At 67.6% G+C, this 56827-nt stretch carries 50 protein-coding genes and 8 pseudogenes (2 of these 58 running past the window's edge); 35 read left to right on the plus strand and 23 right to left on the minus strand.

Annotated elements, in window-relative coordinates; all coding sequences use genetic code 11:
• The 3 genes in view from ACIOC0_RS17565 to ACIOC0_RS17575 are tightly spaced (at most 9 nt apart) and all read right to left on the minus strand, a layout consistent with a single transcriptional unit that may run on beyond the window.
• A protein-coding gene (locus ACIOC0_RS17565) for a ribose-phosphate pyrophosphokinase-like domain-containing protein (protein ID WP_402155853.1) crosses the window boundary here: on the minus strand, positions 1-326 show its beginning. The gene continues 697 nt to the left of window position 1, outside the view; 326 of the gene's 1023 nt are visible here — the first part of the coding sequence; it begins with the start codon at positions 324-326; its stop codon lies off the left edge, out of view.
• Positions 323-985: an HAD family hydrolase gene (locus ACIOC0_RS17570; RefSeq protein WP_402155854.1), complete on the minus strand. Its 663-nt coding sequence runs from the start codon at positions 983-985 to the stop codon at positions 323-325. The genes ACIOC0_RS17565 and ACIOC0_RS17570 overlap by 4 nt, the downstream gene beginning before the upstream one ends.
• A 9-nt stretch (positions 986-994) precedes the next feature.
• Positions 995-1564: a TIGR00730 family Rossman fold protein gene (locus ACIOC0_RS17575; protein WP_402155855.1), complete on the minus strand. Its 570-nt coding sequence runs from the start codon at positions 1562-1564 to the stop codon at positions 995-997.
• 962 nt (positions 1565-2526) lie between these two features.
• Between ACIOC0_RS17575 and ACIOC0_RS17580 the strand changes: the two genes are divergently transcribed.
• The 11 genes from ACIOC0_RS17580 to ACIOC0_RS17630 all read left to right on the plus strand — a co-directional run bounded on the left by ACIOC0_RS17580 (position 2527) and on the right by ACIOC0_RS17630 (position 15752).
• Complete coding sequence (locus ACIOC0_RS17580; RefSeq protein WP_402155856.1) at positions 2527-3594, plus strand: hypothetical protein; 1068 nt, start codon at positions 2527-2529, stop codon at positions 3592-3594.
• An 11-nt stretch (positions 3595-3605) separates the two neighbouring features.
• Positions 3606-4961 (plus strand): hypothetical protein, encoded by a 1356-nt coding sequence (locus tag ACIOC0_RS17585; RefSeq protein WP_402155857.1) that lies wholly within the window; start codon positions 3606-3608, stop codon positions 4959-4961.
• A gap of 7 nt (positions 4962-4968) precedes the next feature.
• Positions 4969-5712: an SDR family NAD(P)-dependent oxidoreductase gene (locus tag ACIOC0_RS17590; protein WP_402155858.1), complete on the plus strand. Its 744-nt coding sequence runs from the start codon at positions 4969-4971 to the stop codon at positions 5710-5712.
• A gap of 30 nt (positions 5713-5742) precedes the next feature.
• The gene (locus tag ACIOC0_RS17595; RefSeq protein WP_402155859.1) at positions 5743-6660 is read left to right on the plus strand and encodes a TauD/TfdA family dioxygenase; all 918 of its coding nucleotides are present in this window, start codon (positions 5743-5745) and stop codon (positions 6658-6660) included.
• A gap of 166 nt (positions 6661-6826) precedes the next feature.
• A complete protein-coding gene (locus ACIOC0_RS17600) occupies positions 6827-7648 on the plus strand; it encodes a hypothetical protein (RefSeq protein WP_402155860.1) in 822 nt (273 codons plus the stop codon).
• Between the two features lie 8 nt (positions 7649-7656).
• A complete protein-coding gene (locus ACIOC0_RS17605) occupies positions 7657-8979 on the plus strand; it encodes an amidohydrolase (RefSeq protein WP_402155861.1) in 1323 nt (440 codons plus the stop codon).
• Between the two features lie 20 nt (positions 8980-8999).
• On the plus strand, positions 9000-10340 hold the full coding sequence (locus ACIOC0_RS17610) for an APC family permease (RefSeq protein WP_402155862.1): 1341 nt from the start codon (positions 9000-9002) through the stop codon (positions 10338-10340).
• Positions 10341-10468: 128 nt separating this feature from the next.
• Entirely contained in the window at positions 10469-11335 is an 867-nt protein-coding gene (locus tag ACIOC0_RS17615; RefSeq protein ID WP_402155863.1) for a nitrilase-related carbon-nitrogen hydrolase, read from the plus strand.
• A 32-nt stretch (positions 11336-11367) separates the two neighbouring features.
• On the plus strand, positions 11368-12135 hold the full coding sequence (locus ACIOC0_RS17620) for a B3/4 domain-containing protein (protein WP_402155864.1): 768 nt from the start codon (positions 11368-11370) through the stop codon (positions 12133-12135).
• A 206-nt stretch (positions 12136-12341) separates the two neighbouring features.
• Entirely contained in the window at positions 12342-13973 is a 1632-nt protein-coding gene (locus tag ACIOC0_RS17625) for a hypothetical protein (protein ID WP_402155865.1), read from the plus strand.
• Positions 13974-14027: 54 nt separating this feature from the next.
• Positions 14028-15752 carry an AMP-binding protein gene (locus tag ACIOC0_RS17630; RefSeq protein WP_402155866.1) on the plus strand — a complete coding sequence of 575 codons (1725 nt, stop codon included), beginning with the start codon at positions 14028-14030 and terminating at the stop codon, positions 15750-15752.
• On the opposite strand, the gene ACIOC0_RS17635 is transcribed toward ACIOC0_RS17630, so the two are convergent.
• Positions 15710-16993, minus strand: a complete 1284-nt coding sequence (locus tag ACIOC0_RS17635) for an ATP-grasp domain-containing protein (protein ID WP_402155867.1) — start codon at positions 16991-16993, stop codon at positions 15710-15712. The two genes, ACIOC0_RS17630 and ACIOC0_RS17635, sit on opposite strands and share 43 nt — an antisense overlap.
• A gap of 257 nt (positions 16994-17250) precedes the next feature.
• On the opposite strand from ACIOC0_RS17635, the gene ACIOC0_RS17640 reads away from it, so the two are divergent.
• The 6 genes and pseudogenes from ACIOC0_RS17640 to ACIOC0_RS17665 all read left to right on the plus strand — a co-directional run.
• Positions 17251-18495, plus strand: coding sequence for an MFS transporter (locus tag ACIOC0_RS17640; protein WP_402155868.1), 1245 nt, complete (start codon positions 17251-17253; stop codon positions 18493-18495).
• Between the two features lie 75 nt (positions 18496-18570).
• Complete coding sequence (locus ACIOC0_RS17645; protein WP_402155869.1) at positions 18571-19500, plus strand: thiamine pyrophosphate-dependent dehydrogenase E1 component subunit alpha; 930 nt, start codon at positions 18571-18573, stop codon at positions 19498-19500.
• Positions 19497-20474, plus strand: a complete 978-nt coding sequence (locus ACIOC0_RS17650; protein ID WP_402155870.1) for an alpha-ketoacid dehydrogenase subunit beta — start codon at positions 19497-19499, stop codon at positions 20472-20474. The genes ACIOC0_RS17645 and ACIOC0_RS17650 overlap by 4 nt, the downstream gene beginning before the upstream one ends.
• A gap of 2 nt (positions 20475-20476) precedes the next feature.
• Positions 20477-21244, plus strand: coding sequence for an SDR family NAD(P)-dependent oxidoreductase (locus ACIOC0_RS17655; RefSeq protein ID WP_402155871.1), 768 nt, complete (start codon positions 20477-20479; stop codon positions 21242-21244).
• A gap of 35 nt (positions 21245-21279) precedes the next feature.
• Positions 21280-22653 (plus strand): PLP-dependent aminotransferase family protein, encoded by a 1374-nt coding sequence (locus ACIOC0_RS17660; RefSeq protein ID WP_402155872.1) that lies wholly within the window; start codon positions 21280-21282, stop codon positions 22651-22653.
• Positions 22654-22693: 40 nt separating this feature from the next.
• Positions 22694-22846: pseudogene (locus tag ACIOC0_RS17665) on the plus strand (IS1380 family transposase); the annotation flags it as partial.
• 286 nt (positions 22847-23132) lie between these two features.
• On the opposite strand, the gene ACIOC0_RS17670 reads toward ACIOC0_RS17665, so the two are convergent.
• Positions 23133-24533 (minus strand): adenylosuccinate lyase family protein, encoded by a 1401-nt coding sequence (locus tag ACIOC0_RS17670; RefSeq protein ID WP_402155873.1) that lies wholly within the window; start codon positions 24531-24533, stop codon positions 23133-23135.
• Positions 24530-26572 carry an FAD/NAD(P)-binding protein gene (locus ACIOC0_RS17675; protein WP_402155874.1) on the minus strand — a complete coding sequence of 681 codons (2043 nt, stop codon included), beginning with the start codon at positions 26570-26572 and terminating at the stop codon, positions 24530-24532. Before ACIOC0_RS17675 ends, ACIOC0_RS17670 begins: the two co-directional genes overlap by 4 nt.
• Before the next feature lie 154 nt (positions 26573-26726).
• Here ACIOC0_RS17675 and ACIOC0_RS17680 point away from each other — a divergent pair.
• Both ACIOC0_RS17680 and ACIOC0_RS17685 read left to right on the plus strand, forming a co-directional pair.
• Positions 26727-27541, plus strand: a protein-coding gene (locus ACIOC0_RS17680) for an IS5 family transposase (protein ID WP_402155875.1) whose coding sequence is annotated in 2 segments (ribosomal slippage) — positions 26727-27074 and positions 27077-27541 — 813 coding nt in all. Because the reading frame shifts where the segments join, the coding sequence is not laid out codon by codon here.
• Positions 27542-27581: 40 nt separating this feature from the next.
• The gene (locus tag ACIOC0_RS17685; protein ID WP_402155876.1) at positions 27582-28049 is read left to right on the plus strand and encodes a hypothetical protein; all 468 of its coding nucleotides are present in this window, start codon (positions 27582-27584) and stop codon (positions 28047-28049) included.
• Positions 28050-28129: 80 nt separating this feature from the next.
• Here ACIOC0_RS17685 and ACIOC0_RS17690 read toward each other — a convergent pair.
• Positions 28130-28930, minus strand: a pseudogene (locus tag ACIOC0_RS17690) (IS5 family transposase).
• Positions 28931-29010: 80 nt separating this feature from the next.
• On the opposite strand from ACIOC0_RS17690, the pseudogene ACIOC0_RS17695 reads away from it, so the two are divergent.
• Together ACIOC0_RS17695 and ACIOC0_RS17700 are read left to right on the plus strand one after the other, a co-directional pair.
• Positions 29011-29574 (plus strand): annotated as a pseudogene (locus tag ACIOC0_RS17695) (DDE-type integrase/transposase/recombinase); the annotation flags it as partial.
• 952 nt (positions 29575-30526) lie between these two features.
• Positions 30527-30763 carry a hypothetical protein gene (locus ACIOC0_RS17700; protein ID WP_402155877.1) on the plus strand — a complete coding sequence of 79 codons (237 nt, stop codon included), beginning with the start codon at positions 30527-30529 and terminating at the stop codon, positions 30761-30763.
• Positions 30764-31075: 312 nt separating this feature from the next.
• Here the strand turns inward: ACIOC0_RS17700 and ACIOC0_RS17705 are convergent, their stop codons facing one another.
• The 4 genes from ACIOC0_RS17705 to ACIOC0_RS17720 all read right to left on the minus strand — a co-directional run bounded on the left by ACIOC0_RS17705 (position 31076) and on the right by ACIOC0_RS17720 (position 34870).
• Positions 31076-31999 carry an ATP-dependent DNA ligase gene (locus tag ACIOC0_RS17705; protein ID WP_402155878.1) on the minus strand — a complete coding sequence of 308 codons (924 nt, stop codon included), beginning with the start codon at positions 31997-31999 and terminating at the stop codon, positions 31076-31078.
• 234 nt (positions 32000-32233) lie between these two features.
• Positions 32234-32740 (minus strand): MarR family winged helix-turn-helix transcriptional regulator, encoded by a 507-nt coding sequence (locus ACIOC0_RS17710; RefSeq protein WP_402155966.1) that lies wholly within the window; start codon positions 32738-32740, stop codon positions 32234-32236.
• Between the two features lie 183 nt (positions 32741-32923).
• Positions 32924-34009, minus strand: a complete 1086-nt coding sequence (locus tag ACIOC0_RS17715; protein ID WP_402155879.1) for an alkene reductase — start codon at positions 34007-34009, stop codon at positions 32924-32926.
• 294 nt (positions 34010-34303) lie between these two features.
• Positions 34304-34870, minus strand: coding sequence for a TetR/AcrR family transcriptional regulator (locus tag ACIOC0_RS17720; protein ID WP_402155880.1), 567 nt, complete (start codon positions 34868-34870; stop codon positions 34304-34306).
• A gap of 89 nt (positions 34871-34959) precedes the next feature.
• Here ACIOC0_RS17720 and ACIOC0_RS17725 point away from each other — a divergent pair, with 89 nt between their 5' ends.
• The 6 genes and pseudogenes from ACIOC0_RS17725 (at position 34960) to ACIOC0_RS17750 (ending at position 39340) form a co-directional block, all read left to right on the plus strand.
• A complete protein-coding gene (locus ACIOC0_RS17725; protein WP_402155881.1) occupies positions 34960-35856 on the plus strand; it encodes an alpha/beta fold hydrolase in 897 nt (298 codons plus the stop codon).
• Positions 35857-36074: 218 nt separating this feature from the next.
• Positions 36075-37060 (plus strand): annotated as a pseudogene (locus tag ACIOC0_RS17730) (FAD-dependent monooxygenase); the annotation flags it as partial.
• Between the two features lie 120 nt (positions 37061-37180).
• On the plus strand, positions 37181-37549 hold the full coding sequence (locus ACIOC0_RS17735) for a hypothetical protein (RefSeq protein ID WP_402155967.1): 369 nt from the start codon (positions 37181-37183) through the stop codon (positions 37547-37549).
• Between the two features lie 57 nt (positions 37550-37606).
• Positions 37607-38023, plus strand: coding sequence for a PPOX class F420-dependent oxidoreductase (locus tag ACIOC0_RS17740; protein WP_402155882.1), 417 nt, complete (start codon positions 37607-37609; stop codon positions 38021-38023).
• A gap of 2 nt (positions 38024-38025) precedes the next feature.
• Positions 38026-38946 (plus strand): SDR family oxidoreductase, encoded by a 921-nt coding sequence (locus tag ACIOC0_RS17745; RefSeq protein WP_402155883.1) that lies wholly within the window; start codon positions 38026-38028, stop codon positions 38944-38946.
• A gap of 52 nt (positions 38947-38998) precedes the next feature.
• On the plus strand, positions 38999-39340 hold the full coding sequence (locus tag ACIOC0_RS17750) for a YciI family protein (RefSeq protein WP_402155884.1): 342 nt from the start codon (positions 38999-39001) through the stop codon (positions 39338-39340).
• A 1333-nt stretch (positions 39341-40673) separates the two neighbouring features.
• Here ACIOC0_RS17750 and ACIOC0_RS17755 read toward each other — a convergent pair.
• Positions 40674-40916, minus strand: a complete 243-nt coding sequence (locus tag ACIOC0_RS17755) for an Rrf2 family transcriptional regulator (protein ID WP_402155968.1) — start codon at positions 40914-40916, stop codon at positions 40674-40676.
• A 142-nt stretch (positions 40917-41058) separates the two neighbouring features.
• On the opposite strand from ACIOC0_RS17755, the gene ACIOC0_RS17760 reads away from it, so the two are divergent.
• Positions 41059-41316, plus strand: coding sequence for a DDE-type integrase/transposase/recombinase (locus tag ACIOC0_RS17760; protein ID WP_402155885.1), 258 nt, complete (start codon positions 41059-41061; stop codon positions 41314-41316).
• Positions 41317-41503: 187 nt separating this feature from the next.
• On the opposite strand, the pseudogene ACIOC0_RS17765 reads toward ACIOC0_RS17760, so the two are convergent.
• Positions 41504-41701, minus strand: a pseudogene (locus ACIOC0_RS17765) (IS3 family transposase); the annotation flags it as partial.
• A gap of 215 nt (positions 41702-41916) precedes the next feature.
• Here ACIOC0_RS17765 and istA point away from each other — a divergent pair.
• Complete coding sequence (gene istA / locus ACIOC0_RS17770) at positions 41917-43554, plus strand: IS21 family transposase (RefSeq protein ID WP_402155886.1); 1638 nt, start codon at positions 41917-41919, stop codon at positions 43552-43554.
• Positions 43551-44350: pseudogene (gene istB, locus ACIOC0_RS17775) on the plus strand (IS21-like element helper ATPase IstB). The gene istA and the pseudogene istB overlap by 4 nt, the downstream one beginning before the upstream one ends.
• 65 nt (positions 44351-44415) lie before the next feature.
• On the opposite strand, the gene ACIOC0_RS17780 reads toward istB, so the two are convergent.
• From ACIOC0_RS17780 to ACIOC0_RS17790, 3 genes are all read right to left on the minus strand, one after another.
• A complete protein-coding gene (locus ACIOC0_RS17780) occupies positions 44416-44979 on the minus strand; it encodes a cysteine hydrolase family protein (protein WP_402155887.1) in 564 nt (187 codons plus the stop codon).
• A gap of 246 nt (positions 44980-45225) precedes the next feature.
• A complete protein-coding gene (locus tag ACIOC0_RS17785; protein WP_402155888.1) occupies positions 45226-45531 on the minus strand; it encodes a transposase in 306 nt (101 codons plus the stop codon).
• 291 nt (positions 45532-45822) lie between these two features.
• On the minus strand, positions 45823-46413 hold the full coding sequence (locus ACIOC0_RS17790; RefSeq protein ID WP_402155889.1) for a TetR/AcrR family transcriptional regulator: 591 nt from the start codon (positions 46411-46413) through the stop codon (positions 45823-45825).
• Positions 46414-46546: 133 nt separating this feature from the next.
• Here ACIOC0_RS17790 and ACIOC0_RS17795 point away from each other — a divergent pair, with 133 nt between their 5' ends.
• A complete protein-coding gene (locus tag ACIOC0_RS17795; protein ID WP_402155890.1) occupies positions 46547-47392 on the plus strand; it encodes an SDR family NAD(P)-dependent oxidoreductase in 846 nt (281 codons plus the stop codon).
• A gap of 218 nt (positions 47393-47610) precedes the next feature.
• Positions 47611-48594 (plus strand): aldo/keto reductase, encoded by a 984-nt coding sequence (locus ACIOC0_RS17800; protein ID WP_402155891.1) that lies wholly within the window; start codon positions 47611-47613, stop codon positions 48592-48594.
• A gap of 594 nt (positions 48595-49188) precedes the next feature.
• Here ACIOC0_RS17800 and ACIOC0_RS17805 read toward each other — a convergent pair.
• Both ACIOC0_RS17805 and ACIOC0_RS17810 read right to left on the minus strand, forming a co-directional pair.
• Positions 49189-49344: a helicase associated domain-containing protein gene (locus ACIOC0_RS17805; RefSeq protein WP_402155969.1), complete on the minus strand. Its 156-nt coding sequence runs from the start codon at positions 49342-49344 to the stop codon at positions 49189-49191.
• A gap of 373 nt (positions 49345-49717) precedes the next feature.
• Positions 49718-50278 carry a GNAT family N-acetyltransferase gene (locus tag ACIOC0_RS17810; RefSeq protein WP_402155892.1) on the minus strand — a complete coding sequence of 187 codons (561 nt, stop codon included), beginning with the start codon at positions 50276-50278 and terminating at the stop codon, positions 49718-49720.
• Between the two features lie 148 nt (positions 50279-50426).
• On the opposite strand from ACIOC0_RS17810, the gene ACIOC0_RS17815 reads away from it, so the two are divergent.
• Positions 50427-51161: a Type 1 glutamine amidotransferase-like domain-containing protein gene (locus ACIOC0_RS17815; protein WP_402155893.1), complete on the plus strand. Its 735-nt coding sequence runs from the start codon at positions 50427-50429 to the stop codon at positions 51159-51161.
• Between the two features lie 58 nt (positions 51162-51219).
• On the opposite strand, the pseudogene ACIOC0_RS17820 reads toward ACIOC0_RS17815, so the two are convergent.
• From ACIOC0_RS17820 to ACIOC0_RS17830, 3 genes and pseudogenes are all read right to left on the minus strand, one after another.
• A pseudogene (locus ACIOC0_RS17820) lies at positions 51220-52079 on the minus strand (IS5 family transposase).
• A 32-nt stretch (positions 52080-52111) separates the two neighbouring features.
• Positions 52112-52525 (minus strand): hypothetical protein, encoded by a 414-nt coding sequence (locus ACIOC0_RS17825; protein ID WP_402155894.1) that lies wholly within the window; start codon positions 52523-52525, stop codon positions 52112-52114.
• Between the two features lie 3 nt (positions 52526-52528).
• A pseudogene (locus ACIOC0_RS17830) lies at positions 52529-53445 on the minus strand (DUF6192 family protein).
• Positions 53446-54025: 580 nt separating this feature from the next.
• Between ACIOC0_RS17830 and ACIOC0_RS17835 the strand changes: the two are divergent.
• The gene (locus ACIOC0_RS17835) at positions 54026-54220 is read left to right on the plus strand and encodes a hypothetical protein (protein ID WP_402155895.1); all 195 of its coding nucleotides are present in this window, start codon (positions 54026-54028) and stop codon (positions 54218-54220) included.
• A gap of 54 nt (positions 54221-54274) precedes the next feature.
• On the opposite strand, the gene ACIOC0_RS17840 is transcribed toward ACIOC0_RS17835, so the two are convergent.
• Complete coding sequence (locus ACIOC0_RS17840; protein WP_402155896.1) at positions 54275-55375, minus strand: hypothetical protein; 1101 nt, start codon at positions 55373-55375, stop codon at positions 54275-54277.
• 724 nt (positions 55376-56099) lie between these two features.
• Between ACIOC0_RS17840 and ACIOC0_RS17845 the strand changes: the two genes are divergently transcribed.
• Complete coding sequence (locus tag ACIOC0_RS17845; protein ID WP_402155897.1) at positions 56100-56282, plus strand: hypothetical protein; 183 nt, start codon at positions 56100-56102, stop codon at positions 56280-56282.
• Positions 56283-56393: 111 nt separating this feature from the next.
• Here the strand turns inward: ACIOC0_RS17845 and ACIOC0_RS17850 are convergent, their stop codons facing one another.
• Positions 56394-56827 carry the 3' portion of a hypothetical protein gene (locus ACIOC0_RS17850; RefSeq protein ID WP_402155898.1) on the minus strand. 22 nt of this gene lie beyond the right edge of the window, so only the last 434 of its 456 coding nucleotides appear in the window; the start codon falls outside the window, past its right edge; it ends in the stop codon at positions 56394-56396.

The following is a 56827-nucleotide window of genomic DNA, read 5'->3' on the forward strand; positions in this document are numbered from 1 at the left end:
GCGTACGCGAGGTGCGGCAGCATGGCCGCGATGCGGCCGGCGCCGTGTTCGCGGTAGGAGCGGGCTGCCGCTAGAAGACTCATCAGCGACGCGTCGGCGGGAGCATGCGCGCCGGTAACCGACTGGCAGAGCAGGACGGTCCGGCCGGACGGATCCTCCGGCAGGTCGATGCACAACTCGCCGTCGGGAAAGCGGCTTTCGAAGCCGTGATGGCTTTGGACGTTCCAGCCGGCGTCGTGCAGGGCTGCTTCGACGAACGGCGCCTGGCCGGGGAAGTCAGTGGTGAAGCCTTCGCAGAACCCGACGATGAGGCCGTGCGGGGTCATGGCCGGGGCTCCGTCACGGCAAACAGGCTGCGCACGGCATCCTGGATGTCATCGCCGTCGTAGGTGCAAGCCGCCAGCTCCCTCAGGTTGGTTGAGGCGTTGACGGCGACGGTTCTGCTCAGGGTGCGAAACAGCGGGACGTCGGAGTCGGAGTCCCCAAGGGCGATGATCTGCTCCTCCTCGAGGCCGAGATCCAGCTGGAGTTGTCGTACGATCTCCGGCTTGTCCTCAGGATTGAGGATGTCGTGCGGGTAGGAGGACGCGAAGACGTGGTCGAAGCCCGTGAAGCACTCGGCGAACGGGCGGGGCGCCATGGTGATCAGACAGGTGACGATCGAAAGCTCCCGCAGCCGGGCCAGGGTGGCCTCCAGCCCGCCGATCCGGGGACAGGCGGCGAAGGCGTGCCGATAGAGATTGGGGCCGGCGTGCGCCCACGATTCGAGGCACCGCTCGGCGAACTGGGTACTGTCGATGAGCCGGTCGCGGTAGGCCTGCTCCAGCTGTTCGACGGTCGACCCGTCCCCGGCCGCGAGCCCGATCTGCCGGCAGGCCGTGGTGTTCGGGAGCAGGGTGCCGTCCATGTCGAAGACTGCCAACCCGGTCGGTATCCAAGCTCTTTCGGCGGCCGGGCCGGCGGAGTCGTCAACGAGATGCGCCATAATCCCCCCTCAAGCCATCGAGAACAGATGCGGCAGGCTGCGGTGATGTGCCAGTGAGTCCAGCAGCTCACCGGGATCGGCTCGGACAATGACGTTGTCCAGATAGCGCTGATGCACGAAGCCTTCGGCAGTCGCGTGCTGGAGGTAGCCGAGCAGGGGCTGAAAAAAGCCGTCGGTGTCGAGCAGGGCGCACGGCTTCCCGTGCAGGCCCAGCTGAGCCCACGTCAGTACCTCGAAGAACTCGTCGACCGTGCCGAAACCGCCGGGCAGAGCGACGAAGGCGTCACCGAGCTCGATCATGCGGGCCTTGCGGGCATGCATGTCGGGAACGATCTCCAGGCGTGTGAGGCCCTGGTGCGCGACCTCGTGGCCCGCGAGCTTTTCCGGGATGACACCGACGACCGGGGCACCACCCTCAAGAGCGGCGTCGGCAACGGCTCCCATGAGACCGGTGGACGCGCCTCCGTAGACGATCCCCAGCCCTGACGCGGCGATGGTCCGGCCGAACTGGGCTGCAGCATGTCGATGCGATGGCCGTCGTCCAGGGGAAGCACCGCAGTACACCGTGACAAAGCGCATGGAAGAGTCCTGTCTGAGAGGCGCGGGAGAGTGCGTGTTACCGGAGGGCGGCTCGGCCCACTGCAGCGGAACCAGTCGACGCAGGTTCTCGACAGAAGAAGTAGCCGACAAGATTCGGCCACACCTGCGCCCGGAGGTGGCCCGCGGTCCAGGTGGCCGACATTGTGCGGCGACCGACCGGCGGACGGACTGCGCACCGGGACTGCCGCTACACCACTGCCTGCTCTTCGCCCGTGCGGCCGGTTTCCTGTGCATGAACGGCTGAAAGGTGTGGCTCATCCATCTGGCCGCCGGGGCGCTGAAGCCGTATTGCTTCCCAGCTGTGGGGAATGTCCGAAACCAGGCTCCATAGCTTTCCGGATCCCGACCAGAAGCCCCGTCAGTGGGCGTGCATGACCAGAACTCAGCCATGTGGCCAAAATTCTGCCGCTTGTATCGAGCCAGACGCGACATCGGGCCTTGGGGTGATCCGCATCGAGGGTATTTCATGATTGAACTGGGTAGTAAGTCGCCGCTATGGGCGGCGCGTGAGGGCATATTCGCTCCGTTCGTGCAGGAGGGGGCCGCTGCAGTCACCGACAGCGCGTCCCCACGAAACCGTCATACGTATGAGCAAGTGGGACTGTAGCGCACTCCGAGCCGTCAACTCCCAGCAATGATCAGGTGCTTGCCACGCGTTCATTCGTATGACTACCCTCGTCCCCGTTCGAAGTGCTCCTGCTACGAACGCGCATCGTCGGCTTGCTTGCTGAGCCTGCCGGCGGCGCACGGGTGAAGCGTTGAGCATTCAATTTCTAGGAGCACGTATTCCTTGCCGACTTGCACGCTGGGGTCGGTTCTGCACGTGAGCGTGACACTTCGTCTTAATCGAGGAGCGGTTCCACGTGAATCAGTCTGTCCAGCTTCTTGTCGATACCCTTCTCGTTCTCGGATTCGGGGTTCAGCACTCCGGACTCGCCACATTGAGGGTCAAACGCACGGTAAAAGCCAAGACGGGCATAGAGCCGCTGGCCTGGCGGTCCGTCGAGTCACTGTCCAACGTCGTGTACATCCTGGTTGCGGCCGCGCTCTGGCAACACACCGACGACGTGGTCTGGGAACTATCCGGAATATCCATGGTCGTCATGTACGGCCTTGCTGTCGTGTCATGGCTCTGGTACTGGCAGCTTCACCTGTTCGAGTACGACTGCGGTCTCGCCTTCGGGTCGACGACCCTCGTCGCCCAGACGGCCGGTGCTCCGGGCCCCAAGCTGATCAGCTGGAAGGTCGGCACCCGCCGTTGGATCCGGTTCCCCGTCCACACAGCCTTCTTCGGCATGTTCTTCCTGCTGCCGACCATGACCACCGACCTGCTGGTCCTGGCCATCGTCCTCAACATCTACAACGTCGTCGGCAGCATCCTCTACGACAAGCGCCTGATCGCCATGGCCGGTGAGTCGTACAAGCGCTACATCGACGTGACGGGGCTCATCTTCCCGCCGGTGTACCGCTGCCCCCAGGGCGCGGCCGACCTGCCGATGGAGTCCCCGGCGCACTGGCGCAGGCCCGCAATGCACCTGCCCGGTCTGGTCGTGGGCGTTGGCCTCGGCGCTTTGTACTCCGCGCTCATCGGCCCGAACGCCGTCACCCCGATGGACATGCTGCAGGCGGGTGGTGCTGGCCTGCTCGGCGCCGTCCTCAGCGGCCTGATCCTCGGCACGATCCTCAAGCCCAGCGCGTCCGACTGGGCACAACAGCAGACCGACCTGTCCACCACGGTCGCCCTCAACGCCGCCACTGGTGTGGTTACCTGGGCCGTCATCGGCTGGGTGCAGACCGGCACGGCGCCGTCGTTCGCCGCCTTCCTGCCCCTGTGGTTCATCGTCCAGTACCTCGGCCACGTCTTCGCCTTCCTCGCCAACCGCAGGAAGTGGGGGGCAGCGTTGAGCGAGTCCGACTCCGCCGAGCAGTCTCAGACACCGCTGGCCGCGCCGGCCAAGCAGCACGCGGGTACTGCTGCGGCAACGATCACACCCGGAGGCATTCGTTGACGGAAACGCTAGTGACCACCGGTCTGGGACAGCGGCGCAGCGCCAGTCTCGACATCCCGCTGCGCAGCCCCACGTCTGAGACGCCGTTTTGGCACCGAGACGAGCCGGTGCTCGCCGTCATCCGCCTCGACCCCGAGTACGCCCGACTCAAGCAGCACTTTCCCAACGGCTGGGACCACCTCGTCCACGCCAAGTCCCTGTTCGACGGCATAGCCGCTCTGGACATCCCGCAGGTCGAGCCCTCATCCGGGCGGCGGGAGCAGACGGTGTCCCTTGCCCAGGCGGCCGCCCAGGAGCTCCTGGCGTTCGCGGACGAGGAGACTGCTCCTGGAACGCAGGACGCGGTCCTGCACGCCCGGACGGCCGCCCAGCGTCTGAACGCCTACGCCCGCACGGGCGAATGGGAACCGATCACCCTGCAGGAGCCGCACCCCGACCGGCCCTGGCTCTACTGCGGCCCCATCGCAACCTGGGCCATGCGCGCGACGGCACAATCCATCGGGTTCCTGGTGGCGGTGCCCAGCAACGACCTCCAGCAGGAGGTTGACATGGTCACCCTGCGCACGAGCTGGGTCCGTGACCGGATGGCGGAAATCCTGGGGGGCGAGATCAAGTCCGTCCAGGACAAGCAGCCGTCCATGTACGTCCTGGACCTCCTGCTCAGCGGCGGAGAATCAGCTGTCGGGCACAAGAACTTCGCGCATTTCTTCCCGCTGGAAGCCCCGCAGTCGCGAGTGAATGGGCCGGAGTTCACCGTCGTCTTCGCCAACATCCACAGAGAACGCATCCAGAACTGCTCGCTGAGGTTGTTCAGGAAGATACAGGGCGCGGACGCGCAGACCCGGCTCGAAGCTCTGCTGCGCACCTCGCTGCGCTGGTTCCGCGGACACGACCTCGCCCACTTCTGGCGCAAGTCCACGGTGACGGACGAGGGCAAGCCGGCGGAGGGCCTCACCCCCTTCGAGAGCATGGCCCTGGAGGAGACGTACGCCGATGTCCTGGGCCTGCTCTCGGCCGGGCTTTTCTCCTCCGACCTGCATCTGGGCGAGGCCTACCGGGCCGAACTCTTCCGATACCTGTCGCGACGTCACCATCACTTCGCGGACACCGCGGCGGCCGTCCTCACCGCCGGCTGGCTCCAGTCGTACCAGGTATCCCTGGAACCGGACCCGAGCAAGGACTGGCTGCTCAGCGCACGTCAGGCCCTCGAGGAACTCGCCCGCGCCCTGCACAGCACGCTGTGGGAAGAGGACGCCTCCCAGGTCGCAGTCCTGCGTTCGGCCCTCGCGACGGGCGCCGACTACCAACAGAGCCTCGGCAGCGTGTTCCGGTCGCTGCCCACCGACCTGTCGTACACCTTCGGCTGAGAGAAACATGAAACAACGTACTGTCGTCATTTCCGGCGCGTCCTCAGGCATCGGCCTCGCCACCGCACGCCGCTTCGCCGCCGCGGGGGACCGCGTCATCAATCTGGACCTTTCGAGGCCGGAGGACTCCGACGCGGTGGGCGAGTGGATCCACGCCGACGTCACGGACTGGAGCGGCATTCACTCCGTCCTGGACGCCATACACGCCGAGCACGGCTCGATCGACGTGGTCGTCGCCAACGCCGGGATCAGCCTGCGCCGCACGTTCGTGGAGATGACCGAGAAAGACGTCCGCTCACTCCTCGACATCAACGTGCTCGGCGTCATGGCCCTGTGGCAGGCCGCCGCCAAGCACATGATCGCCGCGCGCTCCGGGGTACTGCTGGCCACCGCGTCCACGAACGCGTCCGCCGGCTATCCGTACTACGCCGACTACAACGCCTCCAAGGCCGCGGTGCTGGCCCTGACCCGCACCCTCGCGCTGGAACTCGCGCCCCATATCCGCACAGCGTGCGTCAGCCCCGGCTACGTGATGACGCCCATGCAGCGCGCCGAATACACCGACGAAATGTTCGCCGAGGTCAACGCGAAGATCCCGGCTGGCCGCCATGCCGACCCCGCCGAGATCGCGGACGCCTTCTTCTACCTCGCCTCCGACTCGGCACGTTTTTTGACGGGCCAGCAGATCGTGTTGGACGGCGGCGAGTTGGCCGGCGGCACGGCATCGGCGCACGGCACCGTCTTCGGCTGAGCAACTCCGCTCCATGATGAAGGGATCGATATGCAGCAAGGCTTCGAGAGCAGTCGGCACGGCAGCGGGGCAGGCACTCTCGTCACCGCCAAGGGCGATCAGCCGCTGAGCACCCTGGAGCGCGCCTGGGTGCTCGACGAACTCGCCAGGTCCGGCTACCTGCTCCTGCGGGGCTTCGCCCCGTCGATCGAGCAGTTCTCCGAGCTGGTGCAGTCGGTGTGCACCCGCACCACTCTCGACCCGGCGCGGGAATTCAGCGAAGGAAAGACGGTACAGAAGGTCGACCTCGGAACCGATGCGGTGGGACTGCACGTCGAGCACGGCACCAACCCGCTCACGCCGGACCTCACCTGGTTCATGTGTGAGAGCGCGGCCCGCCTCGGCTCCCAGACCACGGTCTGCGACGGCTACCGGGTCTGGGAGCAGCTCACCGAGCAAACCAAGCAACGGTTCCTGGAGCAGGACATCGTCTACTCACGGAACATCAGCGAAGAAGCATGGCGGGCTTTGACCTCCAGCCTCCTCGACGGAGCCAAGCGGAACGATGAGATCACAGTCGACGATCTCATCGGGCTGGCCAAGCTCTTCGGTGAGGACAAGCTGCAGATCCGCGCCAATGACGACGGGTCCATCCACTACGTCTACAAGGTGCCGGCGGCACACCCGACGCTCTTCGGCGACCGGCTTTCCTTCGCCAACAGCATCCTCGGCCCCTCTTATCACTACGAGAAGCCTCGTATCACCTTCGCGAACGACGAGGAGATCCCGCAGGAGGTCATCGCGGAGATCGAGAAGGTGACGGCCGACCTGACGGAGGACCTCGACTGGCAGGACGGCGACGTCGCAATCGTCGACAACACGCGCGTCATGCACGGACGCCGGGCCATCCAGGACGCGGGTCGTCGCAAGATCTACGTCGCCCTGGGATACGTCGACGACCGGCGCTGACATCCACACGGGTGCGGCGGCGACGGTCTAAGCACCCAGAGACGACGCACCGGGCGGGCAGTGAACGACGCAGGAACCTCATTGCCCGCCTGGCTCGCCCCCCACTGTCAAGGGCCTGTGCTACCGAAAGGAGTCAGCAATTTCCTCGCCGAATAATTCCGTCAGCATGCTGCACGATGCGACATCCGAGCTTCCGCAGCGTCGTCTCAAGGATGACTGGTCCTACATCTGCTGGAACAACACGGCACATTTCTCGGAGGAGTACCAAGACCGGATCTACTCCGTTCTCGTGGAGATCTCCACGAAGGCGTTCGGCGCGGACATGACGCCGTATTGGCGCGACCGCAGAAAAGGGCGCTTCTTCGAGAAGATCTCCAAGTTTTGCCTGCTGGTGGACCCGTTGGGCAACATCAGCGGATGGACCGGATACCACCGGCGCATCTTCGGTAACGCGCACTGCCTCTACCTGGACTCCAGCGGTGTGCTTCCCGAATCGCAGGGCGGCGGTCTCATGGGGCACATCCACGCCAAGATGATCGCCCTGGAATGCCTCACCTACGCCCCTCGACCGGTGTATCTGGTGGCGCGGACGGAAAGCCCGGTGGTGTACCGCCTGCTGCGCAACGGGTGCGGCCCGGACAACATCTGGCCGGCTCCGGACACCGTCGTCGACAGGCAGGTCTCGCTGATCGCCACCGACGTGGCCGAATGGCTGGGCCAGAGCGACAAGTTCGAGCCCGGCAGTCTGCGTATCCTCGGCGCCTACGACAACCTCGACGCCCTCTACGGCGACCTGCCCAGCTGTGGCGATCCCACGATCGACGTCTTCTTCCGCAAGACCCTGCGCCCGGAGGACGCCTACATTGTGATCGCCAAAGCCGGCTTGCCCAGGATCGCCCAGCAGTGGGCCAAGAAAGAGATCAAAGCGGTGCGCGCCGCGCAGTCACAGGGGTTGCCGTGGCTCGCTTCCAAACCGGCGGGAAGGTGAGGGAACCCATGACTGCGCACACCCCGGCTGAGGCCGATATCACCGAACGCGCCAAGGGCGTTCTTGCACCCCTGCACGCCGGTCTCCTGGACGAGGCGGAGAGCCTCTACCTGGACGTGCACCGCCATCCCGAGCTGTCGCACCAGGAAGAGCGCACAGCCGCCCTGGCCGCCGGCTGGCTGGAGAAGGGCGGGTTCGACGTCGTCACCGGTGTCGGTGGCCATGGCGTGGCAGGCGTTCTGCGCAACGGCGACGGCCCCACTGTGATGCTGCGCGCGGACATGGACGCCCTGCCGGTGCAGGAAAGCACCGGACTGCCCTACGCAAGCGAGCGGCGCGCCCTTGACAGCGAGGGCGCGGAGGTGCCGGTTTCTCACGCCTGCGGCCATGACGCCCATACGAGCAGCATGCTCACCGCCGCCGTCCTCCTGGCCCGCGCCCGGCACGCCTGGCGAGGCACTCTCCTGGCCGTCGCGCAACCGGCGGAGGAGACCGGCGACGGAGCGCAGGCGATGCTGCAGGACGGGCTCTACAGCCGGATCCTCAAACCCGATGTGGCGCTCGCGCAGCATGTCGTACCGTTGCCGATCGGTATCGTCGGGCATCGGTCAGGGCCCATGATGGCTGCTTCGGCGGTGATGAAGGTCAAGATATTCGGCCGCGGCGGGCACAGCTCCGCACCGCAGGCGACGATCGACCCCATCGTGATCGCTGCACACGTGATCACTCGGCTGCAGACCATCGTCGCCCGTGAGGTGGATCCGGCCAGCTGCGCCGTGGTGAGCGTCGGCACGCTGCACGCCGGCACGAAGGCCAACATCATCCCGGATGCAGCAGAGCTCGGAATCAGCGTGCGGTGCTACGACGACGCTCTCCAGGACCATCTGCTCAATGCCATCAAGCGCATCGTGGAGGCGGAAGCCGCGGCCTCCGGAGCACCCCGCCCCCCTGAGGTCGAAGTGATTGAGGGGGTCCCGGTCAACGACAACTCCCCGGCCCCTACCAGCAAGGTTCGTGCCGCCCATGAAGCCTATTTCGGGAAAGACCGGGTCATCGAGATGCCGCTGCTGGCGGCCAGCGAGGACTTCCCCTACTTCGGCGCCGCGGGCGCGGGCGTGCACTATGACGGCGCAGCGGTTCCCACCGTCTACTGGGTCGTCGGAAGCACGTCGATCGAGGCGTGGCAGTCGGCTCTTGGCGCCACTCCGCAGGAGAAAGTGAAGCACCTCCCCACCAACCACTCACCGCAGTTCGCCCCAGATCCACGGCCCACTCTGCTCACCGCGTCAGAAGCCATGGTGACGGCCGCACTCTCGTATCTGGCCAGCTAAGTAAGTTGAAGGAACGACAGGTGTCGACGAAACCCAACCACAAGATCGGATACCGGGAAGCCACTGCGCTCGGTGTCGGCGGCATCATTGGCGCCGGTATCTTCGTACTGAGTGGTACCGCCAGCGGTATCGCCGGGCCTGCCGTGGTCGTCTCATTCGGTATCGCGCTAGGGGCGTCACTCATTCTCAGCCTGTGCTACGCGGAGCTGAGTTCCATGCACGACGACTCGGGAGGACCGTACGCCTACGCGAAGCGCCACCTGCCGCCGTTCGTGGCGACCGTCGTGGGCTGGGCCAACTGGGGTGCGTGGATGTGCGCCAGTGCTTACGTCGGCATCGGTGTCGGAAGCTATCTCCACTTGCTCGTGCCCGCCCTGAGCCAACCAGTCGCTTCTGCTGTGGTGATCGCCGTCTTCACCTGCCTGAACCTTCTGGGAATCCGTTTCTCGGGCAAAGTGCAGTTCATCGCACTCATCCTGACCGTGATCGTCCTGCTGGGCTTCATCGCCGTGGGCACCGCCCATGTGGACACGGCCAAGTACACGCCGTTCATGCCACACGGCATGAGCGGCGTCATGCAGGCAGCACTCATAGGCTTCCTCGCCCTGACCGGTTGGGACGCGATCGTGGTGTCAGCCGAGGAGATCGAGGATCCCCGCCGGACCATCCCCCTGTCGATCCTGACGAGCCTCGGCATCTCCTTCATCCTCTACGCCGGACTCCTCCTGATCGAAAACGGGATCATTCCGTGGGACAAGCTGGGCGCCTCGGAGACTCCCGTGGTCGACGTCAGCCGGGTCTTCCTGGGCTCGCACGGCCCGTTCGTCGTCAACTGCATCGTGCTGCTGGCCCTGTTGGCAGCGGTCAACGCGAACCTGATCGTCATCTCGCGTGCCTCGATGGTGCTGGCCCGGGATCGGCTGGCTCCCCGCGTACTGAACCGGACCATCACCGACAAGAATGTTCCCGCCATCGCCATCGTGTGTGCCGGCATCGCACAGACACTCATGTCGATTGCGGGAAACCTGCGATTCGCGGTCTCCGCAACCGGTTTCCTCTACACGCTCACCTTCATCACATCGATCCTGGCCCTGTTCAAGGCGCGTCGACGCGGGATCGTCGCCTCGTTCAAGGTCCCCCTCTATCCCTTGATTCCAGCTCTTGCTTTGCTGCTGTGCTTCGTCTTCATCACCTCGGCCGGCGTTGCGGGCATCATCACTGGCATCGGATGGATCGTCATCGGCCTGTGTTACGCGCAATGGAGAAAACGCGGTGCGCTGAACGAACGGGTGCTTCTGCCGTCACCCACCGGCACCGATGACGCAGCGAGCGCGTCGGTACGCGACCAAAAGGGAATCTGAGCAGCGGTGAGACGGGTCTTCCCGGAACATGCTTTTGAACCCGGAGTCCGCCTCCAGGACACGACGGTTCCGGCGCACCCGCCGATGGCACTGCCTCCCATCCCCTGCCCTCATGACAGAGGAGACGCATGCGCGCTGCATTGATCCAGGCCGACGTGGATCACAGCCAACCCTTCGAACAGCGGGTTGCCGCCATGTGCGACGCGGTTGTCGCGCAGCGCGCCGCCGATCTCGTCGTCCTTCCGGAACTGTGGGCAACCGGCTACTTCGCCTTTGACGACTACGACCGCACGGCCGAGCCGCTCCACGGCCCGGCCGCCCGGGCCCTGAGGGAAGCCGCTATCGCCGCCGCCGTCCACCTGCATGCCGGAAGCATCGTCGAACGCGGGCCGGGAGGCAGGCTTTCCAACACGAGTCTGTTGTTCGGCCCTGACGGCACCTTGCTGCACGCCTACCGGAAGGTACACCTCTTCGGCCACCAGTCGAAGGAGGCGGCCCTCCTGGAGCCGGGCGACACCGTGCGCTCCCGGAAAACCAGCGTCGGCCAGATCGGTCTCGCGGCCTGCTACGACCTGCGGTTCCCGGAGCTGTTTCGAATGCTGGCCGACGACGGCGCCGAAATGCTGCTCGTAGCCGCCGCCTGGCCGGCCGCACGGATCGCGCACTGGCGGCTTCTAGCCCAGGCCCGGGCGATAGAAAACCAGGTGTGGGTGCTGGCATGCAACGCGGCAGGGCGTCAGGGCGACATCGAGCTGGGCGGTGCCAGCTTGATCGTCGATCCCTGGGGCCGGATCACCGCAGAGGCGGACACAGGCGACACCGTGCTGTCCGCCGTTGTCGACCCGGCCGACGTCGGCCGGGCCCGCAGCGCTTTCCCGGCCTTTTCCGACCGTCGCCTCCCCCCTGTTCACCCCGCGGCTCCGGAGACTCTCGCACACGCTCCCGCGTCTCTTTCCCGGCCCAGCCCTTCGCACGCGACGAGCTGCAGCCACTGAAGAAGTCCCTGACCCACCCCAAGGAACTCCCCATGATCCACCCCGAGACCACAGGCCCAACGACTCCCGCCACACGCAGCCTCACTGTCGGTATGTCGCCAGAGATCGCCGCCCGATATCCGCAGTGCCGCACCGTCTTCCTGCTGGTCCAAGGCATCAAGAACGGCGAGACCTGGCCCGAGACCGAAGAGGCGCTGGCCGAGTTGGAAGCCGAGGTCAGGCAGGGGCATCGGCGCATCCCGGACGAGAACGAGTCAGCCATCTCCGTCTGGCACGAGCTGCTGCGCAGCTTCGGCACCAATCCCCGCCGGGCACGCCCGAGCATTGACGCCCTTGGCCGGCGCCTGCGCAAGTCGGGCCGACTGCCCCGCGTCTCCCCGCTCGTGGACACCTGCAACCTGGTGTCGCTGAACTACATGCTCCCCACGGGCGGATTCGACCTGTCCGCATTCCACACTGGCATCGAACTGCGCTACGCGAAGCCCGACGACGTGTACGTGCCGTTGGGTGAGTCAGACAAGACCGAAGTGCCGTTGGAGGGCGAGGTCATCTACGCCGACGGGCGGCAGGTCATGACCAGGCACTGGAATCACCGGGACTCCGACGTCACCAAGGTGACGGCCCACACGCGCGACGCCGTGCTGTTGCTTGAGGGTATCGCCCCGGCGATCCTCACCGAGACACTGCTGCAGGCGCGCCAGGAACTCGCCGACCGCGTGGCCCCGCACGCCGAGTCTGTCAGTCTCCATGAGATCGATCCGGCAGTCCCCTCACAGATCGTCTGGGAGCCGACGCTCTGACGGACTGCGCCCCAAGGCGGACCCCTTCTGCGTTGCTCGGCGGGCGGCGCACACTGCGGCGTGCCAGATATGCCCCTGCCCGCGCGGACCACCTCCGCAACGACACCTCCGGGGCCGTCGCAATCCCTGCCCCTTCGACCTCCGCCCCCTATTCCGCTGCACCCAGCCGGATTCCCCCGTCGTGTGATCGAGAAGGAGAACCCGCCATGCCCTCCCGCACCATTGACGAAAGCGCCGTTGTCATACGGAACTTCAACGAGCTGACCAGTGCCCAGCGTGTACGCGCGCTGCAGATACCGGACTTTCTGGAGCGACTGCCCCGGCAGGCCACCGACCGGGTCGACGACACACACCAAAGCGTGTACGTGGCCTACCCGCAAGGCGCGCCCGAGGGCGAACCGCGTTCTCCGCTTGGCCGCATCACAGTGTTCCGCCGCAACCTCCTCGCCCACCGCAACCCTGCCACCGGCACCGGCGCGCTGCTCAATGGCAGTCTGATCGAGTTCCCCGTCACGGCATTCCTCGACCCCGGACTGTGGGATGCACTGTTCGAGAAGGCGTACGAACACCTGAGCGAAGACGGCGCGAGGGTTGTGGGGACCTATCTGCCCCCCGAGTGTTCGGCGCACACCGCTTACCTCACCGACCGAGGCTTCGAGCGCCTCGCTGAGTCCGATCGACTCACCACCGCCGCGTATGACGCGTTCCAGTCCAAGTCGTATCTGTACATACGACAGTCCGGCCAATCGAGCCCCCGGAGGCCCGACGCCTATCCCATCTCGCCCTCCGTGAACCTGATGCGCACCGCGAACGCCGCCATGGCGCTGCAACCGGAGAGCGCCCCCTGGGCGGCAGTGCGCAACTACTCCGGTTACTCCGGCTACCCCTGGCTGACCCCTCTCCTGGACCGGCTGCTCGATTCCCCCCGACGGCTGCTGAGCATCCCGGCGGGCACGGGTGACACGATCCGCCTGCTGCCTGAGCGCATTCTCAAAGACATCGACTTGTGCGTGGGCATCGACATCCTCGACCGCAACACCCGCTTCGCTCGAGCCCGGCACGACCGCCCGCACATCGACGTGCTCAATCAGCTCCTGGTTGGCGTCTTCCTGGAGGCGAAGCTGTCCGCGGACGCAGCCCCCGCACTGTCGCTCATCAACGACGTCTGCGCGCGCGCCGGACGCCCGCTCGCGGCCGGCGAGGCAGCCGACCTCTACGTCGAACTTCGCGCGGCAGCCGAGGAAGCGCTGGTCTGCGGAGGGATCGCCGACTGGTTCGCGCTCACCAAGGGCATCAGCCGCTACCTGCGGATTGCACCGCAGCCAGGGCTGTACACCGACGAGTCCAGCGAGGGCCGGGAACTGGACTACTGCCTGGCGCTGGAGGAGGCCCTCACCGGGGAAGAAGTGCTTGAGCTGGCCGAGCGGCATAGCCCGGTCAGACTCGCGAGCGCTGACCTCCTCGGCCTGCTGCGGAAGAAGGCGAGCAGCGGCGACTTCGTCTTCGAGACGGCCGACATGTTCGGCTTCCGGACCGAGCAGCCTTTCGACGCAATGTTCGTGTGGGAGGCCGCTCTGATCGTGGCACGGTCGGGCCGCCAGAGCGACTTCGTGGACATGGTCGATGCCAACCTGGCCTCGGGCGGCGTCATCGTGATGACCGGCATCCGCCGCGAGGACGGTCAGCTCGGCCGTGACCTGGAGATCATCCGCGACGAGTTTCGAGGGCGCGGCTACACGACCACACAGACCAACGCTGCTCCGCCGACGGACCGTTGGGCGCGGGGCTACCTGGAACAGCCCGTCTTCCCCGTGCTGTTCGTTACGAAGCCGCAGTGAGCCGACAGCGGGCGGTGCAAGAGGCAGCCTCGTCATTCGAGAAACGGAAGTGGCATGATCAAGGGCACCACCGCAGTGTTCCGGGCTGCTCGGGACCTGCTCCTGGACCTGCGTGAGGATCACGACGCGGCAGTCGAGCGGTTTCGCTGGCCCCGGTTCGAGCACTTCAACTGGGCACTCGACTGGTTCGACGTGACAGCCCACGAGCATGAAGACCGTCTCGCGCTGCTGGTGGACACGGACGAGGGAAGCACTGTTGGCGTGACCTACGCCGAGCTGGCACGGCGCTCGGACCAGGTCGCGAACTGGCTGCGCTCCGTCGGAGTCCAGCGAGGATCACGCATGATCGTCATGCTGGACAACCAACAGGAGCTGTGGGAGACCCTTCTCGCCGGGATGAAGCTGGGCGCGGTGATCGTTCCGACGTACACCACGGTCTCGGCACCGGACCTGGCAGACCGGGTTGCCCGGGCAGGCGTCAGCCACCTCGTCACCACGGCCGCCGTGGCGTCGCGGATCGGCCCTGCGCACTCGGATCTCACCCGCATTGCGGTGGGCCCCGAGCAGCCCGACTGGCTGCCGTACTCCATGTCGGCCGCCGCCCCGCGAGAGTTCACCCCGGACGCCCCCACCCGGGCCGAGGAACTGCTCTTCCTGTACTTCACCTCCGGCACCACCGCGAAGCCGAAGATGGTGGCCCACACCCATCTCAGCTACCCGGTAGGCCACTTGTCCGGGATGTACCTCAACGGTCTGAGGCCCGGCGACCGGCATCTCAACATCTCCGCGCCCGGGTGGGCCAAGCACGCCTGGAGCTCCTTCTTCGTGCCGTTCACCGCCGAGGCCACACTGATCGCGCTCGACGCCGAACGACACCCGCCGGCTTCGATCCTCTCCGCGCTGTCACGCCATGCGGCCACCACGTGCTGCGCGCCGCCGACGACCTGGCGGGCGCTGATCCAGGAGGACCTCAAGGACCGCCCCGTGGCCCTGCGGGAGGCTGTGAGCGTGGGCGAGCCACTCAGCCCCGAGGTGATCGAACAGGTGCAGAAGGCATGGGGGATCACCGTTCGCGACGGCTACGGGCAGACCGAGACCACGGCACAGATAGGCAACACCCCCGGCCTGCCAGTGCGCCTGGGCGCGATGGGCAGGGCGCTGCCCGGCTACCGCATCACACTGGTGGACCGCACGAGCGGTGAACCCTCACTTGAAGGGGAGATCTGCGTCGATCTAACGCAGGCCCCGGCAGGCATGATGACTGGCTACCTCGGCGACGAAGAACGCACCGTGAACGCTTTCGCCGACGCGCTCTACCACACCGGTGACCTTGCCTCTCGCGACGCGGATGGCTACATCACCTACATAGGTCGCCTGGACGACGTCTTCAAATCGTCCGGCCACCGCATCTCGCCTTTCGAACTGGAGAACGTCCTGGCGGAACACCCGGAAGTCGCGGAGGCCGCCGTCGTCGGGGTCCCAGGACCCTCCGGCGCTCTGGTGCCCAAGGCGTACGTGACGCTCGTCGCGGGCAGCGAGCCCACTGCTGCCGCGGCCCGCTCGATTCTCGCGCACGCCGCAGACCGTCTCGCTCCTCACCAACGGATCATCCGCCTGGAATTCAGAGCTCTGCCGAAGACGACCTCCGGAAAGATCCGCCGGGCGGATCTGCGGGGCGCGCCCCCGACGGCCGGAATGGACTTCAGCGTCGGGGAAGTCCTCACCGAGGGCCAGAATCAGGGGGAGGGGATGTGCTCGGGCTCGTCCTCCAACTCGTAGAAGCCGTGGCCGTCGAGGAAACGGACGGTGCCCAGATCGCGCAGCAACACCTCGTCCACCTCGTGCGCCATCGACAGCGCCATCGGGTACGTGGAGTCGTCCACCGTGCAAAAGATCGGATCCCCGGGGGTGACCATCGCCCGCACGCTCTGGACGCTTTCCAGCGCCTGCAGCTCGTCGAGTCCGCGGTAGGCGCGCAGCCGCCCACGGACCGGCGAGACCATGCCGGCCCACGCGACACTGCGGTGCACTGTGTAGTCCTCCTCATGGCGGGCGAGGAAACGCTCGGGGTCGGTGTAGGCGTCGATCGTCCAGCTGATCTGCGACTCGCCCGTGGCCTCTTGCGTGAACCCCGGGAGGTCCAGCCCGGAGATCCGGGCACCGACCTCCACCAGGCACGGGCCGTCCGGGGTCAGCTTGACCTCGATGTGCGCCGGGCCGTGCTGGATGTCCAGTGCGTCCAGAACCTGCAGACCGTAGTCCACGACTTGGTCCTGCACGTCGCCGCGGCGCGGCAGCAGATGACAGGCCACCGCCAGATCCATCACGCCGTTGGCGCTGATGCGGTGGGTCTTCCACACGTCGCAGACATGGTGGTGGCCATCCCGGCTGACCGTGTTGACCAGGTATTCAGCGCCCACCAGGTACTCCTGCGCGACGACGCCGTCGCTGGCCTCGGAGAATATGTTGCGCCGACCGGAGAGCCGGCGGAAGGCGCGTACCGAGTCCTCTGGGGTGTCACACCATTGAACGCCGTCATTGGCGGCACTGCGCAAGGGCTTGACAATGACCCGGCGCCCCAGCTGCCGGTGCCACGCCAGGAGTTGCTCCTCGTCGTGCACCCGGATCTGCTCCGCGCCGCGCAGTCCGCAGGACTTGATGCGCTCGATCATCTCGAACTTGTCTCGGCGCGCCTGGCTCAGTGCGGTGCCATTGGTGGGGATCCCCAACACGTCCGAAAGCTGCTCACTGAGTGCGTCCGCCAGCTCCACGCCGAGTTCGCCACCGGCCAGGACGGCGAGTGGCTTGAATTGAGTCAACTTGTCTACCGTTTCCCGGATGTCTCCGTGATGCACGAAGTCGGCCGCATACGGGTGCGGGTCGGGCTTGCCCCGATAAAGCTCCGGGATCTCCGGCGTGCTCTGCACCCTGATGGGTGTGAAGCCGGCGGAGGAAAACCCTGCAGCCAGCCGCTGGGAAAGAGAATAGGTGTCGACCAGGACTACATGACGATAGTTCATCTGCGTGGAAACCTTTCGATTCGGAACGGCAAAGCCACACGGAGGGCTGACCGAGGCAGCTACGATTCCAATCGATGCCGCATGGTCTGTCAACTCCCCCTGATAGAAAGCGACCTGGCAGGTTGTCGCTTGGTGCGGGACGATGATTACATACCGAAATATAAGATCGAACATCATGTGTTTGCAGCTGTATGGTTGCATAGGGGCATGGTTGTGGCGCGCCGCACATCGGCCGCTCGTTCACCATGGGGGAATTCTTGACGTTCGGTTCGAATATGATTCGTGCCTTCGGTGTTGTTCGTCTGGGCGGATTACCGAGAAGCTTCTGGGTCGTCTTCTCAGGTCAGTTCATCAACCGCATCGGCAGCATGGCCGTGCCTTTCCTGGTTCTTTATCTGGGCGATCAGGGGCTGACGGCGGAGGACGCGGGATGGGTGCTCGGCGCGGTCGGTGTGGGCGGCCTCGTCTCCCAGCCGCTGGGCGGTGTGCTCGCCGACCGGCTGGGCCCTCGCTTCGCGCTGGTGGCAGGGCTGTCTGCCAGTTCCGTCACCATCGCCCTGCTCGGCATGGCCCGAGGTCTGACGGCGGTCCTCGCCGTCGCCCTGCTGTTCGGTGCCGTGGCCGACATGTACCGTCCGGCCGCCGCCGCAGTGGTGGCCGCAGCCGTACCGGCCGCCGACCGCCCGCGCGCCTACAGCCTCATCTACTGGGCCGTCAATCTCGGTGTAGCACTGGGCGGCTTGCTCGCCGGCCTGCTCGCCGGACACGGCTACGGGACCCTGTTCGCCGTGCAGGCGCTGGCCACGGGTGCGTTCACCCTGGTGACTGTCGTCCTGTTGCCGGCGGATCGTCCGGCGCGCGAACAGGTGCCCACCGCTGAACGGTTGGCCGCTCCGGGTGTGCTGCGCGACAGGCTGCTTCTCGCCTTGACCGCGCTCAACCTGGTCAACGGGGTGGTCGCCGCCCAGATCACGGTCGGATTGCCCCTGGCCATCAAGGACGACGGCCTCGGCGGCTCCGTCTATGGATCGGTCTTCCTGGCCAGCGGCATCATCATCGGCGTCACCCAGCCCCTGCTCTCCGCCTGGTTGGAACGGTATGACCGGCTGGTCGTCCTGGGGGTGTCCTGGCTGGTCTTCGGCTTGGGCATCGCCGCCACCGCGCTGGCCACCACCGTAGTCGAGTACCTCGTCACGGTATGTGTCTGGACCCTGGGTGAGATCGGGGCGGCCAGCTTCGTCGGTTCCCTCGTCGCCGACCTGGCCCCGGACCGAGCCCAAGGCCGCTACCAAGCCACATTCGGCTGGTCGTACGCGGCCGCGCAGCTGATCGGGCCGCCGATGGGAGCTCACCTGTACGCCACCGCAGGGCCCACCGTCCTGTGGTGGACGTGTGCCGTCCTGGGCGGCGCCGGGCTGGCCGGGGCATTTGCCCTGGCCGCTCCCGTACGGCGCCGGCTGCAACGAACCTCCAAACCCATCACTCTGCAGAAGGCTGTGTGAACTGTGATGCTTACAGCAACGGATAACCCGCACATATCCTCACCGGCCGTCCCGCTCTTGGAGCTGTACCGGCGTATGAGCCTGGCCAGGCGCCTGGATGAGAAACTTCCCGACCTGGTGGCGCAGGGACTCGTCAGCGGACCGATGCATCTGGGTATCGGTCAGGAGGCCGTGGGTATCGGCGCCACTGCGGCGCTGGAAAAGGGCGACATCGTGACTGCCACGCACCGTCCGCACTCGCTGTATGTGGGATGCGGGCTGTCGCTGGGCCACACTCTGGCGGAGATGATGGGGCGCGCCGACGGGCAGTGCGGGGGCCGCGGCGGCCACATGCTCGTGGGCGACCGGGAACACGGCCTGCTCGGACCGTCCGGCATCGTGGGCCACTCATTGCTGCTCGCCGTGGGACACGGCGTGGCGCAGCAGCGTGCCGGCGGGCAGCGGATCACGCTGTGCGTCACCGGTGATGCCTCGGTCAACTCAGGTGCGTTCAACGAGGCGTTGAACATGATGGCGCTGTGGCAGCTGCCAGTGGTGGTGCTGGTCGAGAACAATGGCTACGGACTCAGCGTGCGGCTTGACCGCCATGTCCACGAGACGGAGCTGTACCGGCGGGGCGCCGCCTACGGAGTGCCCGCCGTGCGGGTGGACGGGGGCGACCCCGAGGCCGTACGGGACGCTGTCGCGCAAGGTGTCGGCCGTGCCCGTGCGAGCGGCGGCCCGACTTTGGTAGAGGCTGTGACTTTCCGCGACTGTGCGTTCTCCGGCTCGGATCGTGGCGGCTACCGGCGCGAGGACGAGTGGGACGGCTACACAGATCCTTTGGAACATGCCGCCGCGCGGCTGAGGGCGTGTGGCACACCCGAGGACGACCTTGCGCGCATCGCCCGCGAAACGGCGCAGGAGATCGAGGACGCGGTCGCCTTCGCTGCCAACAGCCCCTGGCCCGACCCGGCGGACCTGCTGGTGTACGCGACGAAGTGGGATGGCGGGCAGGGTCGATGAAGCAGATGACGTACAGCGAGGCCCTCAACTGCGCGTTGCGTGAGGAGATGCGGCGGGACGAGCGGGTGATGCTGCTCGGTCAGGACATCGGCGTGTACGGCGGTGTCTTCTCGGTCACCCGAGGATTGCTCGACGAGTTCGGAGCGGACCGGGTCATGGACACCCCCATCTCGGAGAACGGGATTGTCGGAGCGGCGATCGGGATGGCCATGAACGGTCTGCGGCCGGTCGTGGAGATGATGTACACCGACTTCATGACCCTCGCCCTGGACAGCATCGCCAACGGCGCGGCGGTCTTCCCCTTCGCATACGGGGGCCAGGTCAAGGTACCGGTCGTCATCCGCTCCCAAGGCGGCGCCGGCATCAGCGCGGGCCCCCAACACTCCAAGTCGCTGGAGGCGTGGACGGCCCACCTGCCCGGGATCCACACGGTGATGCCGAGCAACCCGGCCGATGCCAAGGGCTTACTGGCGGCCGCGCTGCGCAGTGAGGATCCTGTCGTGTTCGTCGAACACAAACTGCTCTATGGGGTGAGCGGGCCCGTGCCGGAGGGCGAGCACATCGTGCCCCTTGGGACCGCCCAGGTGGTGCGGCCCGGCACTGATGTCACCGTGCTGGCCCTGTCCAGAATGGTCAGCGAGGCGTTGATCGCTGCCGAACGGCTTGCCGAAGAGAGCATCGACGCCGAAGTGGTCGATGTCCGTTCGCTGCGTCCGCTGGACGTCGACACCCTGGCGCGTTCGGCGTCCAAGACGGGGCGGGTGGTAGTCGCGGCCGAGTCCTGGGTCCGCTACGGCCCCTCCGCGGAAATCGCCGCCGCCGTGACCGAGGCCGCATTCACCGACCTGCGTGCCGCGGTAGTGCGGCTGGGCTCCCTTGGAGTGCCCTATCCGGCCAGCCCAGGCCTGGAACCTGCCGTGCTGCCGGATGCCACGGCCATCCAACTGGCCGTCGAAGCCCTTATCAAGGAGTAGCCATGCCGGACAAGCGCTTTGAGGACCGGGTCGTGCTCGTCACCGGGGGCGGCACCGGCATCGGACAGTCGATCGCCCTTGCGTTCGCGCGGGAAGGCGCCCTGGTCGTGGTCGCCGGGCGGCGGACGCAGGAGCTCAAACAGACCGTCGTTCTTGCCCGGGAGGAGGGCGGCAGAGCGGATGCCTGCACGGTGGACGTCACTGACGAGGAACAGGTCGCCGGTCTGATGGGCACCATCCTTGACCGGTACGGCGCCCTGCACGTTGCCTGCAACAACGCCGGAGTGCCCGGATCGGGCCGTATGCTCCACGAATTCGGAGCCGAGGACTGGCGGCGCGTCACCGACACCAACCTGCAAGGGGTGTGGTTGTCGATGCGTCACCAGATTCCCGTGATGCTCAAGCAGGGCAGCGGAGCAGTCGTCAACGTCGCCTCCATCGCCGGCATCGTCGGCTATCTCAACGCCGCCCCTTATACCGCTGCGAAGCATGGTGTGGTGGGGCTGACCAGGACCGCGGCGATCGACTACGGGCCTGCCGGCATCCGGGTCAACGCCGTGTGCCCGGGCCCCGTGCTGACGCCGATGCTGGAGCAGGCACGCAGGGACCGCGGGCCGTCGGCTGACGAGTTCTACCTGCGCAATATCCCCCTGGGCCGGCTGGCGCGGCCTGAGGAGGTCGCTTCTGCCGTGCTGTGGCTGTCTTCTGACAGCGCCTCATATGTGACAGGCCAGGCACTGGCCGTGGACGGGGGTTGGACCGCGCAGTGACTTCCAGCCCACTGATACGCTCCCTGGACCTGCAGTTGGAACTCGACTTGGAAAAGCGGCGGGGCCGAAGCCAGCAGTTGGTGGCGGGGCTGCGGCGGGCCATCGAGAGCGGCAGGCTCCTGCCCGGCTCGCGACTGCCCTCCACCCGCGGCGTCGCGGCCGACCTCGGCCTGGCCCGGGGCACGGTCACCAGTGCCTATCATCGTCTCATCGCTGAGGGGTACCTGGAGAGCGCACAGGGTTCGGGAACCAGGGTCGTGGTTGCCCCGCATGGTGAGGCCCGCGGCCGTCAGCCGTCGTCGCTGCATGCGCGCAGCCCGTGGCAATGGAATCTCAGGCCTGGTCTGCCGGACGTGACGATGTTCCCGCGCAACGCCTGGGTCAGGTCCACCCAGCGGGTCCTGCGGCTGGCACCTGCCGAGGCGCTGGATTACGGAGATCCGCGAGGCCGGCCGGAGTTGCGCCAGGCCCTGGCCGACTACCTGGGCCGCACACGCGGGGTGATCACCCAGCCCGAAAGAATCATCATCTGTCACGGTTTCACCCAGGCTCTTGGCCTGATCGCGGCTGTCCTTGCCGAACAGGGGATGGACACCGTATCGGTCGAGGATCCGTGCTATCCCCTGTTCCGCAATGTCATCGAGACGGCCGGGCTGAGTGTCCACCCTGTCGGGGTGGATGCGCAGGGGCTGCGTCCTGAAGCGCTGCGTGGCCGGGCCGCGGTCGTTACTCCGATCCACCAGTACCCGCTGGGCGCGACGCTGGCGCCGGGCCGGCGCAAGGATCTTGTCGCCTGGGCGGAGGAGGCTGACGCAGTCATTGTGGAGGACGACTACGACGGCGAATTTCAGTTCGGCAGGCAACGCGTTGGGGCCTTGCAGGCTTTGGCCCCGCACCGGGTGATTTATGCGGGAACGACGAGTAAGACTCTTGCTCCGGGACTGCGGCTGGCGTGGCTTGCGGTGCCAGCGGAATGGGTGGAGCGGATCGCGACGGCGAAGCGGGTTGCAGACCAGCATTCAGCGGCGCTGACGCAGATGGTGTTGGCAGATTTGTTGCGGTCGGGTGGGTACGACCGGCATGTGCGTCGATGCCGTGAGCGTTACCGGGTCCGGCGCGAGCAGCTCAGTACCGCCCTGGAGCGGGAGGTTCCTGGGGCGTGGCTGGCCGGTGAGGAGGCGGGGCTGCATGCGTTGGTCCGCTGGTCGCCGGACGGCCCGGGCGAGCGGGAGGTTACGCAGGCTGCACGCCGGGAGTCGCTTGCTGTGGCCACGTTGGGCGGTTACTGGGGGACGCCCGGGCCCCACCCGCCAGGTCTGGTCGTTGGGTACGCCACGCCGCCACAGCACGGTTACGCGGGTGCGCTGGGTGCGCTGGTGCGTGTCCTGGGCAGGTGTTTCGCCGCCTGATCTCTCGGGGATCGGGTGGTAAAGCGGGCCAAAGGACTCCCTCGCGCTCGGCCTCCGCGCCTGGATGCCGATGCTCGCCCTGACCAGCGAGGCCCGCCGCCGGGAACCCAAGAAACTCCGTCTGCGTCTGTTCTCCGCCGCCGCCCAGCTTGTGAACACCGGCCGCCGCCGCTGGCTCCGCTTCACAGCCCGATAGCCCTCGACCGACGTCATCACCTACGCGATCGACCGGCTCCACGCCCTCCCGAACCCCGACTGACCAGCCATTTCGACCATCCCGACAACCCGCGCCACCACACCGGCGAAGTGGAACCCGGGCGCCCACCCGACGCGACAGCCGGGCCCTCAACCTGCCCCAACCCCGAAAAGATCCCACACAGACACCGAGTCCCCGTCAACAAGCTGACGGGGACTCATGAACGATCAAGGTTAGCTGCCCTGCTTGACCAAACGGTGACGTTCGAAGAGCGGCCGGCTTCTTATTGCAATGCATGGTCCACAAGTGTTGCGGCCGCGCCGGTGTACTGCGCGGGATCGCATACTGCTTCCAGATACTCCGGGGTGAAAGTGTCGGCTGTCTGCGGTAGCCGCGCCAGGACCCGCGCCAGTGGGATGCCCAGCCTGGCGGCTTCCGTGGAGGCTGCGGTCAGCAGCTTTTTGGCCTGGTCCTTGCCCAGTCGGGGGGCGAGGAGGGCGGTGATGCGTTCGGAGACTATCTGGCTGCCGGTCAGGTCGAGGTTGTGGAGCATCCGCTGCTCGTGGACGGTGAGGCCCTCGGCCAGCTCGACGGCGGTGTGAGTGGCACCACCGGTCAGCCGCAGTGCTTCCCGTAACAGCTGCCACTCGGCGTGCCATGCTCCGCCTGAGCGTTCGTCCTCCGAGACCAGGCACTGCGTCAGCCCAGTAGCGATGACCGGCACTTGCAACGCGGCAGTGCGGATCATGGTTGCCAGGACCGGGTTCCTCTTGTGGGGCATAGCTGAGGAGGCGCCCCTGCCCTCCCGGGAGGGTTCGGCGACTTCTGCGATCTCGGTGCGGCTGAGAGTCTGGATGTCCAGGGCCAATTTTCCGACGGCTCCCGCGGTGAAGGCGAGGACTGCCGCGACGTCGGCGAGAGGTGTGCGCAGTGCGTGCCAGGGCAGCGGCGGGCGGGTCAGCCCGGTCTGCTCGGCGAAGGCGTCCAGCAGTTGCTCAAGGTACTGGCCAGATGCGACGGCGTCGGCGGCGCCGTCGATGCGTGCGTATTCAAGGTAGCCGGCGAGGGTACCGGCGGCTCCACCGAGTGAGAAGTACAGCCCGTGCTCGAATATGTGGGCCAGGCGTGTGTCGGCATCAAGGAGGAGTTGGCGCCAGCCGGCTGCCTTGAGCCCGAACGTGGTGGGTACGGCCTGCAGGGCCAGGGTGCGTGCGGCCATGGGTGTATCGCGGTGTTCGCGGGCCAATGCGGCCAGAGCGTCGGCAGCCTGTGCCAGGTCGGTTCTGATGAGGCGCAGAGCCCGGGCGGTGATGAGCATGGCGGCAGTGTCAAATATGTCCTGGCTGGTCGAGCCGCGGTGTACGTATTCCGCTGCTGCAGGATGCTCTGCTGCCACCTGTTGTGTCAGTGCGCGGACAAGGCCGACGACAGGATTGGCTGTTTCGCGGGATTCGAGGGCGAGGGCACGGATGTCGAAATGTTCCGCGCGAGCCGCGTTGGTGATGGTGTCGGCGGCCCAGGTTGGCACGGTGCCGAGGGTGGCCTGGGCCCGCACGAGTGCTGCTTCCGCGTCAAGCATGCCCTGAAGCCAGGCGTGATCGCTGACGGCTGCCTCGACGGGGGTGCCGACCCGGACCGGGGAGAGAAGTCCTGAGTCGGCCGGGATGCCGGACGGCGCGATCATGAGCTCACCTTCCTTCCGCCAGACCCGGCCCATGTCTCGGCCCCGGCCATTCCACCGGTGCCCACCCCTGTACGGGTCCCGGTTCCGGCCCACGTGCTGGGTTCAGTCCTGCTGGCGGCCGGGGCGGGGGAGAGCGCGAGGACGGCGCGGGCGACGGCATCGGCGTCGCCGAGGCTGACGGAGTCGACGCCGGGGCGTGCGGCAGCGGTGGTGACCCAGTGCACGGACTCGGTAGGTATGCCGTGGGCAAAACGGCGCGGATGGGCGCGGCCGTGGGCGTCGATGACGTGGCCGGGCCGGGCGGTCACGGCAAGTCCGCCGGTTTCGTAGGTGGTCCCGCAGCCGCCCTCGATCCGGAAGGGCGTGATGTGCCCGTCGTCCAACAGTTGGCGCATCAGCGGGTCGGTGGTCCGGCGCATGTCGGGCTCGGGCAACCGGGCCTCGATGAGGACGCGTGCCCTGACCGGCGGGGCCGGTATGTCGTGGGAGGTGCACACGAAGCCCCGTTGGTCGGGGTCAACGTGGATCTTGGCGCCCGGGCCGGTCACCTGCAGGACCCCGGCGTTGATCAGCGCGATCATCTGCTCGATGCGGAAGGCGGGCGGTCCGATCGACAAGAAGGCGTTGAGGGGTGTGTACCAGCCTTCCAGGTCGTTGCGGTGGGAGTTGCCGTCCAGACCGCCGTGGTCGACCGCGAGACGGATCTCGTTGCGCAGATCGCGCAGGATGTCAAGGGCGGCCTTCACCGGATTGCTCACATTCCCGCCGCGGGCCCGTTGGACATCCTGCCGCAGGTATTCGACCAGCCAGGTGTGGAAGGCGTCTCGGTCGGCGAACTGCAGTCCTGTGTAGGGGCGAGCGAGTCGATCCCAGTCCCAGCGGTCTTCGATCGCGATGCCGAAGGCGTCCAGGATCTCCACCCGGTGCGCTTCGGGTTCGGCAGCCAGGTACAGCTCGGTGAACGCCTCCCGGTCGAAGCTGCGCTCACAGCTGTCCAGCAGGGTGCCGTAGTAGACGCACTCCGTCTCGCGGGCGATCAGTGGCCACAGATCGGTCCCGAAATAGACGCGGTCACCGTCCTGGGCGCGATGGTGCAGCTGTTCGATGCGCTGCGCGGTCAGCAGCCGCGGTACGTAGCGCCCGTGTGCGCCCTTTTCGTTCTCGCCGCGTGCGTGATACGGGATGCCCCGCCGGGAGGTAGCGCACATCCGGGGCTCCAGCCCCGACTTCTCGTACACCAGCTCCGAGCCGTGCCGGACGAACCGGCCGCCGCGGCCACTGGTGAACAGGGCCATGTGGTCGAAAAAGTTCAGGCCCAGGCCGCGCAGCAGCACCTGCTCGCCCGGGGCGATGCCGGAGAGGTCGACATCGGACGGGTTGGCGGGGGGGATGTAGAGCAGTCCCTGCTCTTGCGCCCGGTCGGACAACAGCTTTTCCTGATCGCTGAGTTCAGCGCCGACATGCCCCTGGGAGAGGATCACGGCGTCCAAACCCTCGATCAGCCGTCCGTTCTCCAGCAACACACTCTGCTGTGCCGCCATGTCATGGCCGCCGCTAAGGGCCACCGCCCGGGTGTAGTGGGTGGTGATGTCGACGTGCGGCGGGGCCGCCAGGCATATACGGGCGAACATTTCCCGCAGGTAGCTGCCGAAGAAGGCCCGCGTCGGGTAGTCGTCAGGACCCAGCCGGCGCGCCTCGGCCACCGCCCACTCGTCCCGGCCAGGTGCGTCATGTCCGTTCGCGCCACTGACCTCCCGTGCCCATTCGTACAGGCTGGGGCCGGACTCGACCGGCCCTTCCATGGACACACTTTCGTCGGTCCACACCGTGATTTGGCAGGCCACGGTGTTCATCAGCAGCAACTGGGACTGATCGGTGCGCCACACTGCTCCGGCGCCGGCGGGCCAAGGGTCGACGAGGTAGATGTGGAGGGGGCGGCGGTCCGAGGAGTGACGAGCGTTGGCGCACAGCCGTTCCAGTACGGAAAGGCCGCGCGGACCGACTCCGACGACGCAGATCGAAATGGGCCTTCTGGGCACAGATATCAACTCCTGCTGGGGGCCGATAAGGGGGTGCCTTACTCTGCGATCACCGTAGGTCAGGGCACAGGGCCTCAACGGACCACTTCCTCACGGCGTCACTGGTCCACTTAGACACCGTTTCTTTTGGCCTGGGGTGGTCGTTGGTCAGTGCATGGCAGACCTGGTCCAGCGGCTGGTACCGGACGAGTTGTGGGAGCTGTTTCGCCGGGTGGTACCTCCTACGGAGGTCATACGTCCCCAGGGCGGGGGCCGACGACGGGCGGGCGACCGCGAGACGTTGGCGGCGATCATCTTCGTGGCCACGTCGGGCTGCACCTGGCGGCAACTCCCGCCGGTCTTCGGCCCGGCGTGGCCCACGGTCCACCGGCGCTTCGCGCAGTGGAGCCGTGCCCGCGTCTGGGCCAGGCTGCACCGCGTCATCCTCGACGAACTCGGCGCGCTCGGTGAGCTGGACTGGTCCCGATGTGCAATCGACTCGGTAAGCGTCAGGGCCGCAAAAGGGGGCTACTGACGGGACCGAATCCGACCGATCGTGGCAAGCCGGGATCGAAGATCCACCTGATCACCGACCGAAAAGGACTGCCCCTGTCCCTGGGCATCTCCGCAGCCAACCTGCACGACAGTCAGGGCCTGGTGCCGCTCGTACGAGGCATACCGCCGATCCGGTCCCGCCGGGGCCCGCGTCGCAGGCGACCTGGGAAACTCCATGGCGACAAGGGATACGACTACGACCACCTGCGCCGATGGCTCCGCAGCCGCGGCATACGCCACCGCATCGCCCGCAAAGGCATCGAATCCTCACAACGACTCGGCCGCCACCGATGGGTGGTCGAGCGAACGGTGTCCTGGCTGGCAGGCTGCCGCCGTCTCCACCGCCGCTACGAGCGCAAGCCCGAGCACTTCCTGGCCTTCGTGGGTATCGCTGCCCTCCTCATCGGCAATCGGCGCCTCACACGGATCCGATAACTCACTGGTCAGAGGTGTTCCCCTCGGTCAGGATTCGCTCATGGACGAGCCAGCCACCATCGCCTGGAAGTACGCGGCGAACCTCATCTGCGAGGAAGACCTGCCCATGTTGGCGGCCCACCTACTGGCTGCCGGCCACGACTCTCCTTCACTGCGCGACCTGGCCGGCCGTTCCCGGCGCGAGCACCCAGCAGAGATCCGCCAGCTCTTCGGGCACACCATGGAGGAGCTCGGGATCCAGATCCCGGACTGCGAGACCGCTGAACGCTGCCTCCTGCATCACATGGCGACCGAGCTGACCGCCGGTGCCTTGTCACCGAAGATGGCCGCAGATCGAGTCTGGCAGGGGATCGAGGCGTTGACAGATCCTGAGCGGGAGTTCGTGGCGGCCGTGGGCCTGGAGTACCACCTCGACTTCATGTCCCCCGAAGAGGTCCGGGCCTGGGAGAACGCTGTACGCCTCGCCGCAAAGACTCTGGCTGGAACAGCCTTCCCACACACGCAGTGACACCAGCCACGGCCACGCCCACCACTCACCAGCAGCCAGCCCTCACGCACGCCAAAAGAAACGACCTCTAAGACGTCATCTCATTTGGTGAGTCTGCGGTAGCAGATGAGGGTGCAGGCGATGCTGGTGAAGGCCAGGAAGTGCTCGGCTTTGCGCTCGTAGCGGCGGTGCAGGCGGCGGCATCCGGCGAGCCAGGACATCGTGCGCTCTATGGTCCAGCGGTGGCGGCCCAGACGGGTCGAGGACTCGATGCCCTTGCGGGCGATGCGGTGCCTGATGCCGCGGCCGCGTAACCATTGCCGCAGGTGGTCGTAGTCGTACCCTTTGTCGGCGTGAAGCTTTCCCGGTTTGCGCCGCCGGCGTCCGCGCCGGGAGCGGATCGGCGGTATGCCCTTCACCAGCGGGATTAGCGCCTGGCTGTCGTGCAGGTTCGCCCCCGAGATTCCGGCGGACAGGGGCAGACCGGTCCGCTCGGTAATCAAGTGGATCTTCGAGCCGTACTTGGCCCCGGTCGACAGGATTCGGACCAGTCAGGTCCCCCTTTTCAGGGCCCGCATGTTCACCGAGTCGATCGCGCAGCGGGACCAGTCGAGCTCGCCGCGGGCGCCGAGCTCGTCAAGGACCAGGCGATGAAGCTTGGCCCACACCCTGGCCTTCGTCCACTCGGCAAAGCGCCGGTGAGCGGTCGCTCCCGACGGGCCGAACGACGCGGACGGCAACTGCTGCCACGTGCAGCCCGACGTGGCCACGAACACGATCGACGCCAGCACCTCCCGGTCACCGTGTCGCCGCCGGCCGCCACCCTGAGGCCGCGACGGAGCCTCAGGGACCACCCGCTGGAACAGTTCCCACAACTCATCCGGCACCAGCCGCTCAACAATTCCCACGATCTGTCCGCCTACGAATCGCTTGAGCAGGCGGCCTCAGTCCAGGCCGCCTGGAGGTCACGGCTGACAACGGTGAGGGTGCCGTCATCCACGAGAGGCTGGTCCAGGAGTACGGATTCACCGGCAACTATCAGCGGGTGAAGCTCTACCTGCAGGAAGCCCGGCCCAGGATCGCTGAGGAACTCGGCATCGCTCCCGATGAACTGGCGGGCCTGCACCGCCGGTTCGAAGTAATCCCCGGAGCCCAGGCGCAGGTGGACTGGGGTGACGAAGGAAAGATCCTCGCCCACGTCGGGATCCCGAAGGTCTACTCGTTCCACATGGTCCTGTCCTACTCGCGCGACCCGTTCTGCTGCTTCACCACCAGCCAGGACCTGACCACCTTCTTCGACTGCCACCGCGAGGCGATCGCCCACTTCGGCGGGGTGCCTATGTCGATCGTCTACGACCGCACCAAGACGGTGGTCCGACGTCATGTCGCCCCGGGTGAGGCAGTCCCACTGCATCCGGAAGCGGTCGCGTTCGCTGGCCATTACGACTTCGACATCGACGTTCTGGCGGCCTACCGCCCCACTGGCAAAGGCCGGGTCGAGCGCCAGGTCGACACCTGTACTGCGTCCACCGCGGCGGGACCAGCGGCAGCAGCCTGTGGTGGACCCGCTTCAACGGCAGCACCTGGCATCAGGACACCCAGCTCACCAACCACTTCAGCGCGCAAGGACCGGCCATCGTCAACTTCCGCGACCGCAACGCGCAGGAGGAACAGCTCTTCTGCGTGCACCGCGGCAACTGACCCCTCACACGACACACCCGCACAGCCGCAGGAAAGTGGCCATGGCCGCCGCTGCCACCCATCGGGAAGAGCAGACCCTGTATGAGCCCGACGACGGCGGTCCTGCCCTGGTCACCGCCGGGGCCGCCCGCTTCGAGCAGTGCCGGCTCTCGCCCTGGAGGTGGGCTTACTGGCGCCTTGGCTGTCGTGCGGCCCGTGGGCCCGGGTGCGCGTTCCCCCGTTCGGGCGCATCCTGGAGCCGGCTCCGTCAGGTGCCACAGACCGACCCTCTGGGAGGTGCTGTGATCCTGTTTACCCTGCTCATGCCCGTGGCGATGATGGCCCTGCTGTTCGGAGTGACCGCTTTCGAAGAGCGTCTTTTCCCGCAGCCATCGGTGACAGAGGACGCCGGCCCCTCGGCAGCTCCATCTGCTGCGCGGCAAGGCCCTGGGTGCGTGCAGGGTCAGTCAGCGCCTGGTCCCAAGCCTTCGTAAGCGCGACGTCGCCACGCTCTACGCCTACTCGCTGCTCCAGCCGGACACTGCCGCCCGCGTCCGTGCCGCCTTCCCCGTGCTGGGCAGTCCGGCCGGCCTCGCCGCCGAAGCGACCGTGTGCGCCCAGATGCTCCAGACCGTGGCCCGCGGAGACAACCTGGTCCTCGAAGGACCGCTTCGGAACTGGGCTGAGGAACTCAGCCGCCGCTGAGCCCGCGTGGCGTCCCGACCATGAGGCCGACCACGCCGGGTGCGGCCCCCGACCACGGCCCGAGTGGCGTGTCCGACGTGACACGTAATTCGAACAAGCGATCTAATGCCGGTATGGACGTGACCGACTTCCCCGACGACCTGGCGCAGACACAAGCAGCCTGGAACGCCACCTACGAAGCGCTCGCAGCACCCCGCCCCCGCGACACCACAGCCCTGCGCCGCCGCCTACTGCGCCTGTCCGTACGGCTGTGGTGGCACCCCTACTGGGAGACCGTCCCCTCGGCGCCGACGGCACGCTCCGAGCTGCGCCACCTCGCCCGCGCCCACGGAGCTGTCCGAGCCGCGTGACCTGTCGCCCCGGTCGCGCAGGAGCACGGGGTTGCGCCAAGGGTTGCGCCTATTTGTTGCGCTGGATGTTGCCCCAAGGGTTGCGCTAGGTGTTGCGCGGCCCGCAGGCCCGTCCCCGCTTCCGCGCAGGTCACCACGCCGTTTTGCCGTGGTCGGCCCGCTGACATCCCCGTTGCGGCTGCTCTGCCCATGTCCCTCGGCTGGAGTGAAGGAGGAAGGGACGGGCGGGATGGGCGACGCGGCCGCAGCCGTGGATCAGGGCGCGCGCTCAGCCGGTTGCGCGTCGGCGGGGCCGCCGCGCCCGTGCCGCCGTCAGTACGGCGGTGGTGTCAGGCGGGGGACGTCGGCGGGGGAGAGGTCGGGGCGGGCACGGTGCAGGCGCGCGGGGTGGCGCCACTGGCCGGAGGCGTCGCGGGCGACGTCGACGCCGACTTCCACCACCAGCTCCGGTTCCACCAGCGTGATGTCCAGCGTCTCCCGGCTGCCCCACCCGGCGGAAAACGACCAGCCCGTCCACGGATGACCGCGCCGGGCCAGATCGAGTAGCCCGGCGACCGCGCTGCTCACAGCCTGGGCGAGAGTGGTGGTGCGGCCGGTGTACTGCAGACGGCCATGGTCGTCGTACCTGCCGAGCAGCAGACTGCTCGGCGCGGCAACGGAACCGGTGATCGCGCCGACGATCGCCTCTGTGGTCTCGTGCACCTTGTACTTCCGCCACCCGCGCACCGCAGGCTCGTACACACTGTCCAGCCGCTTGAAAAGCAGGCCCTCCATTCCGACCGACGCCCACGTCAGCCACTCACGCACGGTGTCCGGGTCGGTGGTCGACGGGCACAGCGCCCAGGGGGCGGATAGCCGACGCGAGGTGAACGCGGACTCGAGCGCGGCTCCGCGCCGCCGGTACGGCCATCCGGTCGTGTCGGTTCCGGACAGCCTCAGCAGATCGAACGCGACGAAGTGGGCCGGCCACTCGCCCGCGGCCCGGGACGCCCCGGCGCCGCGCCACTGAAGCCGGTTCTGCAGCCGCTCGAAGGCGAGCCGGCCCGCCTCCCATACGACCAACTCGCCGTTTATCGCGGTGGCGTCAGGCAGTTGCGCGGCACCGGCCACGATCTCTGGAAACGAGGCCGCCATCTCAGTGCCGCGCCTTGAACGCAGCACCACCCGGCCCGCGTCCACGGAGATCAGGGCCCTAAACCCGTCCTTCTCCAGACTTTGACGTGTCTCATGAGACATGTGGTGACCGTCGCTGGCTTGCCTTGCTCATGAATGGGCCCGTGAGGAGGCTCGGACCGGTTCTCGTCGTAGTGGGCTGAGGGCTGTGTTCGGTGCAGGCGTCCGTGCGTCTGTCCAACGGTCGATAGACGAAGGTTCTCGACCCTCGGCACCGTGCAGCTGGCGTTACATCCTGTGACGCCACACTGCCGACTTCCCAGGGGCTCCCGCTGGGCCCCGCCATCGTTCGCCCGGTCAGGCGTCGGGTGCAGAGGCAGGCGAGGGCGGTTCGGCGTCGTTGATGTGGGTGGCGAGGTTGGCTTCGAGGCGTTCGAGGACGGCGAGGGTCTCGCTGAGTTCAGCACCGGCGAGATCGCCGGCCACGTAGTCCTCCAGGCGGGCCCAGAGGTCTTCGACCTGTTGGCGCAGAGCTTGGCTGGCGGCAGTGGGTTCGACCAGGACGGAGCGCTTGTCGCTGGTGGAGCGCAAGCGGCGCACGAATCCGGCCTTCTCCAGGCGCTGGATGGTGCGGGTCATGGTGGCAGCGTCGGCGCCGACGTGCTGGGCCAGGTCGGTCTGTCGCATCCTGCCGCGGTCCCACAGCTGCATCATGACGAGTTCCTGGGCGGGGTGCAGACCGACCTCGCGCAGCAGCTGGCCGGCGAGCATGCGGTGCAGGCGGGCCACCCGGAAGATCGCATGGCTGATCGGTCCGCGGCGTGCGGCCTCGGGGAGTTCCCCGGTCGCGGGGGCCTGGGGCATTGCCTCGGATTCCACGGTGCTTCCCTCTGCCTTCTCAACGTGCGGCCGTGCTTGCAGCGCATGTCTGCGGCGGTCGGCGCTGGGCCGACCGCCGCAGACAGCCCTCAGGTCCGCATCCTGAGCGCAGGGTATGTGCTGCTCAGGTGCGGCATGCCCAGTGGGCTCGGGTCTGTCGCCGAAGCGTCAGGCGCGGGCTTCCTCCAGCGTGGGGTAGTCGGTGAACCCCTTCTCGTCCCCGCCGTAGAAGGTGGACGGATCGGGCGCGTTGAACGGGCCGCCCTGGGCCAGTCGGGCGGGCAGGTCCGGGTTGGCGAGGAAGAGGGCTCCGTAGGCGACCAGGTCGGCGGTGCCGTCCTCGATGAGCTCCAACTCGGCTGGTCCGGTGGGCTCCTGGCCGGTGAAGGGGTTGAGGATGAAGGTCGTGGGCCATGCCTTGCGCAGCCGGCGTGTCAGGTCGCGCGCGCCGGGGACTTCCAGCTGGTGCAGGTAGGCGAGGTTCAGCGGGGCGAGGGCTTCGACCAGGGCAGTGTAGGTGGTCTCGGCGTCTGCGGTGTCGGACTCGTCGATGTCGTTGTAGCGGTTGCCCGGAGACATGCGGAAGCCGACCTTGTCCGCGCCGACTGCCTCGGCGACGGCCTTGGCGGTCTCCACGGCGAAGCGGATGCGCTTCTCGGGGCTGCCGCCCCATTCGTGGGTGCGCTGGTTGCTGTTCGGGGCGAGGAACTGGTGGATGAGGTAGCCGTTGGCGCCGTGCAGCTCGACACCGTCGAAACCCGCCTCGACGGCGTTGCGCGCGGCGGCGGCGAAGTCCGCGATGGTGGCGCGGACTTCTGCGTCGGTGAGTTCGTGCGGGGTGACGAAGTCCTGGGGGCCTTCGTGGGTGTATACCTGCCCGGCGGCCCGGACGGCGGAGGGGCCGACGGGCTGCAGGCCCATGAGCGCCGGGTGTCCGACCCGTCCGGTGTGCATGATCTGCAGATAGATCACGCCGCCCTGGGCGTGTACGGCGTCGGTCACCTTTCGCCAGGCAGCGACCTGCTGTGCGGTGTGGATGCCGGGGGTGTCGGGGTAGCCCTGACCGACCCTGGAGGGCTGGACGCCTTCGGTGACGATCAGCCCGGCGGAGGCGCGCTGTGCGTAGTAGTCGGCCATCAACGGCATGGGGCTCTGGCCGGGGCCGTAGGCGCGGCTTCGGGTCATCGGTGCCATCACCAGGCGGTTGGCCAGGCGCTTGCCGCCCAGCTCGTAGGGCTCGAATGCCTTCGACATCGTCATCTCTCTTCGGGGGAGTAGACAGGGGCGCAGCTTCCCGCGACCCCATTACTTGCCCGAACAACTAAATCCTGAACCGATCTTCCCGGAAGCGTATGTGAGCCGCATCACGCGGGTGGCAGTGCCGCGCAAAATAGCGGATGTACGGTTGACTGTGGGCGCACAGAAGCCGCCAAGAAGAGTGGGCCAAGGCGGTTACCTGCTCGAACAACTTTGTGCGGGGATCAAGTGGCTTCGACTTCGCATCCGGCTCGATATCGGCACGGATCCTCCCCAGTTCCGGAGAGGGGCTCAGCCGCGCATCCCCTGCAGCATTACGCCCAGGTAGCGGCGGCCGGAGTCCAGACGTGCCGGCCGATCTTCGCTGTGGACTTTGGCGGCGAAGGCGATCCCGCACATGAGCGGCAGCAGGTCGTCCCAGGTGACGACGCCCTGGACGAGGCCTGCCGTGCGCGCGCGGTCGAGCAGTCGGCCGGCCAGTGAGTCCAGCGTGGCGGTCAGCTCCTCGGTGCGGGGCAGAACGCGCTCCGGCGCCGCGCGGACGATGGTGAGCGAGGGGTCGGTCAGCTGCGCCTCCAGGGTGACGTCGAGGAAGCCGGTCAGGGCCGCCCAGGGATCTTCCTCGGTCAGCGCCTGTTCCGCGCGGGTGATCAGCGCTTCCAGGCCGGGGGCTGCAACCGTCTCCATCAGGGCTTCTGGTGTCGGGAAGCGCCGGTAGACGGTGGCCACCCCCACGCCCGCGAGACGGGCGACGTCGTTGAGCTGCAGCGGGGTGCCGTCGTCGACGAGCTGGCGGGCCACGTCGACGATGCGCTGCCGGTTGCGGGCAGCGTCCTTGCGCATCGATGCACTGGTCATGCGAACAGCATAAGTGGATAGCTCATCCGTTCCGTGCTACGGTGAAGTGGATAATTCATCCACTTAATGGATCATGTGAAGGAATCATCGTGCCGTTCACCGTCACCGACGTACCGGACCTGCCCGCCGGGTTCACCGACACGTTCACCAGCCACACCGTCCAGACCAGCGAACTGACCCTGCACGCCGTCGTCGGCGGCGACGGGCCGCCGCTGCTGCTCCTGCCCGGCTGGCCGCAGTTCTGGTACAGCTGGCGTCTGGTCATGCCCGCCCTGGCCGAGCACTTCACCGTCATCGCCCCTGACCTGCGCGGCATGGGCGCCAGTGACAAGCCCGCCACCGGCTACGACGCCGCCACACTCGCTGACGACATGACGGAGTTGATGACCGAGCTGGGGCATGAGCGCTTCGCCGTCGTCGGCTACGACCTGGGCATGCTGGTCGGCTACGCCCTCGCCGCGAGCCACCGTGACCGCGTCACCCGCCTCGTCGGAGCCGAGTCGATCCTTCCCGGTCTCTCGCCGTCCCCGCCGCTGATGTCGGACCCCGCCACCAACGAGTTCCTGTGGCACTTCGCCTTCAACCGCCTCGCGGACATCAACGAGCGCATGGTCGCCGGCCGCGAGGAGATCTACTTCGGCTACAACTTCACGACCAAGACCGCCAGGCCCGGCGCCATCCCGCAGCAGGCCATCGACGTCTACGTCGACCAGCTACGCGATCCGTCCGCGCTGCGCGCGAGCTTCGAGTACTACCGCACTCTCGATACGTCTGCTGAGCACGCTCTGCGCTGGCGCGACGAGGGCCCGCTCACGATCCCGGTCCTGGCGATAGGCGGCCAGCACAGCACCGGCACCATGCCGGAGGAGACCCTGCGCCTGGTGGCCACGGACGTGACCGGACTGGTCATCCCCCATGCCGGCCACTTCCTGCCCGAAGAAGCGCCGCAGGAACTCAGCACGGCAGTAATGGACTTCATGCGCTGATCCGGCGATCTCCCACCCTGCCGTCGGCTGTGAGGCAGGAACCGGGTCGCCGACCCTGTCGCAGCGGTAGCCGCTCGCAGCCCTCGACTCAACCCAGTGAGGAGTGACATGCAGAGGCCGGCACCGAGGGTGCGCAGCACCAGCGAGACCGGAGCGATCCGACCGATGCGGGCAACCGCCCCGGCAGCAATGCCCACGATCGTGAGCGGAGGGCACTCATGAGCGCCGACGTCATCGTCTCGGGCGCAGGCCCGGTCGGTCTGCTGACCGCCGCGCTCCTGGACTCGGCCGGGGTGAAGGTGGAGGTCCTCGAGCGGCTCACCGAGCGCAGCGAGAACTCCCGTGCCGCCGTCCTGCACCCCCGCACCCTGGAGGTCCTCACCACCGTGCGGGCCGAGGACGGCCGCACGCTCACCGACATCCTGCTGTCGCACGGTCGCCCGGTGCCCCGCACGCACTTCGGCATGCTCCCGCAGCTGCTGGACTACACCGACCTGGACACCCCCCACCCCTACATCTTGCAGATCACCCAGGCCACCACCGAGAGGGTGCTCGCCTCGCTCGTCGAAGCGCGCGGCATCCCGGTGCACTACGGCCATGAGGTCACCGGCTTCGAGCAGGACGACACCGTCGTGCGCGTGCGAGCAGGCGACACCGTCCACACGGCCCGCTACCTGGTCGGAGCCGACGGCGCATGGAGCCCGGTCCGCCAGCAGGCCGGCATCGAGTTTCCCGGCACGCCCGGCAACACGGTGTCCTACCTTGCAGACGTCCACCTGGACGCGGCACCGGAGCACGCGAGTCACGTCTGGGATCAGGAAAACGGCTGGGTCGGTGTCGTGCCGCTCTTCGACGGCATCCATCGCGTGTTCGGCGTTCTGCCCGAGGACACCGACCTGACGCCCGAGCAGGTCGCCGCCCGGCGGAGCCAGCCGCTCCCCGTCGAGGACCTACGCGGCATCCTCAAGCGCATCACCGGCACCGACTACGGGCTGCGCAACGCGGTGTGGATCTCCACGGCCGACAACACCACCCGCCACGCCACCCGCTACCGGGCCGGCCGGGTCTTCGTGGCCGGTGACGCCGCGCACGTGCACTTCCCGGCGGGCGGACAGGGAGTCAACGTCGGATGCAGGACGCCGTCAACCTCGCGTGGAAGCTCGCGGCCGAGGTCAAGGGCCAGGCCACACCGCTGATCACCGGCGGCGCAGCCTCCTACGACCGTGAACGCCGCCCGGTGGCCGAGTCCCTGGCGCAGAACACGCAGGCCCAGACCGCGTTGATGACCACGTTCACCCCCCAAGGCGCGGCCCTACGCGAGCTGATGAGCACGCTGCTCGCCAGACCGGAAACCAACGCACACCTGGCCGGACTGCTGTCAGGGCTCAGCGTCTCCTACCGCGCCCCCGATGCGGGCCACCCCCTGGAGGGGCACCGTGTGCCGGACCTGCACCTGCTGGACGGGGACACCCTGCTGCGCCGACTGCGCGTCGATCGCTTCCTGTTGGTGGACTTCACCCCGGCCGGCGAGCTCGATGCGCTGGGCTCACCGACGGTGGAGGTGGTTCCCGCCAGGCCCTGGTCCGGATTGGCGGCCGCGCTGGTACGGCCCGATGGACACCTCGCCCGCGCGTGGAACACAGCGGACGCCCACCAGGTCAGGGAGGCACTGACCGACTGGGGGGTCTCCTGACAGCACGCGTCCACCTGGCCGCTCACTCCTTCCCCTGGCGAAAGGACGACCCCCACCATGTCCTTCACCGAAGAAGAGATCGCCTACATCCGCACGCAACGCCTGGCCCGCGTCGCGACCGTCTCGGCAGACCGGCAGCCCGACGTCACCCCGGTCGTGTTCGAGTTCGACGGCACGCACTTCTACATCGGCGGATTTAACCCGACCAACACCCGTCGCGCCCGCAACGTGCGCGACGGCAATCACAAAGTGGCTCTCGTCATCGACGATCTCGTCTCCACCGATCCGTGGACACCGCGGTACCTGCGCGTATACGGCACAGCCGAACTCGTGTTACGGCCGACCCGCGCCGGGGAGCAGCAGCTCATGAAAATCACCCCGGTCACCTCCTGGAGCATGAACCTCTCCGTCGACGGCGCCCACCCATTCCACCCTTACAAGAGCCAGCACCAGCAGTCCGAAGGCAGTGAGTAACCATGAACACTTCCGCTCCCACCGCACCTTCGGTCCTGGTCGTCGGCGCGACCGGCGCCCTCGGCGGCCAGGTCGTCGACGAACTCCTCGCCCGCGGCAAGGCGGTCCGCGCCCTGGTCCGTCCCACCAGCAACGCGAGCAAGCTCCAGGACAAGGGCGTCGAGATCGCCCGCGGCGACATGCTCGACCTCGACTCCCTCACCGCCGCCATGGAGGGCGCCGACGCCGTCATCACCACCGCTGCCGGCTACACCGGCGGCGACAAGAAGGCACAGGACATCGATACCCTCGGCAATGCCAACCTCGCCGAGGCCGCCCACCGCGCCGGCGTACGCCGCTTCGTCCTCATCAGCATCCTCACCAGCGACCAGACACCCGACGTACCGCACTTCTGGCACAAGAAGCCGGCCGAAGACAAGCTCGAACAGCTGGGCGTCCCCTTCGTCGCCCTGCGCCCGGGCGCTTTCCTCGACCAGGTCACCACGCTGGCGGGCAACCCCCTCGACAAGGGGTGGATGCTCTGGATGGCCAAGCCCGACGTCCCCCTGACGTTCGTGCACACCGCCGACCTCGCGGCCTGTCTGGCGGCCGCGGTGGACGCCGATGCCTCGCCCACCGAACGCGTGGACATCGGCTGGGACCGGCCGGTCAGCATGCGGGAGGTGGCCCGCCTGCTCGGCAGCCGGGCCGGAAAGCCGATCAAAGTACGGGCTGTGCCCTCCGCAGTCGTCCAGGTCGCCGGCGCCCTCGTCGGCCCGTTCAAGCCGATCGTCAAGGACATGGCCGCCATGTTCCGCTGGTTCGACACCGGCCGCTACGTCGCCGACACCACCCGCCAGACCCAAATGTTCGGCCCCGCCCCCACCGCCGAGGACACCATCGGCCGGCTCGCTGCCGAACTGCGCGCCCCGCACGGGCAGTGACCCGATAGCGGAATCGTCCCGCAACAACACCTCCAGCAAAGGAGCACTGCTGATGAACAGCGAGCAAAAGCGCCCGTTTTCCGAGGAGACCCACGAGCTCCTCTACCTCGTCATGAGCCGACTCGTCGGTGACGACCCGAGCACCCTCATGCCGAAGATCAAAGAGCACCTCGCCTTCGGAGCCAACCTCGAAGCCAGGGGGATCACCTTCGAAGGCGGTCCCCTCATGACGCCCGACGGCGAGAACTCCGGGACCGGCCTGTACATCCTGCGCGCCATATCCCTGGCGGAAGCCGAGCAGATCGCTAGCCAGGACCCGCTTCACACGGCAGGGCTCCGCATCCCCACCGTCAGCCCCTGGTATCGCAAGAGGCGCCCGGCGGAATCGGCATGAGACCGGCGCCGTTCGAAGCCAAGTGATCGTGACCCAGCGGTGCTGCGTCTGCCACGTACTCGGACCGCGCCGCTGCGGAACCCTGCCCGATGGTTCACGAGGTGCCGTGCACACCGACTCTGCAGGCTCGGCACCTGGCAGCGCGGTACACGGTCCCCACGATGCGGCGCCGGACTCGGTAGCGGCGCTCGTCTGGGAGTAGCACGAGAGCTCATGACACTCCCGCTCGTCTCTCAGCAGCTCCGCCACCGGCGGCGTGGCATGGAGGCCGATCAGTCCGGCGTCCCCGTCGTGATGTCGAGTGACGCGGCCCAGTCGCGCAAGGTGTCGAGGTACCGTCCCCCACCCCCGTCGAGTCCGCATCCGGCGGCCGGATGACCCACTCACTCCGACGCCAGCCGGACCATGATCAATTTCGGCGGCACGGCGCCGACGGCGCGCTCCGAGCTGCAACAGATGGCCCGCGCCCGGCGGGCCGTTCAAGCGACCTGACCGCGCGCCTCGGTCGACCAGGAGCACGGGAATGCGCCATGGGTTGCGCCTATCTGTTGCGCTGGATGGTGCGCCAAGGGCTGCGCTGGGTGTTGCGCGGCCCGCAGGGCCGTCACCGTGTCCGTGCAGGTCACCGCGCGGGTTTGTCGCGGTCGGCCCGCTGACATCCCCGTTGCGGCCGCTCTGCCCATGTCCCTCTGGCTGGTGTGAAGGAGCAAGGGAATGGGCGGGACGGGCGGCGCGGCCGCGACCGTGGATCGGGGCGCGCTCAGCCGGTTGCGCGTCGGAGCCGCCGCGCCCGTGCCGCCGTCAGCGCGGCAGCGACGCCCAACGGGGGGACGTCGGCGGGGGAGAGGTCGGGACGGGCACGGTGCAGGCGTGCGGGGTGGCGCCACCGGCCGGAGGCGTCACGATCAGGGCCCTGAACCCGTCCCACTTCTGTTATGCGCTGTTGAGCTGTCCACGGACTATCGTCCAGCGTCATGTCGATCATGGGTTGGCGGGTGCACTTCACCCGCCGAGACCCGGCGTGACCACGTGAAGCGACGCCGTTCATACGGGAGTTCAGCTCCCTGTTCTCCGGACTCGATGAGGGGCTGGACAACCTGGGTGTGCCCGAAGGCCAGCCATTCCTGGTTGATCCGGCGGGGCAGTACGACGTGGCGTTGAACCACTACTGCGGCGGTGGACCCCAGTCACCCGCCGCAGAAGGCTGAACGATCGAATCCGGCACAACTCACCCACGTGTGAGACCTGTTTCCGACCCTCTGGTCGCGGCAGTCTCCGACTGCCTCCTGGGTGAGTCAGCGGGCACCGACCTGCGGCGCGCTCATGCCGTCACCTAGTTCCGAAGAGCCACGTGCGGGATGGCATCGGAGGGAAACAGCGCGAGCGTGTCGCGCAGTACGTCGGCGACGGAGGTCTGCGCCAGGGACTTGCGCAGAGCTTCGGTCGCACGGTCGTAAACGTGGGTGAGGACGGGCTGGATGTTGCAGCCGACGCAGCACTCCGGGTTCGGTTCCGAGGAGTGCAGTCCGAAAACGGGTTCGTCGGGGATCGCCTGGTAGACGTCCAGCAGGGTGATTGAAGTTTCCCCGTGATGCTGGACACTCGATGCTTACGCTGCGAGGGCGTGTTCTTGTTCGTGTCGCTGCCGGGTCTCCAGCGGGGTGAGGTAGCCCCAGACTGGGTGCCTCCGCAGCCGCTTGCGGTTGTAGAAGGTCTCGATGAAGGTGAAGATCTCAGCGCGGGCGGTAATCCGATCGGGCCAGCGGCGGGTGCTGGTGGCCGACGCATTGACGATGGCCGCCGGCCGCAGCGACCTCCAGCCCGGCTGCATCGTGCACTCGGACCGCGGAGCGGAGTACACCGCTGACGAACTCCGCCGGGAAATACGTCGGTTGGGGCTGCGGCAGAGCATGGGGCGAACCGGCTCGTGCTACGACAATGCCGCGGATGCGCGGTGGTGGTCGGCCATCGAGTAGCCGACGATCTCGCGGTTGCCAGGTCCAGCCAGGTCGCCAGATACAGCCAGCCCTCGTCGGTGGGAATGCAGGTGATGTCACCGACCAGTTTCTGCCCCGGGGCGGCGGCCGTGAAGTCGCGGCCGATCAGGTCGTGAGCGGGCACCGCCTTCTTCGCCGGACGGGTCAGCGACCGGCGCTTGCGCCGGGTGACCCCGGTGATGTCGCGCTCACGCATGACCCGCTCCACTCGCTTGCGGTTGACCCGCCGGTCCAGCCTGCGCAGTTCGGCATGGATGCGCGGCACCCCGTAGGTGCACCGGGAGGCGATGTGCAAGACGGTGATCTCGTGGGCCAGGGCGTCGTCGGCGGCCCGGCGGGCGGCGCCGGCCTGCTGGCCGGCCATCCAGGCGTAGAAGGAGGAGCGGGCCACCTTCAGCAGCCGGCACAGCAGAGCGACTGAGTGGGTGTGGCTTTATCGGTGAGTCCTGACACCGGTTGTCGATCGGCGGCGACACCGCCCGGTGTTGGCGGAGAGTGATATCGCCGAGTTTTGACACCACTTGGGCTCTTGCGGTGGGACTCTGGGGGTGGGGTGCTCTGCACGGTAAGGGGGCGCCGGTGCCACCGAAGTCCAAGGTCGATCTGTACGCGGCGATCAGCCGTGATGCCCGGGCGGGGATGTCGAACCGGGCCTTGCAACGCAAGTACGGGGTGGGCTTCCGGACGGTGAGGGCGGCCATGACGTCCGTCTGGCCGGAGCCGCGCAAGCAGATGCCACCCCGCAAGACGAGGCTGGATGCGTTCAAGCCGGTGATCGACCAGATGCTGCGGGCGGATCTGGACGCGCCGCGCAAGCAGCGGCACACCGTCAAGCGGATCTTCAACCGGCTGCTGGACGAGCACGGTGCGGTGGAGGTGACCTATCCGATGGTGCGGGCCAATGTCGCTGTTCGCCGGCCTCAGATACGGATCGAGGCGGGACGCGGGCCGCTCAACGCGTTCATCCCCCAGACCCACATGCCGGGGGCGGAAGCCGAGGTCGACTTCGGCGACGTGACGATCCGTCTGGCCGGCGAGCAGGTCAAGGTCTACCTGTTCTCGATGCGCCTGTCGTACTCCGGCAAGGCGGTGCACCGCATCTTCGCCTCGTGCGGGCAGGAGGCGTTCTTCGAAGGCCGCGTCCACGCTCTCAGCGTGCTGGGCGGCGTCCCCTGCGGCAAGGTGCGCTATGACAACCTGCGGGCCGCGGTCGCCCGGGTGCTGGGCCTATCGAGAGCGCGGGTGGAGAACGAGCGGTGGACCGCGTTCCGTTCGCACTACGGAATCGAAAGCATGTACTGCCGCCCGGGCCTTGAAGGAGCCCATGAGAAGGGCGGGGTGGAAGGCCAGATCGGCTGGTTCCGCCGGAACCACCTCGTCCCCGTCCCGGAAGTCGACTCCCTCGCCGAACTCAACGCGATGGTGGAGCGGTGGGACGCCGAGGACGAAGACCGCCGCATCCGGTCACGGCCCAGGACGATCGGCGAGTACTTCGCCGTCGAACGCCCGCTGCAGCAGCCGCTGCCCAACGAGCCGTTCGAGACCGGTCGGCTGTTCAGTCTCCGGGTTGACCGATACGCGCAGGTCAGTGTCCGCACGAACCGCTACTCGGTGCCGGTGGGACTGATCGGCCGCACTGTTCGAGTGATGCTGCACGCCTCCGAAGTCGTCGTCTACGACGGCCGCAAGGAAGTCGCCCGGCACGAGCGGCTCATCGCCAAGGGCCAGGCCCGCCTGGAACTGGACCACTATCTGGAGGCCCTGGTCCACAAGCCTGGTGCCTTTCCCGGTGCGACCGCGCTGGAACAGGCCCGCTCCGCAGGCAAGTTCACCCCCGTCCATGACGCCTGGTGGGCGGCTGCCTGCAAGGCCCACGGTGACCGGGACGGCACCCGCGCTCTGATCGAGGTCCTGCTGCCGGGACGGCATCTTCATCATGAGTACCTGGTGACCGGGCTCGCCGCCGCCCTCCGGGCAGGCGCCCTGACCGCGGATGCGGTCGCACTGGAAGCCCGCAAGGCCGCCGAGGCCGACGATGCGCCGGCCACGACGGCAGATCCGGAGCCGGACCGGGCGAGTGTGACGTTCCTGACCGAACGGCGCCTGGCCCACCTGCCGCCCGACAACCGGCCGCTGCCGTCGGTCGCGGCCTACGACCAGCTGCTGCGACCGAGGCGGCCGGCCGACCATTCCGCCGTCGAGGGAGAAACGCCATGACGACGTTCAAACGCCACCGCGGGCTGACCGAACAGGCCGCCGACGCTGCTGTCGACCAGGCATGCCGGATGCTGCGGCTGCCGACCATCCGGGCCCAGTTCCCCGAGCTGGTCGAAGCCGCCGCCCGTGACCAGATGTCGTATCGCGGCTTCCTCGCCGAACTGCTGATGGCCAAATGCGACGACCGGGCCCGCCGCCGTTCGGAACGGCGGATCAAGGCCGCTCAGTTCCCGCGCGAGAAATCACTGCGGGCCTTCGACTTCGAGGCGAACCCCAGCGTGGACCCGGCGGTCATCCACACCCTGGCGACCTGTGAGTGGGTCAAGAAGGGCCTGCCGCTCTGCCTGATCGGCGACTCCGGCACCGGCAAGTCGCCCTTCTGATCGCGCTGGGCACCGAAGCCGCGATGGCCGGCTACCGGGTCCGCTACACACTCGCCACCAAACTCGTCAACGAGCTGGTCGAGGCCGCGGACGAGAAGGTGCTGACCAAGACCATCGCCCGCTACGGCCGAGTCGATCTTCTCTGCATTGATGAGCTGGGCTATGTGGAGCTTGACCGCAGGGGCGCTGAGCTGCTGTTTCAGGTGTTGACCGAGCGCGAGGAAAAGAACAGCGTCGCCATCGCCTCGAACGAGAGTTTCAGCGGCTGGACCAAAACCTTCACCGACCCCCGGCTCTGCGCGGCCATCGTCGACCGGCTCGGCTTCGGAGGCAACCTGATCCAGACCGGCACCGAAACCTACCGCCTCGCTATCACCCAAGCCCGGGCCGCCGCACACGACGCATCCGGCTGACCTCACCCGGACGGTGGGAGGCGATGCAGTCTTGCCCCGCACGCGAGGGTCCGGACGGCCTCCCGCTATTGCGGTGCGATGGCTTTGAGCCAGTTCTCGACGGCGACGACATCTGCCCACTGCGGGAACAGCTTTTCGGTGAGCATTGTGTGCACCTCAGGGTCGGTGTCGAGGCAGGCATCCGCCAGGACGGTGAGGCCGAAGTCCAGGTCGATGGCGTGCCACAGGGTGGACAGCACTACAGCGCTGGTGGCGATGCCGGTGAGAACGAGGCTGTCGATATCGCGAGCCCTGAGTACCAAGTCGAGGTCGCTGCCCGAGAACGCGCTCCCCCGCCTCTTGGTAACCACCACGTCGCCCTGCTGGGGCGAAACATCGTCATGAATCTCGGTGCCAGGGGCGCCCTCGGTGAACAGGCCGGCCCGCACGGCGTTTGTCATCACCTTGTTGCGAGGGCTGACTTCCGGATCGCCTGGCCGTAACCCCATCACCACGTAGATCACGGGGATGCTGGCAGCCCGGGCACCGTCGATCGCTCTGCGCAAGCGCGACAGATATCCGGAACCGTCGTCGGCGATGGCCACGACGTCCCGTTGGACGTCCATCACCAGAAGTGCGCTGTTCGCCATGCTTGCCGTCCCTTCTCCGTTGGGAAACAAGAGCAAGTCTGGTGGATCAACCGAACTGCGGTGGAGGTTTCGGAGATCCTCATCAGCGTCGCGCCGCAGCGCGCCCATGACCGGTGTCAGTTCTCATCGACATTTTCTTGCCGTGTGATCACCAAGTGCTGTCCAAGCTCGGTGATAAGCGCTGTCGCCCGTCAGTTACGAAGCCATGGGTGGTCTTCTCCGCCTCGATGAACGCATACACGTCGTTCATCGATCGCTCTCCTTCGCGAAGAAGACCGCCGCTTTTCGCAGCACCTCGATCGTCTCGGCCTGCTCACGGTTCTGCCGCCGCAGCCGACGCAGTTCCCCCCGCTCCGCGCTCGTGAGCCCGCCCGGCGCCCCCTGCCCGCGGTCGATCGTGTCCTGCTTGACCCAGTTCCGCAGACCCTCGGCGCTGACCCCGATCTCCCGGGCCACCTCGGTGACGGTCCTGCCGGAGAAGCGGACCAGCGCGACCGCGTCGCACTCGAACTCCTCCGAGTACCGCCTGCTGCGGTCGCTCTTGCTTCCCACCTGGCACTACTTCCTCTGGAACCTCACGTCCCAGTCTCCAGGTGTCCAACATCAAGGGGAAGCTTCAAAGCGTGCCGGCCGGTTTCGCTCCGGCGCGCACAAAAGAGCCAGCGACCGAGCGCGAGAGCCCGCCAACCTTGGATGTCTCCAAACAACGGGGCCAGCAGAAGTCCTTCCACCAGGTCGACAGGGGAGAGGCCGGCGCCGGCCGGTCCGAACCGGTCCGGTGCCCAGGCCGCGACGGGCGGCAGCGGGGTGCCGCCGGTGGCACGGAACGCCTCGCGCGCCCGGTCACGAGTTGGACGTCGGGCCGTCCGCTCCGTACCGGAGGCCGTCGAGGAGCAGGTCGAGAAGGCGGCCGGCCCGTTCGCGTTGGTCGGGAGCGCTGGTGATCAGCGCGACGCCGGCCAGGCTGAAGCCGACGTCGAAGGGGTCGACGTCCGGCCGCAGGAGACCGGCGCAGGCGCCGGCGCGCAGCAGGGTGCCGAGCGCGGTGCCGAGTTTTTCGAGGGTCTCGGCGAAGGGGTCCGCACCGGATGCGACCGCCGCCCGCAGCGCGTCCGCCATGCCCTGCTTGGCAGCGACGTAGTCGATGAAGCCGTCCATCCACAGACGGAGCGCGCGGTCGGGAGGGTTGTCGGCGAGCAGCTTCGCGGCGCTGTCGCAGACACGGGCCAGCTCGTTGCGGTAGGCCGCCTCGACGAGCGCCTCGCGCGTGGGGAAGTGGCGGTAGAGCGTGGCCGAGCCGACGCCCGCGGCTTTGGCGATCGTGTCGATCGCGACGTCCGGGCCCTTCTCGGAGAAGGCGCGTACGGCCGCTTCGAGGATGCGCTCCCGGTTGCGGCGGGCATCGGCACGCAACGCGCTCGGCTTGGTGGTCAAGACTGCTCCCTTCATCGGGGGACCAGTCTAGCTGGACAACCGGGGAGTCCCCCGTTTACCGTTGGCGGATAACCGGGGAACTCCCCGGTTACGGGTGTCGGCCCGTTCTCCTCCGCAGGCAAGGAAGACCCTCATGACCTCCCCGAAGACGGTTCTGATCACCGGTACGTCCTCCGGCATCGGCCTGGCCGCCGCCATCGGCGCCGCCCAGGCGGGCTGGACGACGATCGCCACCATGCGCGACACCGGCAAGGCCGAGGCCCTGCTCGCGGCTGCCACCGAGGCGGGTGTCGCGGACCGGATCCACGTCAAGCGCCTGGATGTGATCGACTCCGCCGGCATCGCCGCCTGCCTGGACGAGGTCGTCGCCGAGCACGGCCGCCTGGACGCGTTGGTCAACAACGCCGGGGCCGCCCAGGTCGGCACCATCGAGCAGAGCAGCATCGACGACGTCCGTGCGGCCATGGAGGTCAACTTCTTCGGCGTGGTGGCGGTGACCCGGGCCGCCCTGCCGCACCTGCGGGCGTCGAAGGGCCGGGTGATCACCGTCACCAGCGTCGGCGGCGTCGTCGGCCAGCCCTTCAACGAGGCGTACTGCGCGGCCAAGTTCGCCGTCGAGGGCTTCATGCAGTCCCTCGCGCCGGTCGCCGCCACCGTCGGCGTCGATGTCACCGTGGTCGAGCCGGGCGCGGTGGCGAGCGAGTTCGTCGCCAATCTCGGCCTGGACGTCCCGGCGCTGCTCGCCGCCGCCGGGCCCTACGCCGCGGCGCTTGAGGCCTACATCAGCCGCACCCAGCAGTCGTTCAGCACCGCCCAGACCCCGGCCGAGGCAGCCGCCCCGATCATCGACGCCCTGACCGTCGCCCGCCCGCCCTTCCGCGTCCAGACCTCGCAGTGGGCCCGCGACTTCGCCGCAGCGTCCCTCGCCGACCTCGACGGGTCCGCGGTCCAGACCCTCACCGGTGCCTGGGTGCGCTGACCGCCCCGTGGCCCGGTGGGTGCACCGACGCCGGGCGCGGCCCGACCACGACTGGCGACCGGCGACCGACTCCAGGCCGCACCCGGTCCGGGTCGGGGGCCGCAGCACCCCAGGCGCACCAGGCCAGACGCACCAGGCACACAACCAACCCGTCACACATCCCGCGGACGTCCCGCCACACATCCCGCGGGCGACCCGCAACAGCAAGGAAGATCACCATGGAACTCCGCACCCTCGGCAGCCAGGGCCTGACCGTCTCCGCCGAAGGACTCGGCTGCATGGGCATGAGCGCCTTCTACGGCAGCACCGACGAGGCCGAGTCCCTCGCCACCATCGACCGCGCCCTGGAACTGGGCGTGACCCTGCTGGACACCGCCGAGAGCTACGGCCCGTTCATCAACGAGCAGCTCCTCGGCAAGGCCCTCGCCGGCCGCCGCGAGCAGGCCGTCGTCGCCACCAAGACCGGCATCGAGTTCACCGACGACGGCACGCTCGTCGGCCACAACGGGCGCCCTGAGTACATCCGTCGTTCCCTGGACCGCTCCCTGCGGCACCTGAACACCGACCACGTCGACCTCTACTACCTGCACCGGGTCGACCCACAGGTGCCGATCGAGGAGACAGTCGGCGCCATGGGCGAGCTGGTGGCCGCCGGCAAGATCCGCTACATCGGCCTGTCCGAGGTCGCCCCGCAGACCATCCGCCGCGCCCACGCCGTCCACCCGATCACGGCGGTCCAGACCGAGTACTCGCTCTTCGAGCGCGGCATCGAGGACGACGGGGTCATGGCCACCCTGAACGAGCTCGGGATCGGTCTGGTCGCCTACTCGCCGCTCGGACGCGGGTTCCTGTCCGGTGCGATCACCAGCCCGGACGACTTCGCCGCCGACGACTTCCGCCGCACCGACCCTCGCTTCCAGGGCGCGAACTTCGCCCGGAACCTGGCCGTGGTCGACGAGGTCCGCCGCATCGCCGCCGCCAAACAGGTCTCGCCGTCCCAGCTGGCTCTTGCCTGGGTGCTGCACCAGGGCGCGATCGCCATTCCCGGCACCAAGCGCCGCCGCTACCTGGAGGAGAACGTCGCCGCCACCACCGTGACGATCACCGATGAGGACCTGGCCGCCATTGCAGCCGTCGCCCCGCGCGGCATCGTCTCCGGCGAGCGCTACGCCCCTGCGCTCATGCAGAGCCTCAACGGCTGACCCTCTTTCCCGTTCGGGAACGGTGTCGACGAACCAGGGGGAACACGCCTGGGCAACGTGGTGAGCCGAGACTTCCCGCTTGTCTCCAGGCAGTGGGTTCCTTGGAGAGGTTCCACTTGGCCGGTTGTACCCGGGACGGTTCGTTCACGGCCACCGCTCTCCGGGGCGGTGAGTCAGTGGCTCACCATGCAGGTCGGATCGGGCCCGGCGGTGCGAGTAGCGTCAGGTCGGCGACGTCCGCCTCCCCAAGCGGTCGGCCGGCAGGGCCGGTACCCCGCAGTCCGTAGGGTTGGTTCTCCCACACCGCCCGCCCCCGACTGCCAGCTCTTGCATTCTCGAGACAGCGCCAGTCGACGCAGGCTATTGAGCGGGCGCGGATCAGGGACGTCGCCGACCGTCAGCTGAAGACCAGCTCACCCACGCCCACTCCCACCGCCGACACGCACCACCCCCCTGCTCCGCACCGCCGGCAGTACCCCGGAGCAGCGAGCAGGATTCCTGCTGGGGCCGGCCTCAGGCGATCAGAAAACGGCTCTACGCATGATGAACGCTTCAGGTACGCCTATGTGCGGGCTGCGCGCGAGGGCGGCATAATTAGGTCCATCGCATGCCGATCGTGGAGAGCTGCTCGATCCGCTCCGCGGAGAGGGGTGCGGCCGGGCTGCGCTGGTTCCCGATCCATGCACCAAGCCGGATCTGCCATTCCTCCTGGTCCTGGTCGCTGCCGCCCTCACTGTCGCCGGCGACGATCGGCCTGGACCTCGCCGACCCGGCCGCATCGACGGTGCAGCGCTACGGCGAGTACGGCGTGCCTCTCACAGGCACGGGCACCGCTCGCTACGGCTGGCAGGGCAGCGCACAGGTTTTCCTCCGAGACCCTCAGCGGCTTGTCGCTGACCGGTGTTCGTGCGTACGAGCCCGGGACCGGCCGCTTCCTGCAGTCTGACCCGCAGTACGGTGGAGCCACCAACGCCTACGCGTACTTGTCGACGGTCATGGAATTCCCCAAGTCAAGCAGGTTCGGCGTCAGGCAATTCCCCACTCTCGCAGTCACGTTTCCCCATGGGGACGACGGTCGCGCCGGGCAACGTACCAGCCCCCTGTCAGCCGTCTGCTGGCGACTTCAGGGACAGGGCATGCTCATGTAGAGGGCCTGTTCGCCCGATGAGGGCGTGCCGTCGTAGAGCGTCGTGTCCAGTCCGCAGAAGGTGAATCCCATCCGCTGGTAGGCGTGGATCGCCGGGGCGTTCATGTTGGTGACTTCCAGCCAGATGTGCCCGGCACCGCACTCACGGGCGAACTCGATAGCGTGGCCCACCAAGGTACGGCCGACGCCCTGACCTCGATGGCCCGGAGCGACCTCGATGTCCTCGATGGCCAGCCGCCGGTTCCACGGAACGTAGGAGACGGCGGCGAAGCCCGCCAGACCGTCAGGGCCGACGGCGACGAAAGTACGACGGTTCGGATCCTCCTCGGCTGCAGGGTCGTCGTCGGCGTCTTCCGCTGGGAAGACTTTGTGGATGGGCGGGTCCACCGGGATCTCCTGGAGGGCGAACCCGTCTTGGGTGACGATCACGCGGAAGATGGTGCGGGTAGTGAAGGATCCGTCGAGTGCCTCGATGGCCTTGCTGTCCTCAGGCCGGGCAGTGCGAAACTCGTAGTCCATGTCGTCAACGGTCGTCATGGCATGAACCTACGATCAGTTTGACCGGCATGGATCGGGTTTCGGGGCGGCCTGGTAACCGGACTGTCCCACCGCGACTACATCAGTAGGTGTTTTTCAACCGGCGCCTGCCCAGGTCCGTCAGCATGCCGCCGATACGATCATGGCCATGACGACTTTGGAACCGACGATCCTCGCGACCTCCGGCGGACATCGAGTCGGAGGACGAACCAGGGTGATGTTTGATGCTTTGGTGCATCATGCGGTCGACCTCTCCGGCGTGCATGGTCGGCGCCCGCGCATCATGTACGTCGGCACCGCCATCGGGGATGCCGAGCACTTCACGACCCGCATGACCGAGGCTGCGCGGATAGCGGGATTCGACCTGACGCCTCTGCACCTGTTCCCCATGCCCAACCTTGAAGACGTCGAGGGCTCGATCCTCGAGCACGATGTGGTCTGGGTCATGGGGGGCTCGGTGGTCAACCTGCTCGCGGTGTGGAGAGCACATGGCCTGGACCGCATCATGCACCGTGCCTGGCAGGCCGGTATCGTGCTCAGCGGAGTCAGTGCGGGCTCCCTCTGCTGGTTCCAGGGAGGTGCGACCGACTCGTTCGGGCCGGAACTGCGCCCAGTCACGGACGCACTCGCTTTCCTGCCGTATGGCAACGGCGTGCACTACGACTCGGATGAGGGTCGACGCCCGTTGATTCACCAGCTCGTGGCGGACGGCACCATACCTACTGCTCACTGCACAGACGACGGAGTCGGCCTGGTGTACCGAGGAACGGAATTGGTGGAAGCGGTGACGGAAACTCCCGGTAAGGGCGCCTACATCGTCAAAAGCGACGGAGCCAGGGCGGTGGAGGAGCGCATCGAACCTCGCAGGCTGACCGCATCCTAGCGATGACCAAGTCTTTCACTTCGCGAGGCGAGACGATTCACGTTGAAATCGTCCCAGCTCAGCGGGTCGCCGATGGCTTCTTGGTCCACTGGCTGCTCCGCGGCCTCTTTCGGGTCAGACGTCGGGTCATCATGGTGATGAGTGCCCAGTTCAGGTGTGCTTCGGAGTGCTGGGGCAGCCGTTCGTAACCGCGTGCGTTGCGGCGGGCGTTCATGCACCAGCCGATCGTCCGCTCGACCTTCCAACGGCGGGGCAGGACGACGAAGCCCTTGGCGCCTTTGGGCCTGGAGACGATGCGCAGGGTGAGCCAGAGGCGTTCGCGGGCCCAGTCCACGAGGTCGCCGGCATAGCCGCGGTCGGCCCAGACCTGGGTGATCTGCGGCTGAGTGAGGCGTAGGCGCCAGAAGACGTCACGGGCGGCGTCGCGGTCCTGGATGTCGGCGCGTCACCATGATCATCACAGGCAGGCCGAGCGTGTCAACGGTGATATGTCGCTTGCGGCCGTTGATCTTCTTCGCGGCGTCGTAGCCCCGGCTGTTCCGGCCGACGGTCGAAGCACCCTTGACCGACTGGGAGTCCACGATCAGCGTCACCGGGTGCGGGCAGCCACCCTTGCCGGTACGAATCCGCCGCCGGAGCTGATCACGGATGTAGGTGACGACTCCCGCCCGGTTCCACCGCCAGAAGAACCCGTAGACCGTCTCCCACGGGGGAAAGTCCGCAGGTAGGGCCCGCCAACTTCGCGCCGTTGTCGACGATGTAGCGGATGCCGTCGACGATCTCCCGCCGGGGCCACTTCTCCGGGTGTCCGCCGGTCCTGGTCTGGCAGGCCGGGACGGGCAGCAGGGGTTCCAGCAGGGCCCATTCGGCAACAGACGTGTCGGACGGGTAGCGGCGGCGACGGGAGGCAGTGGGCATGGCGGGCTCGACAGGGAGATCGGCGGCGAGGGCTATTTGGAGAGCTGAGCGAGGGTGGCGCGGACGCCGGTGAGCTGGGCGGTGGCGAGCTGAGCCCATTCGTCGTCGGGGTAGCGGGCCAGGTGCGGATCGAGCGTGCCCGTGATCACCCGGGTGAGGCGGCCGAGGATCTGCCGGAACTGCAGCTTGTCGTACTCGCTCCAGTCGGCGGGGTCGTCGGAGAACAGATAGCCGTCCCCGCGGGTCCAGGTGATCGGCGTCAGGTTCTCCGCGGCGACGACGTCGCGGACGTGGCGGATGCCGCGGCCGACCTGCGAGCGAGTTGGGCGAGTGGTGGCCGTGAGCTGATAGGTGTGCAGGCCGGCGGGGCGTGCTTCCATTAGGGCGACGCGGACCAGGTCGCCGTAGTGCTCGGCCAGCGGCCGGGCCTCCCGGCATCGCGGCATGGCCTACTCGCCCTTGAGCAGCTGGACCAGCTGCTCGTCCAGGGTGAACTCCTGCCCCCGCAGCTGCGGGACCAGGCGGCCGAGGGTGGCCACGAAGCCGTGGCAGGAGCCGACCAGGTCGAGGTATTCGATGGTGTGCTCGATCGCACGGACCGCCGGGGTGCGTTCCCGGATCCGGTCCCGCGTCTCGTTGGAGTTGTCGAACTGGGCGCGGTTGACGAGCATCCGAGTGGTGTCGTCCCGCATCGTCTTCCGGGCGACGGCCGGACGGCGCAGCAGGTCGGTGGTCACCTGCTGGGCGACCGTGCGTCCCTGGTCAGCTCCGTGACGACCCGCACCCGCTCGGCCGGGGTGACGTGCTCGGTCACCGCCGACCGCTTCAGCAGATCGGTGGCGACCTGGGCTGCGACCTCGTCGTCCCGGGTCAGGTCGGCCACGGCCTGGACCTTCTCATCCACCGTCACCGGCCGATCGACCCGCTGGCCGACGACCCGCTTCGCGCCGTCCGGTGTCCACTGCCGAGCCCCGGTGCGCGGGTTGAACGGCGCGTCCTCGATCGCCGCCCACCGTTCGTCCTCGCCCGCGACCGACGCAAGGATGCGGTGAACCGTGAACGACACGCCCTCCTTGCGGCGCCCTTCGGGCCATCGGTTGGCTGTGTGACGCCATTCCTCCACCGTCCGGCGCTCGACGCCGATGTCGTCCGCGAACATCTGCAACGAGTCCGTCACGGTGAAGAGGTCGTCTGTGCCGTTCGGCATCGACCCGCCCACCGACCTCATCGGCTCGATCTCCAACGCCATGTCATCCAGAGCGAATTGCGCGCGGGCAATCTGCGCGATCAGTTCCTTGGCCTGGATGACGAGCTGTTCGTAACGCTGCCGGGTGACGTTCCCTATCCGGTCGCTCACGTCGGTCATGATGACCACCGCCCTCGCCCGGGTCCGGCCCGGCCACCACGGCGTGACCGGTCAATAGGGGGCGCCGGCCCCGGTCACCGTCCACCGTGACGCGCGCGCGACACACCGGGGGCGTGAACCGGGGGCGCTCGAAGCGCTCAGCAATCGGCTCCAACTACCCTGCAAGACAAGGGGTGTTCGAGGTGCCCAAGTGGCGTTCGGCTATGGCGTTTCCGTAACGCCGTTCCGAGACGCCCGCCGCTGACGACAGGCCCGCACCCGGCAACGGTCCGAACAGTACACCGCAGCCCTCGACCGCTCCACCCCCACCGTCCACGACCGCCCACAAACCGGGCACTCCGCATGCTCTCCCCGCTGCATCGCAGCCACCCGCTGCCGGGTCCGCTCAAGCCTCCGTCACCGCCGTGACCTGCACCGACCCGAGCAGAACACCGCCTCCGCCGCCATCGTCTGCGGCAGCGGATCACCCCACTCCCGGCAGTACCGCCGAGCCGTCTCACCAGCCCCCACACCCCAGATCATCCAGCCGTACCCACCTCACGGCCAGGGATCAAAAACACCTACTGACTGGTACGAGGAGATGCATGAGAGACAGCGCAAAGCGCATTCCTCATGGCGTATCCGGGTCGAGCACGGCATCGCCCACCTGAAAGACTGGCGTGCTCTGACCAGCCGCCTCGGCCGCCGTGAGCACATGAGCGACACAGTCCAGGCCGTCGCCGGACTGCTGTCCCACCAGCAGACCGCGGACGAGACTTCGGTACGGCAGACGTGAACCCGTCGCCCCACCGCCATCTCGACGTCTCACTGCCTACCGTGCACGAGCTCGCTAGAAGAGGTCGGCCGAGACGCCCTGCGTGTCGAGGATCGTGCGCAGCCACGGGATGCGCACGGCTGGTAGCCGGACCAAGGTGTTCTGGAACGTTCCTCGGTCGGCCCGGAACAGGTGGTTGGGGAGCAGCGGGAGCGGGTCGTCGCGGAGTACGTCTTGGGGTATGCGGCCTGATGCGGGAGCCGGCAAGTACGGCTGGGGAGAGACCAGCCACAGCCACACCCCCAGCGGCAGGGGCACCAGGTATGCCGACGCAGTCGGGGCGGCAGGGGTCCAGGTCTCACCCGTCTGGGGATGGACCGGTACGAGGAGGATGTCGACGCCCGCGTCCGGGGAGGGCTGTCCCGGGCCAGCCAGGACGGCGCGCCGATTTCGGGGGCCCGCCGGGAGCAGGGCGTCGAGCGCACGTTGGAACACGTCCGCGGTCAGACCGCCCGGGACCTTCACCGGCTGCCCTTGGGAGGCAACCAGAAGGTGGGCGAGCGCCTGGCCGGCTGCCGCCTCCCACTGCGGACTCCACGACCAGTAGTGGTTCGACCCCAGCCGTCCTCCCCACGTGGCAATCGGCTCGAACGGGGGCGTTTTCTCCCCCTTCTCTGCCAGCTCCGCCCAGGAGAGGGGCGCAGCGTGGATACCGTCAATGGGGACGCGGTGCACGGCGTCCGAGCTGAGCCGCACTGCCTGCCAGAGCGAGCAGTCGTCGACTCTGGTTGCCACGGGGAGGTCGCATGCCTCGCAAGCCATGTTGGGCCCGTCGGCTCCGTCCAGGCCGCAGCAGGCACCGCCGCGCTTCTCAGGAATCAGCCGGGTTCCACGGATATCACCAGGCGCGATGACACTCGCCCCGGCCGTGCTGTCGGACAGGGCATACACCGGCGCGTAGATGCCGCGCGCCTCCGCCTCGCCCGGATCGATCTCGTCCCACATCCGCCACGGCCCACCCCAGGGGTCCGGGTCTACGGCAAACGTCCCGGACTCCATGAGCACCGGAAGCTGGGCCCCGTTCCCGTACTTCTGACGGGCGTGGACTGGCAGTGAGACCTGGGACAGCGGGGTGGTCAACTCTGCGCTGCATCCCGCACACACGAAAACGAACAAATGTCCTCCGCCTGGGAAACAGGCGCATCTTCCCAGCTCGCCAGCAGCCTGACAACATGATTTCTCGTCCGTTGCGGGAACGGCACCTGCCACCGCCGTTGAGTATCAGCGCAGCGGGCAAGTGCCAGCCGCCGCCTCTGACTACGGCAAGCGACTCACTCAGTTTTCGAATTCCCCGTGGGCTGTGGCGCCGTCCGAAGTGGTGAACATCTGCTGCCCATCCTCGTGAATGAAGCCACGTGCTCGTGGTGGTGCTCGGACCGGTGCCCAGTGAGCCGCGCGTCGTGCTCATGGCGGCAGTCTCCCGCCAGGTGCCCCGCGCAGTGGGCGACAGCGGCCGTACGTCATTCCGGTGACGTACAGCGGCTGTGGGGCGCGTCCTCGAGGAACGCGGTCGGGTTAGCTTGCGGTTCCGTTCGGTCGCGTACCAGGGAAGACCTACCCCACAGCCAAGTTGGGACACGGTGTGCCGTAGGCGTACCCCTTCGCGCTGGAATATGTGGCTGACCCTTGCATGCCGCTTTCCGAGCCGGTTTGCTCCTCTCGTCCTGCCGACGGGCTCACTGCCCGGGGTTTTTCATGCCTGGTCCTGTCTGTCACCGAGTGAGTCCTGCGAAGGGGGAGGGGGGTTGCGGCGCTTGCCCCCGCTTCCGGCACTGTCCGACCTGTCGGGGTCGGACGGGTTTTTTCCCGCGCCACATCAGACCGACCACTTGGAGGAGCAGTGAGCAATGAGCAGCGCAACCAGCAGCCGTCCGTTCCCCAGCAGCAGCAGGAGCAGGCACCGGCACAGAAGAACCAGGTCCGAAGCGAGATCGTGCAGAAGGGCACCCTGGCCGCGATCAGCGGTCTGTGCTCGGGAGCGGCCCGAGCGATCCTCACCCGATTGTTCAGCGACGGCTCATGACGCCCGCGCGGAATGGTGGTCGCACCGGCGCCTGGAGAGGTCCTCCACCAGTGATTCTGGATGGAGGACCGCTCCTCCGGCACCGACCAGTGGAACTATTTGTAGGAGTGCTCACGCGGCGGGCAGGCCGGGCAGGGCGTACGTCGTGCGGCCGTCCGTCATGGTGGTGTGCTCGATCCAGCCGTCCGGCAGGGAGAGCGTGTGGTGGCGCAGACGACAGCCGGTGGCCCGCATGACCGGTGAGAGATGGCAGGGGTCCACCTCCTCGACCCGAAGGCTCGGCGCGTTCGTGGTCGGGTTCTTCTTCCCTGCGACGGCGATCGGCAGGCGGCCGGCGGGGGTGAGGGACAGCGGGGTGATCCGCCAGATCGAGCCGCGGCCGGTGGACAGACTGGCCTGCCCGAAGCCGCTTTCCCCGCGTGGCCTCATCGGCTCGCCGTTGGTGCCGGTCAGCCCCCGGAACAGCTTCTCGGCGCGGCCTTGGTTGACGATCTGGCCGGTGTTGATGGTGAAAGCACGGAAGAAAATCAGGCTGGGCGGGTATC

It is taken from the genome of Streptomyces sp. NPDC088254 (genome assembly GCF_044740925.1).
In the GTDB taxonomy this organism is placed as follows: domain Bacteria; phylum Actinomycetota; class Actinomycetes; order Streptomycetales; family Streptomycetaceae; genus Streptomyces.

Bases quoted from the DNA above. Each gene is read 5' to 3' on its own strand.
- ACIOC0_RS17570 (WP_402155854.1), bottom strand. From the start codon at position 985: ATGGCGCATCTCGTTGACGACTCCGCCGGCCCGGCCGCCGAAAGAGCT.
- ACIOC0_RS17575 (WP_402155855.1), bottom strand. From the start codon at position 1,564: ATGCGCTTTGTCACGGTGTACTGCGGTGCTTCCCCTGGACGACGGCCA.
- ACIOC0_RS17590 (WP_402155858.1), top strand. From the start codon at position 4,969: ATGAAACAACGTACTGTCGTCATTTCCGGCGCGTCCTCAGGCATCGGC.
- ACIOC0_RS17595 (WP_402155859.1), top strand. From the start codon at position 5,743: ATGCAGCAAGGCTTCGAGAGCAGTCGGCACGGCAGCGGGGCAGGCACT.
- ACIOC0_RS17600 (WP_402155860.1), top strand. From the start codon at position 6,827: ATGCTGCACGATGCGACATCCGAGCTTCCGCAGCGTCGTCTCAAGGAT.
- ACIOC0_RS17605 (WP_402155861.1), top strand. From the start codon at position 7,657: ATGACTGCGCACACCCCGGCTGAGGCCGATATCACCGAACGCGCCAAG.
- ACIOC0_RS17615 (WP_402155863.1), top strand. From the start codon at position 10,469: ATGCGCGCTGCATTGATCCAGGCCGACGTGGATCACAGCCAACCCTTC.
- ACIOC0_RS17620 (WP_402155864.1), top strand. From the start codon at position 11,368: ATGATCCACCCCGAGACCACAGGCCCAACGACTCCCGCCACACGCAGC.
- ACIOC0_RS17625 (WP_402155865.1), top strand. From the start codon at position 12,342: ATGCCCTCCCGCACCATTGACGAAAGCGCCGTTGTCATACGGAACTTC.
- ACIOC0_RS17630 (WP_402155866.1), top strand. From the start codon at position 14,028: ATGATCAAGGGCACCACCGCAGTGTTCCGGGCTGCTCGGGACCTGCTC.
- ACIOC0_RS17635 (WP_402155867.1), bottom strand. From the start codon at position 16,993: ATGAACTATCGTCATGTAGTCCTGGTCGACACCTATTCTCTTTCCCAG.
- ACIOC0_RS17645 (WP_402155869.1), top strand. From the start codon at position 18,571: ATGAGCCTGGCCAGGCGCCTGGATGAGAAACTTCCCGACCTGGTGGCG.
- ACIOC0_RS17650 (WP_402155870.1), top strand. From the start codon at position 19,497: ATGAAGCAGATGACGTACAGCGAGGCCCTCAACTGCGCGTTGCGTGAG.
- ACIOC0_RS17655 (WP_402155871.1), top strand. From the start codon at position 20,477: ATGCCGGACAAGCGCTTTGAGGACCGGGTCGTGCTCGTCACCGGGGGC.
- ACIOC0_RS17670 (WP_402155873.1), bottom strand. From the start codon at position 24,533: ATGATCGCGCCGTCCGGCATCCCGGCCGACTCAGGACTTCTCTCCCCG.
- ACIOC0_RS17685 (WP_402155876.1), top strand. From the start codon at position 27,582: ATGGACGAGCCAGCCACCATCGCCTGGAAGTACGCGGCGAACCTCATC.
- ACIOC0_RS17700 (WP_402155877.1), top strand. From the start codon at position 30,527: ATGGACGTGACCGACTTCCCCGACGACCTGGCGCAGACACAAGCAGCC.
- ACIOC0_RS17705 (WP_402155878.1), bottom strand. From the start codon at position 31,999: ATGTCTCATGAGACACGTCAAAGTCTGGAGAAGGACGGGTTTAGGGCC.
- ACIOC0_RS17710 (WP_402155966.1), bottom strand. From the start codon at position 32,740: ATGCCCCAGGCCCCCGCGACCGGGGAACTCCCCGAGGCCGCACGCCGC.
- ACIOC0_RS17715 (WP_402155879.1), bottom strand. From the start codon at position 34,009: ATGTCGAAGGCATTCGAGCCCTACGAGCTGGGCGGCAAGCGCCTGGCC.
- ACIOC0_RS17720 (WP_402155880.1), bottom strand. From the start codon at position 34,870: ATGACCAGTGCATCGATGCGCAAGGACGCTGCCCGCAACCGGCAGCGC.
- ACIOC0_RS17735 (WP_402155967.1), top strand. From the start codon at position 37,181: ATGAGCACGCTGCTCGCCAGACCGGAAACCAACGCACACCTGGCCGGA.
- ACIOC0_RS17740 (WP_402155882.1), top strand. From the start codon at position 37,607: ATGTCCTTCACCGAAGAAGAGATCGCCTACATCCGCACGCAACGCCTG.
- ACIOC0_RS17745 (WP_402155883.1), top strand. From the start codon at position 38,026: ATGAACACTTCCGCTCCCACCGCACCTTCGGTCCTGGTCGTCGGCGCG.
- ACIOC0_RS17750 (WP_402155884.1), top strand. From the start codon at position 38,999: ATGAACAGCGAGCAAAAGCGCCCGTTTTCCGAGGAGACCCACGAGCTC.
- ACIOC0_RS17760 (WP_402155885.1), top strand. From the start codon at position 41,059: ATGAAGGTGAAGATCTCAGCGCGGGCGGTAATCCGATCGGGCCAGCGG.
- ACIOC0_RS17780 (WP_402155887.1), bottom strand. From the start codon at position 44,979: ATGGCGAACAGCGCACTTCTGGTGATGGACGTCCAACGGGACGTCGTG.
- ACIOC0_RS17795 (WP_402155890.1), top strand. From the start codon at position 46,547: ATGACCTCCCCGAAGACGGTTCTGATCACCGGTACGTCCTCCGGCATC.
- ACIOC0_RS17800 (WP_402155891.1), top strand. From the start codon at position 47,611: ATGGAACTCCGCACCCTCGGCAGCCAGGGCCTGACCGTCTCCGCCGAA.
- ACIOC0_RS17810 (WP_402155892.1), bottom strand. From the start codon at position 50,278: ATGACGACCGTTGACGACATGGACTACGAGTTTCGCACTGCCCGGCCT.
- ACIOC0_RS17815 (WP_402155893.1), top strand. From the start codon at position 50,427: ATGACGACTTTGGAACCGACGATCCTCGCGACCTCCGGCGGACATCGA.
- ACIOC0_RS17825 (WP_402155894.1), bottom strand. From the start codon at position 52,525: ATGCCGCGATGCCGGGAGGCCCGGCCGCTGGCCGAGCACTACGGCGAC.
- ACIOC0_RS17835 (WP_402155895.1), top strand. From the start codon at position 54,026: ATGCATGAGAGACAGCGCAAAGCGCATTCCTCATGGCGTATCCGGGTC.